This is a genomic window from Mycetocola sp. BIGb0189 (assembly GCF_024810155.1).
Taxonomy (GTDB): Bacteria; Actinomycetota; Actinomycetes; order Actinomycetales; family Microbacteriaceae; genus Mycetocola; species Mycetocola lacteus.
Genome location: NZ_JANUED010000002.1, coordinates 461,373 through 508,408 on the forward strand (window position 1 = coordinate 461,373; position 47,036 = coordinate 508,408).

The 47,036-nt window shown below is 66.3% G+C and carries 38 protein-coding genes (1 of these 38 only partly in view); 26 read left to right on the forward strand and 12 right to left on the reverse strand.

Annotated features, from left to right (window positions below; genetic code table 11):
- The 3 genes from M2390_RS04545 to M2390_RS04555 all read left to right on the forward strand — a co-directional run.
- Nucleotides 1–832 carry the 3' portion of an extracellular solute-binding protein gene (locus tag M2390_RS04545; RefSeq protein ID WP_259177324.1) on the forward strand. Its footprint begins 251 nt before the window's first position, so 832 of the gene's 1,083 nt are visible here — the last part of the coding sequence; its start codon lies off the left edge, out of view; its stop codon occupies nucleotides 830–832.
- Between the two features lie 39 nt (nucleotides 833–871).
- On the forward strand, nucleotides 872–2,035 hold the full coding sequence (locus M2390_RS04550; protein ID WP_259177325.1) for a hypothetical protein: 1,164 nt from the start codon (nucleotides 872–874) through the stop codon (nucleotides 2,033–2,035).
- 252 nt (nucleotides 2,036–2,287) lie between these two features.
- A complete protein-coding gene (locus M2390_RS04555) occupies nucleotides 2,288–9,313 on the forward strand; it encodes an Ig-like domain-containing protein (protein WP_259177326.1) in 7,026 nt (2,341 codons plus the stop codon).
- Between the two features lie 110 nt (nucleotides 9,314–9,423).
- Here M2390_RS04555 and M2390_RS04560 read toward each other — a convergent pair whose 3' ends face one another.
- Nucleotides 9,424–10,098: a FadR/GntR family transcriptional regulator gene (locus M2390_RS04560; protein ID WP_310503962.1), complete on the reverse strand. Its 675-nt coding sequence runs from the start codon at nucleotides 10,096–10,098 to the stop codon at nucleotides 9,424–9,426.
- A gap of 86 nt (nucleotides 10,099–10,184) precedes the next feature.
- Here M2390_RS04560 and M2390_RS04565 point away from each other — a divergent pair, with 86 nt between their 5' ends.
- Nucleotides 10,185–11,357, forward strand: a complete 1,173-nt coding sequence (locus M2390_RS04565; RefSeq protein ID WP_259177327.1) for an MFS transporter — start codon at nucleotides 10,185–10,187, stop codon at nucleotides 11,355–11,357.
- Here M2390_RS04565 and M2390_RS04570 read toward each other — a convergent pair.
- Complete coding sequence (locus M2390_RS04570) at nucleotides 11,354–12,544, reverse strand: glutamate--cysteine ligase (RefSeq protein WP_259177328.1); 1,191 nt, start codon at nucleotides 12,542–12,544, stop codon at nucleotides 11,354–11,356. The genes M2390_RS04565 and M2390_RS04570 overlap by 4 nt on opposite strands.
- Before the next feature lie 211 nt (nucleotides 12,545–12,755).
- Here M2390_RS04570 and rpsP point away from each other — a divergent pair, with 211 nt between their 5' ends.
- The 4 genes from rpsP to trmD are packed head-to-tail and all read left to right on the forward strand — an operon-like array spanning nucleotide 12,756 to nucleotide 14,868.
- Nucleotides 12,756–13,175, forward strand: a complete 420-nt coding sequence (rpsP, locus tag M2390_RS04575; protein WP_121689013.1) for a 30S ribosomal protein S16 — start codon at nucleotides 12,756–12,758, stop codon at nucleotides 13,173–13,175.
- A gap of 2 nt (nucleotides 13,176–13,177) precedes the next feature.
- The gene (locus tag M2390_RS04580) at nucleotides 13,178–13,414 is read left to right on the forward strand and encodes an RNA-binding protein (RefSeq protein WP_030148708.1); all 237 of its coding nucleotides are present in this window, start codon (nucleotides 13,178–13,180) and stop codon (nucleotides 13,412–13,414) included.
- Between the two features lies 1 nt (nucleotide 13,415).
- Nucleotides 13,416–14,153 (forward strand): ribosome maturation factor RimM, encoded by a 738-nt coding sequence (rimM, locus tag M2390_RS04585; protein ID WP_259177330.1) that lies wholly within the window; start codon nucleotides 13,416–13,418, stop codon nucleotides 14,151–14,153.
- Between the two features lie 4 nt (nucleotides 14,154–14,157).
- Entirely contained in the window at nucleotides 14,158–14,868 is a 711-nt protein-coding gene (gene trmD, locus M2390_RS04590) for a tRNA (guanosine(37)-N1)-methyltransferase TrmD (RefSeq protein ID WP_259177332.1), read from the forward strand.
- Nucleotides 14,869–14,922: 54 nt separating this feature from the next.
- Here the strand turns inward: trmD and M2390_RS04595 are convergent, their stop codons facing one another.
- Genes M2390_RS04595 through M2390_RS04605 form a run of 3 tightly spaced genes read right to left on the reverse strand, consistent with a single transcriptional unit; the run spans nucleotide 14,923 to nucleotide 19,208 of the window.
- Nucleotides 14,923–16,653, reverse strand: a complete 1,731-nt coding sequence (locus M2390_RS04595; protein ID WP_259177334.1) for a thiamine pyrophosphate-binding protein — start codon at nucleotides 16,651–16,653, stop codon at nucleotides 14,923–14,925.
- Nucleotides 16,650–17,666, reverse strand: coding sequence for an agmatinase (gene speB, locus M2390_RS04600; protein WP_259177335.1), 1,017 nt, complete (start codon nucleotides 17,664–17,666; stop codon nucleotides 16,650–16,652). Before speB ends, M2390_RS04595 begins: the two co-directional genes overlap by 4 nt.
- 45 nt (nucleotides 17,667–17,711) lie before the next feature.
- The gene (locus M2390_RS04605) at nucleotides 17,712–19,208 is read right to left on the reverse strand and encodes a sodium:solute symporter (RefSeq protein WP_310503963.1); all 1,497 of its coding nucleotides are present in this window, start codon (nucleotides 19,206–19,208) and stop codon (nucleotides 17,712–17,714) included.
- A gap of 154 nt (nucleotides 19,209–19,362) precedes the next feature.
- On the opposite strand from M2390_RS04605, the gene M2390_RS04610 reads away from it, so the two are divergent.
- On the forward strand, nucleotides 19,363–20,952 hold the full coding sequence (locus tag M2390_RS04610; protein WP_259177337.1) for a PucR family transcriptional regulator: 1,590 nt from the start codon (nucleotides 19,363–19,365) through the stop codon (nucleotides 20,950–20,952).
- A 62-nt stretch (nucleotides 20,953–21,014) separates the two neighbouring features.
- On the opposite strand, the gene map is transcribed toward M2390_RS04610, so the two are convergent.
- Both map and M2390_RS04620 read right to left on the reverse strand, forming a co-directional pair.
- The gene (map, locus tag M2390_RS04615; protein WP_121689006.1) at nucleotides 21,015–21,782 is read right to left on the reverse strand and encodes a type I methionyl aminopeptidase; all 768 of its coding nucleotides are present in this window, start codon (nucleotides 21,780–21,782) and stop codon (nucleotides 21,015–21,017) included.
- A 75-nt stretch (nucleotides 21,783–21,857) separates the two neighbouring features.
- On the reverse strand, nucleotides 21,858–23,282 hold the full coding sequence (locus M2390_RS04620; RefSeq protein ID WP_259177339.1) for a PLP-dependent aminotransferase family protein: 1,425 nt from the start codon (nucleotides 23,280–23,282) through the stop codon (nucleotides 21,858–21,860).
- 103 nt (nucleotides 23,283–23,385) lie between these two features.
- Between M2390_RS04620 and M2390_RS04625 the strand changes: the two genes are divergently transcribed.
- The 7 genes from M2390_RS04625 to M2390_RS04655 all read left to right on the forward strand — a co-directional run bounded on the left by M2390_RS04625 (nucleotide 23,386) and on the right by M2390_RS04655 (nucleotide 27,808).
- Nucleotides 23,386–24,111, forward strand: coding sequence for a YitT family protein (locus tag M2390_RS04625; protein WP_259177340.1), 726 nt, complete (start codon nucleotides 23,386–23,388; stop codon nucleotides 24,109–24,111).
- A gap of 82 nt (nucleotides 24,112–24,193) precedes the next feature.
- Nucleotides 24,194–24,706 carry a hypothetical protein gene (locus M2390_RS04630; protein WP_259177341.1) on the forward strand — a complete coding sequence of 171 codons (513 nt, stop codon included), beginning with the start codon at nucleotides 24,194–24,196 and terminating at the stop codon, nucleotides 24,704–24,706.
- Between the two features lie 165 nt (nucleotides 24,707–24,871).
- Nucleotides 24,872–25,219 (forward strand): 50S ribosomal protein L19, encoded by a 348-nt coding sequence (rplS, locus tag M2390_RS04635; RefSeq protein ID WP_121689002.1) that lies wholly within the window; start codon nucleotides 24,872–24,874, stop codon nucleotides 25,217–25,219.
- 83 nt (nucleotides 25,220–25,302) lie between these two features.
- On the forward strand, nucleotides 25,303–26,046 hold the full coding sequence (gene lepB / locus M2390_RS04640; RefSeq protein ID WP_259177343.1) for a signal peptidase I: 744 nt from the start codon (nucleotides 25,303–25,305) through the stop codon (nucleotides 26,044–26,046).
- Nucleotides 26,046–26,705 carry a ribonuclease HII gene (locus M2390_RS04645; RefSeq protein ID WP_259177344.1) on the forward strand — a complete coding sequence of 220 codons (660 nt, stop codon included), beginning with the start codon at nucleotides 26,046–26,048 and terminating at the stop codon, nucleotides 26,703–26,705. Before lepB ends, M2390_RS04645 begins: the two co-directional genes overlap by 1 nt.
- Before the next feature lie 12 nt (nucleotides 26,706–26,717).
- Complete coding sequence (locus tag M2390_RS04650; RefSeq protein ID WP_030148722.1) at nucleotides 26,718–27,041, forward strand: DUF2469 domain-containing protein; 324 nt, start codon at nucleotides 26,718–26,720, stop codon at nucleotides 27,039–27,041.
- A 101-nt stretch (nucleotides 27,042–27,142) separates the two neighbouring features.
- Nucleotides 27,143–27,808 (forward strand): DsbA family protein, encoded by a 666-nt coding sequence (locus M2390_RS04655; protein ID WP_259177348.1) that lies wholly within the window; start codon nucleotides 27,143–27,145, stop codon nucleotides 27,806–27,808.
- A gap of 62 nt (nucleotides 27,809–27,870) precedes the next feature.
- On the opposite strand, the gene M2390_RS04660 is transcribed toward M2390_RS04655, so the two are convergent.
- Both M2390_RS04660 and M2390_RS04665 read right to left on the reverse strand, forming a co-directional pair.
- Nucleotides 27,871–28,896 carry a putative sulfate exporter family transporter gene (locus tag M2390_RS04660; RefSeq protein WP_259177387.1) on the reverse strand — a complete coding sequence of 342 codons (1,026 nt, stop codon included), beginning with the start codon at nucleotides 28,894–28,896 and terminating at the stop codon, nucleotides 27,871–27,873.
- Nucleotides 28,897–29,051: 155 nt separating this feature from the next.
- Nucleotides 29,052–29,681 (reverse strand): LysE family translocator, encoded by a 630-nt coding sequence (locus tag M2390_RS04665; protein ID WP_259177350.1) that lies wholly within the window; start codon nucleotides 29,679–29,681, stop codon nucleotides 29,052–29,054.
- Between the two features lie 103 nt (nucleotides 29,682–29,784).
- Here M2390_RS04665 and M2390_RS04670 point away from each other — a divergent pair, with 103 nt between their 5' ends.
- The gene (locus M2390_RS04670; protein WP_030148726.1) at nucleotides 29,785–30,240 is read left to right on the forward strand and encodes an Lrp/AsnC family transcriptional regulator; all 456 of its coding nucleotides are present in this window, start codon (nucleotides 29,785–29,787) and stop codon (nucleotides 30,238–30,240) included.
- Between the two features lie 42 nt (nucleotides 30,241–30,282).
- Here M2390_RS04670 and M2390_RS04675 read toward each other — a convergent pair whose 3' ends face one another.
- Nucleotides 30,283–31,611 (reverse strand): threonine/serine exporter family protein, encoded by a 1,329-nt coding sequence (locus M2390_RS04675; RefSeq protein ID WP_259177351.1) that lies wholly within the window; start codon nucleotides 31,609–31,611, stop codon nucleotides 30,283–30,285.
- 238 nt (nucleotides 31,612–31,849) lie between these two features.
- Between M2390_RS04675 and M2390_RS04680 the strand changes: the two genes are divergently transcribed.
- The 4 genes from M2390_RS04680 to M2390_RS04695 all read left to right on the forward strand — a co-directional run bounded on the left by M2390_RS04680 (nucleotide 31,850) and on the right by M2390_RS04695 (nucleotide 37,063).
- Nucleotides 31,850–32,224 carry a YraN family protein gene (locus M2390_RS04680; RefSeq protein WP_259177354.1) on the forward strand — a complete coding sequence of 125 codons (375 nt, stop codon included), beginning with the start codon at nucleotides 31,850–31,852 and terminating at the stop codon, nucleotides 32,222–32,224.
- Entirely contained in the window at nucleotides 32,221–33,897 is a 1,677-nt protein-coding gene (locus M2390_RS04685; protein ID WP_259177355.1) for a YifB family Mg chelatase-like AAA ATPase, read from the forward strand. Before M2390_RS04680 ends, M2390_RS04685 begins: the two co-directional genes overlap by 4 nt.
- 56 nt (nucleotides 33,898–33,953) lie before the next feature.
- Nucleotides 33,954–36,053: a DNA-processing protein DprA gene (dprA, locus tag M2390_RS04690; RefSeq protein WP_259177356.1), complete on the forward strand. Its 2,100-nt coding sequence runs from the start codon at nucleotides 33,954–33,956 to the stop codon at nucleotides 36,051–36,053.
- A gap of 107 nt (nucleotides 36,054–36,160) precedes the next feature.
- Nucleotides 36,161–37,063, forward strand: coding sequence for a tyrosine recombinase XerC (locus M2390_RS04695; RefSeq protein WP_259177357.1), 903 nt, complete (start codon nucleotides 36,161–36,163; stop codon nucleotides 37,061–37,063).
- A gap of 773 nt (nucleotides 37,064–37,836) precedes the next feature.
- Here M2390_RS04695 and M2390_RS16180 read toward each other — a convergent pair.
- Complete coding sequence (locus M2390_RS16180; RefSeq protein WP_396822536.1) at nucleotides 37,837–39,165, reverse strand: peptidoglycan DD-metalloendopeptidase family protein; 1,329 nt, start codon at nucleotides 39,163–39,165, stop codon at nucleotides 37,837–37,839.
- A 179-nt stretch (nucleotides 39,166–39,344) separates the two neighbouring features.
- On the reverse strand, nucleotides 39,345–40,229 hold the full coding sequence (locus M2390_RS04700; protein WP_310503965.1) for an SDR family oxidoreductase: 885 nt from the start codon (nucleotides 40,227–40,229) through the stop codon (nucleotides 39,345–39,347).
- 292 nt (nucleotides 40,230–40,521) lie between these two features.
- On the opposite strand from M2390_RS04700, the gene M2390_RS04705 reads away from it, so the two are divergent.
- The 5 genes from M2390_RS04705 to M2390_RS04725 all read left to right on the forward strand — a co-directional run bounded on the left by M2390_RS04705 (nucleotide 40,522) and on the right by M2390_RS04725 (nucleotide 46,862).
- A complete protein-coding gene (locus M2390_RS04705) occupies nucleotides 40,522–42,186 on the forward strand; it encodes a TIGR04028 family ABC transporter substrate-binding protein (protein ID WP_259177358.1) in 1,665 nt (554 codons plus the stop codon).
- 70 nt (nucleotides 42,187–42,256) lie between these two features.
- The gene (locus M2390_RS04710) at nucleotides 42,257–43,231 is read left to right on the forward strand and encodes an ABC transporter permease (RefSeq protein ID WP_259177359.1); all 975 of its coding nucleotides are present in this window, start codon (nucleotides 42,257–42,259) and stop codon (nucleotides 43,229–43,231) included.
- Complete coding sequence (locus tag M2390_RS04715; RefSeq protein ID WP_259177360.1) at nucleotides 43,228–44,112, forward strand: ABC transporter permease; 885 nt, start codon at nucleotides 43,228–43,230, stop codon at nucleotides 44,110–44,112. Before M2390_RS04710 ends, M2390_RS04715 begins: the two co-directional genes overlap by 4 nt.
- Nucleotides 44,109–45,833 carry an ABC transporter ATP-binding protein gene (locus M2390_RS04720; RefSeq protein WP_259177362.1) on the forward strand — a complete coding sequence of 575 codons (1,725 nt, stop codon included), beginning with the start codon at nucleotides 44,109–44,111 and terminating at the stop codon, nucleotides 45,831–45,833. The genes M2390_RS04715 and M2390_RS04720 overlap by 4 nt, the downstream gene beginning before the upstream one ends.
- A gap of 39 nt (nucleotides 45,834–45,872) precedes the next feature.
- Nucleotides 45,873–46,862: a putative FMN-dependent luciferase-like monooxygenase gene (locus M2390_RS04725; RefSeq protein WP_259177365.1), complete on the forward strand. Its 990-nt coding sequence runs from the start codon at nucleotides 45,873–45,875 to the stop codon at nucleotides 46,860–46,862.
- The last annotated feature ends 174 nt before the right edge of the window (nucleotides 46,863–47,036 follow it).

Below are 47,036 nucleotides of genomic sequence, written 5' to 3' on the forward strand. Positions count from 1 at the left end.
GGAACTCAACGGCAAGCGCGCCGGCGCCGACGTCATGCTGATCTCGGACTATTACGCCGCCCTCGGCCAGTCCAAGAAGCTCTTCCAGAAGGTGGATGACGCCCAGCTCCCCAACCTGGCCAAGATCGCCGACTTCGCCAAGGAGAAGCAGTACGACGGTCCCGCCTACAGCTTCCAGCTCAACGGCATGCTGTACCGCACCGACAAGCTGGATCAGGCCACCGCGGCCAAGTGGGACACCTTCGGGGACGCCGCCTATAAGGGCAAGCTCGCCCTGCCCGACTTCAGCGTGACCGCCGGTCAGCTGACCGTATCCGGTGTGGCCGAGTCCGTGGGCAAGGACCCCTACGACGTGGATGCCGCGTTCAAGACCCTGGGCGAATGGTCCCCGGGAGTGCTGCAGTTCTACAAGTCCTCCACCGAGGTCACCAACCTGCTGCTGCAGGGTGAGATCGTCAACGCCCCGGCGCTGAGCGGCTTTGCCACCAGCCTGGTTGAGGCCGGCGAGCCGATCGCCTGGACTCCGCCGGCCACCGGCAAGTTTATGGCCACTAACCGCGCCATGATCCCCGCCAACGCTGAGAACGTGAAGGGCGCACACGCGTTCATCAACTACCTGCTGGGTGCCGAGGCCCAGACCAGCTCCGCCAAGATCGTCGGCGACCTGCCGGTCAACCCCGAGGCCACCGTGCCGGAGAACCTGAAGAAGATCGTCGGCGAGGCCGCCACCGATCCGATCGCCGCCGGTTACAAGACCCTGGACATCTCGGTCATCGTGAAGAACCGCACCGAGTGGACCGACCGGTTCGCCCGCGAGGTTGCCAGCCGCTAACACCCGCCTCGCCCGGACCCCGCCGCAGGGGTCCGGGCGATGCCCGTTTTTGATTTTCGTTTTACCCGAGGGGACCTGACCATCACCGTGTCAACCGATGCGACCGCCGAGTTTCTGCGCCGCGCACCCAAAACCGACCTGCACTGCCACCTGATCGGCACCGTGCGTGCCTCGACCTTCGCCGAGCTGGCTCGCCGTGAAAAGCTTGAGCTGCCGGCGGATCCCGAGCTGATCTTCCGCGACATCAACTCGCTGCCGCCGGACCCCGCGCTCTACCGCGACACCCACATCCCGGTGCCGCAGGGGCGCTCGGCCGATGAGCCGGAAACCTCCTACTCCCTCTTTAAAGCGTCGGAGTGGGTCGTCGAGGTGCTGCGCAGCCCCGAGGACCTGATCCGGGTGACCTATGAGGCATTCGAGGCCGCGCACCGCACCAGCGCGACCCGTCACCTTGAGCTGTTCTTCGATGACCTGCCGCCGCACCTGGAAAAGCTCGGGTACCGGGGCCAGGTCGAGGCCTATGCCGAGGGTATTCGCATGGCCGAGCGCGACTTCGGAATGACCGGACGGATGATCGCCGGCATCGACCGCAGCAAGTCCGGGGAGCACGCGCTGGCGATGGTGCGCCGGATCGTGGACAACCCCAATGAGTACGTGGTGGGAATCGGCCTGGACAACCTGGAGACCGCGGGTCCGCCCGAGCGCTTCGCCGATGCTTATCGGCTCGCAGGGGAGGCGGGGCTGTTCCGTACCGCCCACTCCTCCGAGCACGCACCGGTGGCCGTGAACACGATCACCTGCCTGGACCTGCTGGGCTGCGACCGCATCGATCACGGCTACTTCGTGCTGGAGGACCCGGCGGTGGTGGAGCGTGTGCGCGAGCAGCAGACCGCCTTTACCGTGGTGTCCACGACCTCGCGTCGGTCCTGGCGTCCGTGGCGTCGCGCGTCGATCGCCGCGATGCTTGAGGCCGGCCTGAACGTCATCCCCGCCTCCGATGACCCCGGGATGTTCCCCACGACCCTGGCCGAGGAATATGCGATCCTCAGCGAGCAGCTCGGCGTGGACCGTCACAAGCTGCGCGCGATGTCCCTGGCCGGGGTGGAGGCCAGCTGGGTTCCCGAGCCCGAGAAGCAGGCGATGCGCGAGCGCTTCACCGCCGAGTTCGACGCCCTGGAAGCGGAGCTTTTCCCGACCGTCTAGGCCCATCGCGGTCCCCGAACCCGTCACCATTCGAATTCGAATGGTGGCGGGTTTTGTCTGTCTGGGTGTCGGATCGCGGAGACCGGCCGAAAAGTGTCGATCGATGTCCCGGCGAGCCATGTTGACCGTTCGGTTCGGAATTTTGTCCCCCGGACCAGGGGGAACCCTTGTCGTGCGCCTGGAGAACTGCTAAACAGGGGGCACAGAACGCGGATGTTCATTCTGCTTTTGGCGCGCAAACCAGGGGGAATCATGACCGGCGAAGCACTCTCGTACGCGAACTCGACGCGGCTGGGGCGGGTGGCGCGTCGGGGGCTTCTCGCGGCCGCGCTTGCGGTGGGACTGATCATCCCGGCCCTGGTGCCGACCGCCGCCTTCGCGGCCTCGGTCAGCGCGACGCCGGGTTCGGTGGGGCAGGCCGACGGGATCGTGACCGTGCAGATCAGTACCCGCGGATCTCAGCTGACCCTCACTCCGCCCCCCGGCGTGCTCTTGCAGCGGCCTCCGACCTCCTTTAGCTGTTATGACATGGGAGCGGGTGGTGCCCTCATCCCCCCGGGGAGTACCGGGCTGTTCACCGCCATTTACTGTGGCTACACCGATAACACCGTCGGCGATTTTGGAACGTATCAGGTCCCCTTCAAGGTGGCCGATGATATCGCCCCCGGGAGTTCGCTCGGTGACTTTCAGTACTCCTTCCGTATCCCAGGGAGCCCGACGCTGAGCGGTGCCACGACGCTCACGGTGAAGGACCTGAGCGTTCCGACCATCGCCACTCCGACCGCCGGGCAGCTGACAAACAATCCACGCCCGGTGATCGGCGGCACCGCCGACAGCCTTCCCGGAACCACCCACTCGGTGACCATCACCGATACAACCAGCGGCACTGTGCTTGCCACCGTCCCGGTCACCAACGGAACCTGGACCTATACCCCCACCACCAACCGTCCCGAGGGCACCAACACCATTTCGGTCACGGCCTCCCTGAATGGCAGGACCACCACCGCGGCCACCCGTTCATTCGTGGTAGATACGATCCCGCCGACGGTCCCCGTGCTCACGTCTCCGGCGGCCGGATCCGCGACCGCGAATACCACCCCGACCGTGAGCGGAACCGGAGAAACCGGGTCCCGGGTCGAGGTGCGTGATGACGGCGGTGCGGTGCTCTGTGAGGCGACCGTTGTTGCGGGGACCTGGTCCTGTGTGGTGGCACCCGCCCTCGCCGAAGGCTCGCACACGCTGACCCCGGTCGCGCTGGATGAGGCCGGAAACACGGCACCCGGCACCGCGGTCACCTTCTCGGTACTCACGACCCCGCCCGCGGCCCCGGTGATCACCTCGCCCGCCAGCGGAACCATCACCAACGACAAGAACCCGATGATCAGCGGGACCGCGGAGAGCGGGACCACCGTCGAGATCCGTAACGCCGCCGACCAGGTGCTCTGCAGGGGAGATGTTCCCGAGGGCGAGTTTGAGTGTGTGGTGGCCCCGGCCCTGGTTGATGGCTCCCACACGCTGACCCCGATTTCCGTTGACGCGGCGGGAAACCGGACGCCGGGTACCCCCATCACCATCATCGTGGATACCGTTCCGCCGGCCGCCCCGGTCATTTCCTCACCGGTTACCGGCAGCGTTACCAATAACGTCCAGCCCACCTTCACCGGAACCGGTGAGACCGGTTCCCGGGTCGAAATTCATGGTGCGCAGGGGCAGATCCTGTGTACGGCCGTGGTCACCGCGGGGGCGTGGAGCTGCCAGCCGGCCACGCCGTTGGGGGAGGGCGATCATGCTCTGACCGCTATCGCCGTGGATGTGGCGGGAAACCGGACCACCGGTACCTCGATCACCATCACCATCGACACGGTAGCCCCGACCACCCCGGTGATTACCGCCCCGGCCGATGGCACGCTGACAAACAACGCCACCCCAACCATCACCGGAACCGGCGAAAACGGTTCGGTGATCGAGGTGCGGGGAGCGGCGAACGAGCTGCTGTGCACCGCGACCGTGGCGAACGGCACCTGGTCCTGTGAGCCCACGACGGCGCTGGGCGAGGGGGAGCACACCCTCACCCCGACTGCCCGGGATGCCGCCGGGAACACCGCTCCCGGCACCGCGGTCACGATCACGATCGACACGACCCCGCCCGCCGCCCCGGTGATCACCTCACCCGGTGATGGTGCGCTACTCAACACCGATGAACCCACCATCACCGGAACCGGCGAGAACGGTTCCACGGTGGAGATTCGTGGTGGCAATGATGAGGTCCTGTGCTCGGTCGTGGTCACCGCGGGGGCCTGGTCCTGCCAGATCAGTCCGGCTCTCGGACAGGGGGATCATTCACTCACCCCGGTCGCCGTGGATGCCGCGGGTAACAGCACCCCGGGCGCGGCCATCACCATTACCGTCGACACGGTCCCGCCCGCGGTTCCGGTCATCACCGCACCGCAGAACGGAACGATCACCAATGACCCGACGCCCACCGTGTCGGGTACCGGGGAAACCGGGTCCACCGTAGAGGTGCGCGATGGGGACGGCATCGTGCTGTGCACCAGCGTGGTGACCGCGGGCACCTGGTCCTGCGCCCTGGCGGAATCGCTGCCCGAGGGCGATCATCCGCTGTTCCCGGTGGCCCTGGACGCCGCGGGGAACGAGGCCTATGGGGTCGCGGTCACCATTACGATTGACCTCACCCCGCCCGCAGCACCGGTGGTAACCGCGCCGCTCACCGGCACCGCGACCAACGTCACCACACCGGTCTTTACCGGAACCGGAGAAAACGGCTCAACCGTCGAGATCCGGGCGGCCGGCGGAACGGTGCTGTGTTCGGCCCCGGTGGTGGACGGTGCCTGGTCCTGCACGACCGCTCCCGCGCTGGATGAGGGGATGTACATTCTCAGCGCCGTCGCGGTCGACACCGCGGGCAATGAAACCCCGGGTACGATCGTCGCGCTGACCATCGACACCACGCCGCCGGGCGTCCCGGCGATCACCTCGCCGGTGAGCGGGACGATCACCAACGACACCACGCCCACGCTCTCGGGGTCCGGGGAATCCGGCTCGACCGTGGAGAATCAGGACGTCGCCGGAGAGGTTTTGTGTACGGTCGTGGTGACCGCCGGCACCTGGACCTGTGACATCGCCCCGGCCCTGACCGAGGGCGACCACGTTCTCACCCCGGTGGCGAAGGATGCCGCGGGCAATGAGACCTTCGGTCTTCCGATCACGATCACCGTGGATCTCACGCCGCCGGCGGCACCGGTGATTACCTCGCCGGTGGACGGGTTCGTGACCAACGACACCACCCCGACTCTCTCGGGGACCGGGGAGACCGGTTCGACGGTGGAGATCCGCAATGCGGCCGAAGAGGTTCTGTGCTCGGCCGTGGTCACCGCCGGTGCCTGGACCTGTGACATCACGACGGCGCTCGCCGAGGGCGATCACGCCCTCACTCCGGTGGCCACGGATGCCGCGGGCAACGAAACCCCGGGTACCGCGATCACGATCATCGTGGATGTGACCCCGCCGGCAGCGCCGGTGATTACCTCGCCGGTGGATGGGTTCGTGACCAACGACACCACTCCGACCCTCTCGGGGACCGGGGAGACCGGCTCGACCGTGGAGATCCGTAATGCGGGTGGACAGGTCCTGTGTTCGGCCGTGGTCACCGCCGGTGCCTGGAGCTGTGAGGTCGCTCCCGCCCTGGGCGACGGAAACCACGTGCTGACCCCGGTCGCGACGGATGCCGCCGGAAACGAAACCCCGGGTACCGCGATCACCATCGAGGTCATCACCGAGCTCCCCGGGGCACCGATCGTGACCTCGCCCACCAGCGGGACGATCACCAAGGACGCCACCCCCACGCTGACCGGTACCGGAGAAAACGGCACCACCGTCGAGGTGCGTAACACCGCCGGAGTGGTGCTGTGTTCGGCACCGGTGACCAACGGTGCCTGGAGCTGTGTGGTGGCCCCGGCGCTGGAGGACGGCGATCACGAACTGGTTGCGGTCGCGGTGGATGCCGCGACCAACGAGACCCCCGGCATTCCGCTGACCATCACCGTGGACACCGTGCCGCCCGCGATTCCGGTGATCACCACCCCGGTGGATGGCACCGTCACCAGTGTGGTGTCCCCGACCCTCACCGGAACCGGGGAGAACGGCTCGACCGTGGAGATCCACAATGCCGCCGGCGAGGTGCTGTGTTCGACCGTGGTGACCGCCGGAGCATGGAGCTGCGAGCTCAGCCCGGCGCTCACCGAGGGCGACCATGTGCTCACTCCGGTGGCCAAGGACGCCGCCGGAAACGAGGCCGAGGGCATCTCGATCACGATCACCGTGGACGTGACCCCGCCGACCGCTCCCGTCATCACCTCACCGGTGGACGGGGCCGTGACCAACGACACCACCCCGACCCTCACGGGAACCGGCGAGAATGGCTCGTCCGTGGAGATCCGCAATGCTGCCGGAGAGGTTCTGTGTTCGGCCGTGGTGAGCGCAGGGGCCTGGTCCTGTGATATTTCGACGGCGCTGGCCGAGGGCGACCATGTGCTCACTCCGGTGGCCAAGGATGCCGCCGGAAACGAGGCCGAGGGCGTCGCGATCACGATCACCGTGGACGTGACCCCGCCGACCGCTCCGGTGATTACCTCACCGGTGGACGGGTTCGTGACCAACGACACCACTCCGACCCTCTCGGGTACGGGGGAGAACGGTTCGACCGTCGAGGTGCGTAACTCGGCCGGGAACGTCCTGTGTTCGGCCGTGGTGACCGCGGGGGCGTGGTCCTGTGACATCACGACCGCGCTGGTCGAGGGCAATCACGTGCTGACCTCGGTGGCCAAGGATGCCGCGGGCAATGAGACCCCGGGTACCGCGATCACGATCACCGTGGACCTGACCCCGCCGGCCGCCCCGGCTATCACTTCGCCTGCCGATGGCACCCTCACTAACGAGACCACCCCGACCCTCACGGGCACCGGGGAGAACGGCTCGACCGTGACCGTGCGTGACGCCGATGACGTGGTGCTGTGTTCGGCCGTGGTGACCGACGGGACCTGGTCCTGCGTGGTGTCCCCGGCGCTCGCCGAGGGCGATCACGTACTGACTCCGACCGCCGAGGATGCGGCCGGAAACCAGGCCGAGGGTGCACCCATTGGAATCACCGTGGATGTCACACCGCCGACCGTTCCCGTCATCACCTCGCCCGTGGACGGGGCCGTAACCAACGACACCACCCCGACCCTCACGGGAACCGGTGAGAACGGTTCGACCGTGGAGATCCATAATGCTGCCGGCGAGGTGCTGTGCTCGGCCGTGGTGACCGCGGGGGCGTGGTCCTGTGATGTTTCGACGGCGCTGGCCGAGGGCGACCATGTGCTCACCCCGGTGGCCAAGGACGCCGCCGGGAACGAGGCCGAGGGCGTCGCGATCACGATCACGGTGGATGTCACGCCGCCGACGGTCCCCGTCATCACCTCGCCCGCCGATGGTCTGGTGACCAACGACACCACCCCGACCCTCACGGGCACCGGCGAGAACGGCTCGACCGTCGAGGTGCGTAACGCCGCGGACGAGGTTCTGTGTTCGGCCGTGGTGAGCGGGGGCACCTGGTCCTGCACACTCGATTCGGCGCTCACCGAGGGCAGCCACGCCCTGACCCCGGTGGCCACCGACGTCGCCGGAAACGTGTCCACTGGCACCGCCATCACGATCACCGTGGACACCACGGCCCCGAGTGCCCCGGTGATTGCGACCCCGAGCGCCAACATCGTCACCAACAACACCACACCGACCCTGGCGGGAACGGGTGAAACCGGCTCAACCGTCGAGATTCGCGATGCCGCCGGAGAGGTGCTGTGCTCGGCCGTGGTCGTGGATGGTGCCTGGTCCTGCGTGGTGTCCCCGGCACTGGCAGACGGCGAGTATCCGCTGACCGCGGTGGCCGTGGACGCCGCCGGGAACGAAACCGAGGGCTCCTCTGTGACCATCACCGTGAAAACCACGCTGCCGGCCGCGCCGGTGATCACCTCGCCGGACAACGGCAGCGTGGGCAATGACACCACCCCGACCATTTCCGGCACCGGCGAGAACGGCACCACCGTCGAGGTGCGTGGCCCCGGCGGCGAGGTCCTGTGCTCGGCCACGGTGACCAACGGAGCCTGGTCCTGTGAGCCACCGACCGCGCTCACCGAGGGTGACCACACGCTGACCCCGGTGGCCGTGGACGTCGCCGGAAACGAAACCCCCGGCACCCCGATCACCCTGACCGTGGACACCACCCCGCCCACCCCCACCACCGATGTGGTCTGCTCGGTGAACCAGCTGGGTCAGGTGACCTGTGAGGGTACCGCAACCGAGGGGGACACCATCGTGGTCACCGACGGCGATGGCAAGGAAATCTGCACCGTCGAGGTTCCTGCCGGTGGGCACTGGACCTGCACCGGCGGGCCGGTAACCTCCTTCCCGATCACCGTGGAAACGGTGGATCCGGCGGGGAACTCCGGCGGGGTGCTCACCCTGCCCGCGCCGCCGATCATCACCAGCCCGAACACGGGCAGCGTGCTGGGGGAGTCGCGTCCGACCCTCACCGGAACGGGCACCGCGGGAACCACCGTGGAGCTGCGGGATGCCGAGGGCACCGTCCTCTGCTCCACCACGGTGACACCCGAGGGAACCTGCTCCTGCACGCTGGCGGATGAGCTGGCCGATGGATCCGCGACGCTGACCCCGGTGGCCATCGACGCGGACGGCAACGCCATCACCGGCATCTCGATCACCCTGAACATCGACACCGTCGCCCCGGCCCCGCCCACCGGCGTCGAGTGCTCGGCCAACGCCGATGGCACGGTGACCTGCTCGGGGACCGCCGAACCGGACTCCACGGTGGAGATCACCGACCCCGAGGGCAACCTCATCTGTGAGGTCACCGTGGGGGACGACGGCACCTGGACCTGCACCTCCGAGGGTGTGGTGGACGCCGGTGAGCTGATCATCACGGTCATCGATCCGGCCGGGAACCGCTCACCCTCGATCGCGATCGGCGTGACCCCACTGCCGGGAACTCCCGGACCCGGCACCACCGATCCAGGCACCCCGGGACCCGGGACTCCGGGCCCCGGAACGGCCGGCCCGGGCTCGGGTGGCGGCAGCCTGGTGACCACCGGTGCCGACGCGGTCGGCATGGGGGCGCTGGCCCTTGCCGCGATGCTCCTGCTGGGCAGCGGGGTCTTCCTCCGCTCGCGCCGAACCAGCGGCACCATGCGCGGCGAAGACTAGCCGATCCGCCCCGCGAACACCCCGTTCATCCGATTGGATGGGCGGGGTGTTCGCGTTGTGCCGGTGTCCCGGCCTCTGCGGGGGATCGACCCGGCGTGCCCGTCGAACAGCTAGCGGGCGGTGAAGTTTGTGAGGAGCTCGGTGAGGTGGGCGCGGCTGAGGGTGCGCGCAAGATCGGCGTCCCGCGCCACAATCGCCTCGATCAGTCCGCTGTGTCCGGAAGGATCGGTGGCGGCGGGTTTGGGCTGGGCCTTCAGCATCGCGATCATGGCCTGCCGGATGCGTGGCACAAACGTGTCAAAGAGTTCGCCGAGCACCGGATTGTGGGCGGCGGCAATCACCGCCCGGTGAAACTCGGTGTCGGTGTCCACATAGGCTTCGACGCTGTCGCGGGACGCCTCGCGCACCTCCAGGGTTTTGCGCAGCAGCCGGATATCGGCGGCCGTGCGGCGCGTGGCGGCGAGGTGGGCGGCCTCGGTTTCGACGGCGATCCGCGCCTCGATCACCGCGGTGACCTCGGCATCGCGGACCACGTCCTCAAGCCCCTGCTCCACATCGAGCGCGGTCACAAAAACCCCGGCCCCCTGGCGACTGGTCAGCACCCCCTTGCCGGCGAGCTCGCGGATCGCCTCGCGCAGGCTGGAGCGCCCCACGCCGAGCTGAGCGGCCAGCGTGGTCTCACCGGGGAGGCGGTGCCCGAGGGGCCACTCGCCGGCACGGATACGTCCCAGAAGCTCCTCGGCCACCCGCGCCGCAAGCGGCTGTTGTGAAATCTGCGAAATCATCGTAACCTGTCTACTTGTCTGAGGGGTTGCGGTGCCCCAACACTATCCCGCTGCAACCGGGATGTCCACGCTACAAAAGGAAAAACATGCAAAACAGAGCAGGTCTGTGGGTGCTGACGGCCACCCACGCCGCCAACGATTTCTATGCCGGTGCCGTGTCCGCCCTGCTGCCGTTCCTCATCCTGGAGCGTCACTACGATTATGCCGTGGTGGCCGGCATAACCCTGGCTGCCACGAGCCTCTCGAGTGTCGCCCAGCCCGCGTTTGGCCTGCTGGCCGACCGGTTCCGGATGCGCTGGCTGGTGCTTGCCGGCCTGCTCACCGCGGGCGTGGGCATCGCCGTGAGTGGACTCTTTGCCGACAGCTATGCGGCGACCTGGATTGCGATCGCCATCTCGGGGATCGGCGTGGCCGCCTACCACCCCTCCGGCACCGTGCTGGCCCGCGAGTACGGGGGCGGGACCAACCGCTCGCTGAGCATTTTCTCGGTGGGTGGCAATGTGGGGGCGGCGCTCGCACCCACCGGCGTCCTGCTGACCGTGGGCGTGTGGGGCCTCTCGGCGACCCCGCTGCTGATGATCCCGGCCGCGGTCATGGGGGCCGCGTTCCTGCTGCGTCCGCGCGGGGCCGAACCCGCGGCGAAAACCGCGTCCGCGGACGCGCACGCTCCCGTGGCACAGGATGACTGGCGCGGCTTTGGTGTGCTGGTCGCGGTCCTGGCCTGCTGGTCCGTTGCCTATATCGGCACCAGCTCGTTCATCACCCTGTATGGCATCCAGCGCTTCGGGATTTCCACCGCCGAGGCCTCGATCGCGCTGACGGTGTTCCCCGCCGCCGGGGCCGCGGGCACCCTGATCGGCGGCTTCCTCGCCGACCGGTTTGGCCGCCTGCGGGTGGTGCGCGCCGGGTATGCGCTGGCCGTGCTTGCGATGGTGGGCATCGTGCTGGCCCCGAGCGCCCCGGTCGCCGTGATCGCGACCGCGGTCCTCGGCATCGCCCTGTTCCTGCCGTTCTCGCCGCAGGTCACGCTCTCGCACGCGTTCCTGCCCAATCGGATCGGCCTGGCCAGCGGCGTCACCCTGGGGCTCACGCTGTCCTTCGGCGGGCTGATGGGTCCCGCGCTCGGCGCGATCGCCGACGCCAGCAGCGTGCGGGTGAGCTTTGTGGTGATGCTGGTGCTCCTGGTCATCGCGCTGATGGTCGCCCTGGTGCTGCGCGATCCGGCAAGGCGCGAGGTCGAGCGCGTCCTGGCTGCTTAGCCGCGCAGCTCCGCCGCCAGGTTCGCCACCACCGCCCGCAGGTCGCCGTCGTTTTCGGCGGCGACCTGCAGCTGGCGCTGGTAGCTTCCCCCGGCATCCAGGATCCCGGGGATCGAGGCCAGCTCGGCGGCGCAGCCCAGGCGCTCGGCCACGGGAGCGAGGTCGGTGACCAGTTCGCGCAGGTGATCGGTGACCAGACGCTCGTCGCCCTCGGCGTTGATAATCAGCTCGGCCTCCAGCCCGTAGCGGGCCGCGCGCCACTTGTTCTCGCGCACAAACCAGGGCTGGAGGACCGTGAGTTCCTCGCCGGCGTCGAGCCGGGTGGTCAGGACATCGCTCAGGCAGTGGGCGAGGGCGGCAATCGCCCCGAACTCGGTGAGGGTGGACGCGGCATCGCAGGAGCGCAGCTCGATCGTGCCCCAACGCGGGGAGGGGCGTAGATCCCAGCGCACCTCGCTGTGGTCCTCGATGATGCCGGTGCGGGTCATATCGGCCACATAGGCCTCAAACTCCGACCAGTGGGTGAACTGCTGGGGGATCCCGGCGGTGGGCAGCTGCTGGAACATCAGCGAGCGGTTGGAGGCATAGCCGGTGTCCACCCCGGCCCAGAACGGGCTCGACGCCGAGAGCGCCTGAAGGTGGGGGGAGTAGGTGAGGAGCCCGTCGAGCAGGGGGAGTGCACGCTCGGCATCCTCGACGCCCACGTGCACGTGCACACCCCAGATCATCATGTTGCGCCCCCACCACCGGGTGCGGTCGATCAGCTTCTCGTACCTCGGTTTGGGGGTGATTGGTTGATCCTGCCACTGCGCAAACGGGTGCGAGCCGGAGGCGATCAGGTCGATTCCCAGGGAGTCACAGACCACACGCAGCTCATCCAGCTGGCCGCGCAGATCATCAATAGCCGCGGGCACGGTGGTGTGGACATCACTCACCAGCTCAACCGTGTTGAGCAGCAGCTCGCCGGTAATAAAGGAGTGTGGGGTTCCATCCGGCGCGGCGAGGGCCGCCAGCACCTCGGGGGCCCGGGATACCGGGGCACCGGTGACCGGATCAACCAGGGTCAATTCCCATTCCAATCCCACGGTTCCGCGTGCCGACCGGGCAAAGGGAATCGCGGGAACCGCGGGTGATACCGCGGCGGAGGCCACCTCGGGCGACGGTGCAAACTCAGTGGGCACGGGCATCGATTCTTTCTGCGCGGGCGGGGGACGGGGTTCAATTCTGACACGCGTGTGAGATGGATTACCCGGATGCGTCGATTTCTGACAGAATAGGTGTTTGAGTCCGTGTGTGGCCGACCCTCTATCCGCCCACTCAGACCCCATTAGAGCTTTCGCCGCGTGTGCACCCCACGCGCTCGGCACCAGTTCACCACACTAAACACACAGGAGAATTGTGGCTGTCAAGATTCGTCTCAAGCGCATGGGTAAGATCCGTGCACCCTACTACCGTGTCGTCGTTGCCGACTCGCGCACCAAGCGCGACGGTCGCGTGATCGAGGAGATCGGTAAGTACCACCCCACCGAAGAGCCCTCGTTCATCGAGATCGACTCGGACCGTGCCCAGTACTGGCTCTCCGTTGGCGCACAGCCGACCGAGCAGGTTGCCGCTCTGCTGAAGCTGACCGGTGACTGGGGCAAGTTCAAGGGCGACAAGGACGCCGTCTCGACCGTCAAGGTCAAGGAAGCCAAGGCTCCCTACGTCTTCGACGCAAAGAAGAAGCCGGTCCTGAAGCCCAAGACCGAGAAGGCACCTGCCAAGGTCGAGGAGACCGAGGCTGCTGCTGAGACTGCAACCGAAGAAGAAACGGCGTAACTTTGCTCTCCACCGCTCTGGAACACCTCGTTAAGGGGATCGTTGACCACCCGGAAGACGTCCAGGTCGCGGCGAAGAGCACGACGCGCGGCGAGATCCTCGAGGTTCGTGTGAACCCCGAGGATCTCGGCCGCGTGATCGGCCGCTCGGGTCGCACCGCGAAGTCGTTGCGCACCCTGGTAAATTCTCTCGCCGGTGACTCCCGGGTACGGGTTGACGTTGTCGACACCGCTGCCTGAGATGAATCGCGGAGTAAAGCCGAAGAGTAATCAGCTGCGTGTCGGCCGGCTGACGAAGGCACATGGGCTCAAGGGAGCCCTCAAGGTAGAGCTGTACACCGACGATCCCGCACACCGGTTTACCCCCGGAGCCGTGTTCACCCTGCAGGTGCCCACCGGTTCGAAGTGGCACGGCAAGACGATTGAGCTTGCCGAGCTGCGCTGGTACAACGGTCATGCGGTTGCATTCTTAAAGGGTGTTGAGGACCGCAACGAGGCGGAAACCCTGGTCAAGGCGATCCTCTGGATCGACGCCGACGAGGCACCCGATAACGACGAACCCGACGCCTGGTACGACCACCAGCTCGCCGGTCTGCGCGTGATGCGCGACGGCGTGGAGGTCGGGACCATCGCCCGGATTGAGCACATGCCCGCCCAGGATCTGCTGATCGTGAAGGCGGCCTCGGGCGAGGTCATGGTTCCGTTTGTCTCGGCGATTGTGCCCGAGGTCAACGTGGAGCAGGGCTTTATCGTGGTGACCCCGCCGATGGGACTGTTCGAGGACCTGGCCGAGATCGCGGCCGAGGAGGCTTCTGCTGAGGAGGCTCCTGCCGAGGTAGCGGCCGATGACGAGTCGGCAGCCGAGGTGTCCGTGGACGACGCTTCTGAGCAGCCGGTTTCCGGCGAGGAAGCCGTCGCTGAGACGTCCAAAGACGACGCTTCGGACGGTTCCGAATCGCCCGTAACCCCCGCGGAGTAGCGCCGTGAAGATCGATATCGTCTCCATCTTCCCGGAGTACTTTGACGTGCTCAACGTCTCGCTGCTGGGCAAGGCCCGCCAGTCGGGGCTGATCGACATGAACGTGCACAACCTGCGCGATCACGCCCACGATCGGCACCGTACCGTGGACGACACCCCCTACGGTGGTGGCGCCGGTATGGTCATGAAGCCCGAGCCCTGGGGCGAAGCGCTGGACACCATTCTGGGTGCCGATGCCGTTGCCTCCGAGGATTCGCCACTGGTGATCTTCCCTTCGCCCGCGGGTGAGGTCTTCGATCAGAAGATGGCGCGTGAACTGAGCCTGGAGCCCGCGCTGGTGTTCGGCTGCGGACGCTATGAGGGCATCGACCAGCGTGTGTTCGACCACACCGCAACCCAGGCGCGCGTGCGTTTGGTGAGCCTCGGCGATTACGTGCTGAACGGCGGCGAGGTCGCCGTGCTGGCGATGATCGAGGCTATCGGTCGCCTGATCCCCGGCATGGTGGGTAACCCCGAATCGCTGGTCGAGGAGTCCCACGAGGACGGCCTGCTGGAATACCCCAGCTACACCAAGCCCTCGGTCTGGCGCGAGCGTGAGGTGCCGCCGGTGCTGCTCTCGGGCAACCACGGCGCGGTAGATAAGTGGCGTCACGAGCAGCAGGTGGAGCGCACCCGTCGTGTGCGCCCCGATCTGCTCCCGCCCGAGCAGCGCTAGAACGTACTCAAAGTCCCCGACACCCAGCGGTGTCGGGGACTTTTGTATTGACGGCTACGCCAGCCGATCCAGGTGGGTCGGGGCGAACAGTCCGAGCACCGTGGGCACCACGATTACCCGCGGGCCCGGGGCCGCCAGGGCCACCTCGATCGCCCCGGCCAGGTTTTCCGGCTGTACGAGCTCGGCGGGGATCCCAAACGCCTCGGCGAGGGCCACATAGTCGGGCCGGGCCAGTTCGGTGGCGGTGGCCGCGCCGAAGGCACCGGTCATATACTCGCGCAGGATCCCGTATCCTCCGTCGTCGATGATCAGCCAGGTGACGTTGAGGTCGTGTTGCTTGAGCGTGGCCAGCTCGGCGATCCCGTAGAGCGCCCCGCCGTCGCCGGAGACCGCGAGCACGGGCGCGTCGGTGCCGTCGACCCGGTGCCCAAACGCCGCCCCGATTGCCGCCGGGAACCCGTAGCCCAGGCCACCGGATCCCTGCGCGCTGGCAAACTCCCCGCCGCGCGGATCCCAGGCCGACCACGCCCAGTAGGCGAGGATCGTCATGTCCCAGTACGTGTTCACATGGTCGGGCACCGCGCGGCGCAGCGCATCGATTAGTGCGCGTTCGGCGCCGAGGTCCTGGGCATCGAGGCGGGCGAGCACGGTGTCCAGCAGCCCGTCGATCCGGCCACGCACTCGTTCTTCGCGCACCGAGCGCGAGGTGATCTCTTGGGTACCCAGCGCCGTCGCCAGCGCCCTCAGCGCGAGTTTTGCATCGGCGTGGATGCCCAGCCCCGCGTGATTGGAGGTGACCTTACCAAGATCGGCCTCGATGTGGATCACCTGGCCGCCGGGGGCAAACGTGTGATAGTTGCTCGAGGTTTCCCCGAGCCCGCTGCCCACCACCAGGAGAACGTCGGCGGCCTCAAGGAACTCGGTCACCGCGATGTCTTCCAGCCAGGATCGCGCCGACAGCGGGTGCGCCCAGTCGAAGGCGTTTTTGCCGCCGAAGGTTGTGACCACCGGGGCCTGCAGCGCCTCGGCCACCGCGCGCAGCTCGTGTCGTGCCCCGGCTCGGACTACGCCGCCGCCGGCGAGGATCACCGGGTAGTGGGCACCGGCCAGGGCGTCGGCCGCGGCCTCGACTAGCTCGGGACGCGGTGCATGGGCGCGCACCTGCGGCGCGATCGCCCGCACCGGGGGCACCAGATCGGCGGCATCGGCGAGCAGAATGTCCTCGGGAATCTCGACCATGGTTGGGCCCGCGGGGGCCTCCAGCGCGAGCTCCCAGGCGGCGGTGAGCGCCGAGGGAATCTGTGCCAGGGTCCGCACGGTAAAGGTGGACTTCACGACCCCGCGGAACGAGGCCGACTGATCGGGCAGCTCGTGCAGGTAGCCGTGCCGCCCGCCGCCGAGTCCGGCCACGGGGATCTGCGCGGAGATCGCCAGCACCGGAATCGAGGAGGCCGCGGCCTCCTGCAGGGCCGCGAGCGAGGTGAGCGCGCCGGGTCCGGTGGAGAGCAGCAGCGGGGCGACCGATCCCGAAACCCGGGCCAGCCCGTCGGCCATGAAGCCCGCGTTATTCTCGACCCGGGAGCTCAGATAGTGCAGGTCGCTGCGACGCAGCGCGTCAAACAGGCCCAGCGCGTGCTGGCCGGGCAGGCCCACCACCGCGCGGGCACCGAGCGCGCGCAGCGTTTCCAGGGTCACATCCCCGCCGATCCGCGGGCGGCCGGCGTCCCGTGTGTCGGCGCGGGGTTCCGGGGCCGCGCCGGGTCCTTGGGATTCGGGGGTGCTCATCGGGTTCCCTTTCCGCCGTCGCGCAGCGCGAGCAGCGACACCAGATCATACGCCACGTGGGAGGTGGCGACCCCGGTAATGTCGGCGTGGTCATAGGCGGGGGCGACCTCCACCACGTCGGCCCCGACGATGTTCAGCCCGGCCAGGCCGCGCAGAATCTCCAGCAGCTCGCGGCTGGTGAGCCCGCCCGCCTCGGGCGTTCCGGTACCGGGCGCATGGGCGGGGTCCAGTACGTCGATGTCGATCGAGACGTACAGCGGCCGGTTCCCCACGCGCTCGCGCAGCCGGGCCACAATCTCGTCCACGCCCTGGCGGAAGACGTCGGCGGAGGTGAGGATCCCGAAGCCGAAGCGGCGGTCCTCCTCAAGGTCACGGTGTCCGTAGAGCGGACCGCGGGTGCCCACATGGCAGATGGCCTCGGTGTCCACGATGCCCTCCTCGACCGCCCGCCGGAACGGGGTGCCGTGGGTGTATTCGGCCCCGAAGTAGGTGTCCCAGGTGTCCAGGTGGGCATCGAAGTGCAGCAGCGCGACCGGGCCGTGAACGGCGGCCACCGAGCGCAGCAGCGGGAGGGCCAGCGTGTGGTCCCCGCCCAGGGTCACCAGCGAGGTACCGCCGCGCACCAGCGAGGTTGCGGTGTCCTGGAGCACGCCGAGTGCCTCGGGGATGTTGAACGGGTTGAGCGCCACATCCCCGGCGTCCACAACCTGCATTCCGGCAAACGGCGACACATCCAGGGCCGGGTTATAGGGACGCAGCAGTCGGCTGGCCGAACGAATGTGCTCGGGACCAAACCGCGCCCCCGAGCGGAACGAAACCCCCGCATCCCAGGGGGCACCGAGGATCGCCACATCGGCGTGCTCGACGGTCTCGATGCCCGGCAGCAGGGCGAAGGTCGCCGGGCCGCTGTAGCGGGGAACCAGGGCGGAGTTCACCGGTCCGGTGAAGCCGTTTTCCACCACGCGCGCGGCGTTGGCGCTCAGTGATGCGGGAAGGTGCGGGTGTGCAGACATGGTGTGTCCTTTCGCGGGTGTTGCGGAGGTGCAAGAAACGAGGAATTAGTGGGCGTGTGGGTCGAAGCGGATGGTCGCCGTCTCCGGGTGGGACACGTTGATGTCCTCACTGTCGCTCGCCGAGAGTCGGCGCGACCACTCGGTCATAATCTCGGGCTCGGTGGGCTTGGTCAGCAGGCTGACGACCACGTAGGTGACCAGGCTGGTACCCAGGCCGAAGTAGATCGGCTCATTGGCCAGAATGTCGGTGGCAAACATCGTGATCACAACCGCGACCGTGCCGGTCAGGATGCTGGCCCAGGCGCCGAGCCGGGTGCCGCGCTTCCAGATCAGGCCGCCGAGGATCGAGACAAAAAGCCCGCCCACCAGGATGTTGTAGGCGATGGTGAGCGCGGCCACCACGCTGTCCACGGCCGAGGCGATGCCCACGGTGCCGATCCCGAGCACCAGGATCGCGACCCGGTAGACCACGAGCGATCCGGTCTGCGAGAAGCTCTGGGTGCCAGGGCGGAAGATCGCCCGCAGTCGCGGGAAGATATCCGAGGTGAGCACGGTGGCCGAGGCGATCAGCGCCCCGCTCGCGGTGGACATCATCGCCGCCAGGGCCGCGGCCAGCACGAGTCCGCGCACTCCCGGGGGCAGGGCGTCCTGGACGATCGTGGCAAACGCCGCGTCGGGGGATTCCAGGTGGGGGTAGAGCACCCGGGTCGCCATGCCGATCAGTGCACCGGCGATGCCGTAGATCAGGCAGTAGATACCCGAGGCCAGTCCGCCTCGGGTTGCGATCTTCGGGGTGCGGGCGGTGAACACACGCTGCCAGATGTCCTGACCGATCAGCAGGCCCAGGGTGTACACCACGATGTAGGTGATGATCGTGGCCCCGCCGATGGACCAGGGGGAGAAGAAGGAGTCGGCCAGGCGCTCGCCCATCCCGCTGAATCCGCCGGCGTGAGCCAGGGAGATCGGCAGCAGCAGGAAGAGGATGCCGACGGTCTTGATCACAAACTGAACGACGTCGGTCAGCGTGATCGACCACATCCCGCCCATCACCGAGTAGGCGATCACCACGGTGCCACCGATTGCGATGCCGGCGATGTTGCGGATCCCGAACAGCACGTGGAAGATCGTGGCGTAGGCGAGGGTCGAGGTCACCGTGAGCATGAGCGTGTAGAGGAACATCACCACGCCGGAGATCAGGCCCGAGTTGCCGCCGTAGCGCAGGTCCAGCATCTCGGTGACCGTGTAGACCTTGAGCTTGACGATCCGCTTGGCAAAGAATGCGCTGAGCACCAGGATGCCCAGGCCAATGGCCACCACGAGCCAGGCACCGGAGAGTCCGTGGGTGTAGCCGAGGCCGATGCCACCCACCGTCGAGGCCCCACCCAGCACGATGGCCGAGAGGGCACCCGAGTACATGAAGGTGCCCAGGCGGCGTCCGGCCACCAGGTAGTCGCTCTTGGTTTTGGAGCGGCGCAGGCCCCAGTAGCCGACGCCGAGGATCACGATCATATAGACCGCGATCACGATATAGTCCAGGACCACGTTGTCCTCCCGAAAGTGTGTGGGGGAACGCGGCCCGGGGGTGGTGCCGCGTCATTGCTTATCGGTCAGGCTAGCCAGGAAATCCCGGCCGGTATGTGTGTAAACTATCCCGAATTAGGGATAGATAAGATGATTTATCCCGCGAGGAGGGCTCATGTCGCCAGATTTCCCGTCCACCGGTACCGCGCGTCCGGCGGGAGCACCGCCGCGGCCCACCGGTGTGTCGCTGGGCACGCTGCTCGCCGCACCCGAGCTGGGACTCACGCTGCTGGTACCCGGCGACACGGACCCCGCGGATATCGTGATCACCCACTGCGCGGTCGTGGAGCTCGAGGAGCCCGGCACATACCTCTCCGGGTATGAATTGCTGCTGATCACCGGACTCGGACTCCCGCAGACCGAGAGCACCCTCGATACCTATGTGGGCAGGTTGCGGGAGAGCGGGATCTCGGCGCTGGGCTTCGGGGTCGAGCCGGTGTATCGCGAGGTGCCCGAGCCGCTGATCGACGCGTGTCATCGGATCGGATTGCCGCTGGTGCGGGTGGATCGCGCGGTCCCGTTTGTGCAGGTCACCGCCCACTTTGCCGCCGAGCTGGAGCGGCTGCGGGTGCGCGGATTGCAGACCGTCAGCACGCTCGCGCGCCGGCTCACGGCGGCCGTGCTGCGGGCACAGCCCGAGCGACGGGTGATCGAGGTGCTAGCCGCCGAAACCGGTTCCCGCGTGCTGCTGCGCGAGGGGACGGACGTGCTCTCGGCGGGTGGGACCGATCCCGATGCGCCGCTGTTTGCCCAGGCCGATGCGCTGCTGGATGCCGGCGAGGGCATGGTTTTTGGGGTGACCGAGGATGGGCGTGAGCTGGTGGCCCGGCGAATTACCGAGGAGGGGCAGCGTGCGGTGCGAGACACCGTGCTGGTACTGGTTAAGGACCACGTGCTGAGCGAGGACCGCACCGGCTTCTCGCTCGCCGCCGATCTGATTCGGGTGGCCAAGGGGCTGCCGCGTTCACAGACCATCGCCCTGGATCAGCTGATGATGCTACTTCTGGTGGACGGCGTCCCGATCGACCCGGCGGGTGTGGAGCGCTGGGCACGCCTGGTCGCCACCGCGCTGAACGCGGGGTCCTCCCGCCGTGTCCACACGGTGGTCGCGGTGGCCAAAAACGGCGAGCCCGCGCGCCCCGCCGACCTCCTCTGGTGGCGGCTGGCGCTGGACACCCCGTTTGTGGATGAGCGTGCGGGATCCCTGCGCGCGCTGGTCGCCGAGGTGCCCGGTACCGAGGTGCTGCGGGCACTTGAGCGTCGCGGATGGATCGCGGGGATCAGCGCCGGGTATCCGGTGCAGGAGGTCGCGACCGCGGTGCGTGAGGCCGAGTTGCTGCTGCCGCGGGCCCGGGAGGCCGAGCGATCGATCGTGGCGGGGGAGGAGCTGCGCAGTCTGGGTGCGCTGATCCCCGCCGAGCTCTCCGACCGGTTCGCCCACGCGGTGCTCGAACCGCTGCTGGAGGCCCCAGACTCCGCCGAGCTGATCGGCACCCTCTATACGTGGCTACTTAATAATGGCGGCTGGGATCGCGCAGCCCGCGCCCTGCACCTGCATCGGAACGCGGTGCGGCGTCAGATCCAGCGGGTCGAGTCGCTGCTCGGCCGAGACCTGGAGGATGCCCACGCCCGCGCGGATCTGCTCTTCGCGCTGCGCCACCACGTAGATGATGGCGGGGCCCTCGCGCGGGCGCGCCGCGGGTAGGTTCATTCGCACGCGGAACGCCCCGGCTGTGCACGCACAGGCCGGGGCGTCTGGAGGGTCCGCTAGTCGCGGGCGGTGAGGATGATCGGACCGTCGGCGGTGATCGCCACGGTGTGCTCCTGGTGCGCGCCGCGCGAGCCGTCGGCCGAGCGCAGGGTCCAGCCATCGGCGTCGGTGATCAGCTTGTCGGTGGTGTGCAGGAACCACGGCTCGATCGCGATGACCAGGCCCTCGCGCAGCGGGAATCCGCGGTTAGGGCGGCCCTTATTGGGAACGTGCGGCTCGCCGTGCATGGTGCGACCCACGCCGTGGCCGCCGAAGTCGGTGTTGATCTTCAGCCCGGCGACGGTGGCAACCGCGCCGATCGCGTTGGAGATGTCACCCATCTTGTTGCCCACCACTGCCTGGGCGATGCCGGCCTCCAGGGCGTTCTGGGTGATTTCGATCAGGTGGCGATCCTCGGGACGCTCGGTCCCGACGATCAGCGACAGCGCCGAGTCGGATACCCAGCCGTTCACCGAGGCGGCGAAGTCCACGCTCAGCAGGTCCCCGTCCTGGAGCACGTAGTCGTGGGGAAGGCCGTGCAGCACGGCGTCGTTCACCGAGGTGCACAGTACCTTGCCAAACGGGCTGGCGCCGAAGGAGGGGTGATAGTCGATGTAGCAGGACTCGGCACCGCGGTCCCGGATCATCTTGTGAGCCAGCTCGTCCAGCTCCAGCAGGTTCACACCCACCGCGGCCTTCTCCTCCAGGGCGGTCAGGACCTCGGCCACGAAGCGTCCGGCCGGACGCATCTGCTCGATCTCTTCGGGGGTGCGCAGTTCAATCATGCATCTATTCTCGCAGGATCCACCGCACTCACGCATATGGCCGCGCGGAAACCGCGATCCACGGTCGGGGGTGAGTTACACCACCGGTTCAAACACCCGGCGCTGGGCGCTGGGTGAACCCACCGCGTCGGCCGCGCGGCGCAGCGCCAGAACACCGGCAGTGAGGTCGGCGTTAGTGTAGCCGAAGGGCAGGCGGAGGTAGTTGTCAAAGGCCCCGTCCACCCCGAAGCGGGTCCCGGGGATGATCGCCAGTCCCTCGGCTCGGGCGGCATCGGCGAGGGCCAGGGTCGAGATGGTTCCGGTGTGCTGCCACAGCGACATGCCGCCGTTGACCACGTGCGTGTTCCACTCGGGGAAGTGCTCGTTCAGCAGCCCTACCAGGTGATCGCGGCTGTCGCGCAGCTGGGTGCGACGGAAGCCCAGGACGCTATCGATATCGCGCAGGGCGAGACTCGCGACGATCTGTTCCAGGATCGCGGTGCCCAGATCCACCCCGGATCGAACCGCGAGAATCCGGTCCACGAGCGGCCGGGGCGCACGAATCCAGCCGATCCGCATCGCGCCCCACACCACCTTGCCCAGCGAGCCGAGGGTCACCACATCGCGGGAGAGCGCGGCGAGGCCGGTGCGTTCACCCCGGTCGATGTCAAGCCAGGATGTGGTTTCATCCACGATCAGGGTGGTGCCCGCCTGCGCGGCTGCCCGCACGAGGGCGAGGCGATCCTCCTCGGCCAGGCTCGCCCCGCTGGGGTTTTGGAAGTCCGGCATGATGTACGCGGCGCTCGGACGGGCGCGGCGCAGGAGCTCGGTCGCGGCCGCGACGTCCCACCCCTCGGGTTCGATCGGGAGGGGGAGCAGGCGTGCACCCCCGGCGGCCAGGGTGTCGAACGCGTGTGCATAGCTGGGATGCTCGATCAGGACCCGTTCGCCGGGCCGAATCAGCGCGTGGGTCACCAGGTGCAGCGCGTGCTGGGCACCGCTGGTCACGATGATCTGCTCGGGGGTGGTGGGGATGCCACGCCCCACATAGTGCGCGGCGATCGCCTCGCGCAGCAGAGGGAGGCCGTGGATGTCATAGCCGGACTCGTTGATGTGATCGGGGATCCGCTCGACCGCCTCGGCATACAGATCGGTGATGCCGGGGTAGGCGGTGAAGGTGGCGCGTCGAAAGTCGATGGCGCTGGTGCGCAGGAGGTCGCTCTCGCCGCGTTCGCCACCGGGCAGGCACAGCCGCGAGCCCGATCCGCGCACGCTGGTCAGATACCCGGCCTCGCGCAGGGCCGAATAGGCCGCGGCAATCGTGTTGCGGCTGAGGCACAGCCGCGTTCCCAGATCGCGTTCCGCGGGTAGGCGGGTGTCCGCGGCGAGGCGTCCATCCAGCAGCAGGAGTCGGATGCGCGCGGCCAGGGCCCGATAGGTGGGCTGGTCCGGGCGCTGCCAGTCGCCGAGCGCGCGGACGAGCCTGCTGGGGGAGACCGGGGGTGGCGTGGCTGGTGACATGGTGCCACTTTATCGGATGTGGCACTGTCGAGGGGTGCCAATTTGGCGGACGATGGGATTCTCCCCGGGCGCCTGCCCGGGCATCTCGTTAAAGAAGGACCCCATGCATCACCTCCTCACCGGCACCCATCCGCTCCTGCGCACCACCCGACTCCTGGTTGGCCTGGCCGGTTACGGCATCGCGATCGCCCTGTTTGTCCGCGCGGACCTCGGCCTCTCGCCCTGGGATGTGCTCTCGCAGGGCTTCTCGGTGCGCACGGGCATCGAGTTCGGGCTCAGCGTGCTCATTCTCAGTTTCCTGATCATGCTGCTGTGGATTCCGCTGCGCCAAAAGCCCGGAATCGGGACACTGGTCAACGCGCTGACGGTGGGCCCGGTCGCCGGTTTCACCCTGACCCTGCTCCCGCCGATCGAATCGTTCCCGGTGCGGATCGCCCTGTTTATCGCCGCGATGGTACTCCTTGCCCTCTCCAGTGCCCTCTATATCGGGGCGGGGCTGGGTCCCGGCCCCCGCGACGGCCTGATGACCGGGGTTACCGCCCGCACCGGCTGGAAGATCTGGAAGGTGCGCGGCTCCATCGAGGTGATCGTGGCCCTGGGGGGCTGGGCTCTGGGTGGCGGGCTCGGGGTGGGCACGGTGATCTTCGCCCTGGGTATCGGGCCGATGATTCAGTATTCCCTTCGCCTGCTCCGGGTCCGGCTGGCCGGAACCGAGTCGAATGCACCCGAGCGCGCTGGTCGTCCCGCCGGATCAGAAACCGCCGCCGAGCCCGGTGTTCATCGCAACCCCGGAACCGAACCCATCGTCCTGCCCGAGCCGGTGGCATAGCCCGCTACGCCCCTCGCGAAATCATCCTCGGGAACGATGTCCGGGCATATCCTCCACGGGGCGAACACCGTATTCTGGAGGTATGTTCGTTCGTCGTGTTTTCCTTCGCTGGATGTTCCTGGCCGTGGTGGTTCTCCCGCTGTGGCCACTACTGGGCTGGGTGATTTTCGACGGCAACAACAATGGCTGGGATTTCCTGGGGCTCCTGTTCGCGATGCCCATCCTCTTTATCGCGCTGCTCGCGGTGACCCTGCTGATTTACGGCCGGGCCCAGGTGCGACGACAGCGCGCGCTGGAGTGGGGTGATGTGGCCGTGCTGGCCATCTGGCACGCAACCATCATCGGCTTCGGAATCTTCGGCTCCTCGATGGCCCTGTTTGGTGTGCTCGGGGTGATCGCCGGTCTGGGGGCCCTCTGGTATTCCATCTGGCGGCTGTTCCGTGAGGCCGCCGTGCGCACCCGAGAAGCGATGGCCGAGTTTGAACGTCTCGCTCAGCAGCAGCCCGGTGTGCCCGGTCAGCCCGGGACGAGCGCCCCGCGGTTCGAGGATGACGGTGAATATATCGTGATCGAGGAGCGTCCGCGCGACTCCTAGCGTGCGCCCGGTCAAGTTGAGGGTGCGCCCGGAAGTATGACATAATTACCCCTTGTGCCGCGGCCACGCTCTGCCACAGGGGAGCCGGCATCTATGCGGACACACACCTACATCAAAATTCTATTTTCGTAGTCGACCTGTGGCGGGTACAGAGAGCGAACAAAAATGCATATCCTCGACGCAGTCGATGCAGCATCGCTGAAGTCGGACATCCCGGCATTCCGCGCCGGTGACACCGTCAAGGTTCACGTAAACATCATCGAGGGCACCCGCTCTCGTGTCCAGGTCTTCCAGGGCGCGGTTATCCGTCGCCAGGGTGACGGCGTTCGCGAGACCTTCACGGTCCGCAAGGTCAGCTTCCAGGTTGGCGTGGAGCGTACCTTCCCGGTGCACTCCCCGGTGATCGAGAAGCTCGAGGTTGTCACCCGCGGTGACGTCCGTCGCGCCAAGCTGTACTACCTGCGCGAGCTGCGCGGTAAGAAGGCGAAGATCAAGGAGAAGCGCGACTTCTAAGCGCTGCTTCATATCTCTCACGGCAAGCCGTCAGAATAACCGAGCTCCCCACCGCTATGCTGGTGGGGAGCTCGGGCGGTTAAATGACAGATAGCATTCTGGCGGGGGAGAATCTACCCTCGCGACGTAATAAGCGCGCTACCAAAAAGCGCGGTGGATGGTACTTCGTCCGTGACATCGCGGTCATTGTGGTCATCGCGATTCTTGCATCCTTCCTCGTGAAGACCTTCCTGGTGCGCTCGTTCTACATCCCCTCGGGGTCGATGGAAAACACGCTGCAGGTCAACGACCGCATCCTGGTGAACGAGCTGGTTCCCAATGTGGTCCCGCTTCAGCACGGTGATGTTGTGGTCTTCCGTGATCCGGGTGGATGGCTGCCGGTCACCCCCAAGCAGCAGCCCGCCAACGCCCTGGTGGGTGCCGGTGAGTGGTTCCTGTCGCTGGTGGGCCTGGCCTCACCCGACAACAACGATCACCTGATTAAGCGCGTGATCGGTCTTCCGGGCGATGTGATCGAGTGCTGTAACGCACTGGGACAGATGACCGTCAACGGCGTTCCGCTGGATGAGCCGTACGTCAAACTCAACGGAAACCAGAGTGTTTCCGGCGTGAACTTCAAGGTCACCGTGCCCCCGGACAGCCTGTGGGTCATGGGAGACAACCGCTACGACTCGCTGGATTCCCGCTTTAACCAGGATGGCCCCACCAAGGGGTTCGTTCCGATCAAAAACGTCGTGGGTCGAGCCTTCGTGATCACCTGGCCCTTTGACCGCTGGAGCGGTCTGGGCAACTATCCCGAAGTGTTCAACGGCGTAGAAAAGAAGTAATGCCCGCAGTATTGCCCACCGATGAGGTGGAAACGCAGTTTTTGGCGACCGGTTCGCGCCTGATTATCGGATGCGATGAGGTAGGACGCGGCGCAATCGCCGGGCCCGTTGCCGTGGGGATGGCCGTGTTTGTTCCGGGGTTGGGATCACCTCCCGAGGGCCTGCGCGATTCCAAGCTGGTGAGCGAAAAGAAGCGCACGGTGCTGGAACCCCTGGTGCGTGCCTGGGCGCCACTGCATGCGGTAGGTATGGCGAGTGCCGCCGAGGTGGACCAGATCGGGATCGTGCCCGCCCTGGCCCTCGCCGGCAAGCGTGCCCTGGGGATCCTGCACGCGGCCGGTGCCGATGTCGCCGGGGCCACGATCCTGCTGGATGGATCCCACGACTGGCTCTCGCCGGGGCTGGCATCCCCGCTGGATGTGCGCACCCGGGTGAAGGCCGACCGCGACTGCGTCTCGGTGGCCGCGGCTTCGATTATCGCCAAGGTGGAGCGCGACACCCTGATGCAGGAACATGACGCCTCCCATCCCGAATACGGATGGTCCGGGAACAAGGGGTACGGATCGCCCGCTCACCTCACCGCCGTTCGTGAACACGGCCTGACCGCGCAACACCGAGCCACCTGGCTCGGCGCATACACAACACCCGAAAGCGTCTAGGATAGAGACACCATGGATGATGACGAGATTGAGGACTACGACCGTGAGGTCGAACTCGCCCTGTACCGCGAGTATCGCGATGTGGTTTCCCAGTTCAAGTATGTGATCGAGACCGAACGCCGGTTCTACCTCGCCAATGAGGTAACCCTGGTGCGTCAGGACACCGAGCACGATTTCTATTTTGAGATCACGATGAACGACGTCTGGGTGTGGGACATTTACCGGTCGGACCGTTTTGTGAAGTCCGTGCGGGTCCTGACCTTTAAGGACGTCAACGTCGAGGAGCTCAATCCGAGCGATTTCGAGATTCCCAAGGATCTCTCGCTCGGAAAGTAACATCCCCGCCTCGGAGTGGGCGCGAGCGGCCAGTGCGGACTTTTGTCCACGCTGGCCGCTTTCGTGTTTTCACCCGCGGTTTCGACTAAGCTCGGGTCTCGATGCGTACCAGTACTCGAATTCAGATTGCCGTTGTCGCCCTCCTCCTAATCGCGGCGGGGGTGGTGTATCTGGTGATTGCAAAGCCGTTCGAGAAAAAGGAAGTGGCGTCTCCCTCCGCCTCCAACGGGGTCTCGGTGGTGGCAGAAAACAGTCACCGACTCGATGATGCTGGTCCCGATGCCGTCGTCCTGACCGAGTTCCTCGACTTCGAGTGTGAGGCCTGCGCGGCCGTGCACCCGTATATGGAGCAGGTCCGGAAGGACTATGCGGGCAAGATCACCTTTGTGCTGCGCTATTTCCCGCTGAACGGGCACCCGAACTCCGGTCCCGCCGCCCTCGCCGCCGAGGCCGCGGCCCGCCAGGGCAAGCTTGAGGTGATGTACAACAAGCTGTTCGAAACCCAGGAGGAGTGGAGCCACAAGGCGGACTCCCAGGCCGATGTTTTCCGCGGCTATGCCGAGGGACTGGGCTTGGATATGGCGGCCTATGACGCGGCCATCGCGGACCCGGCCACCGAGGCGCGGGTGAGGGAAGACCTGGATGCTGCCACCCGATTCGGGCTGCAGGGCACACCGTCGATCTTTGTGGACAATGAGCCGCTGCAGCTGACGCGACTCGACGACATCCGCACGGCCCTGGACAAGGCCCTGGCCGAAAAGAGCTAGATCACCGCGCGTGACGCGACATCCGGGTACCTCAACGGTGCCCGGATGTCGCGTTTTCGGCGCTAGGCGCCGGGTCGGAGCACCCAGACGGCGACGAGGGCGAGGAGCGCGATCAGCACCCACGAGGCCAGGGCCAAAAGCGCGGTGCGTGCGCCGCCGCGGCGCAACTCACCCACGCGTACGCCGGCCCCGAGGGAGAACAGGGCCAGGGCGAGCAGCCAGTCCTGCGCCTGGGCGGCGACATCCAGGACGCCGGGGGCCACCAGATCGAAACTGCGCAGCACAATCATCAGCAAAAAGCCGGCCACAAACAGGGGCAGGATCGGGGGCAGGGTCGCGGAGACCGGGGTCTCCTGGGACGCCGAGTTTCGACGTTCCCGGGCCCGGACCACCAGCGCCGTACCGGTCACCATTGGGGCCAGCAGAACCACCCGGGTCAGCTTCACCACCACCGCGATGGCCAGTGCTCCCGCGCCCGCGGTCTGAGCGGTTGCCACCACCTGGCCAACATCGTGGACGCTTGCTCCGACCCAGAAGCCAAACTCGGCCGGGCCGAGGCCCAGCAGGTGACCAGCCAGCGGGAGCACCGCTATCGCCAGGGTACCGCACAGGGTGACCATCGCAACCGGGGCGACCGCATCCTTATTCTTGGCGCCGGTGGCCGCACTCATCGCACCGATCGCCGAGGCGCCGCAGATCGCAAAACCGGCGGCCATCAGGAGTGGCTGATCGCCGGGCAGGCGCAGGAGCTTGCCGCCATACAGGGTTCCCATGAACGTGATGAGGACGATCCCGATCACCACCAGCAGGGTGGGCCAGCCCAGACCCGCCACGTCCACCAGGCTGAGTTTCAGGCCGAGTAACACGATGCCCAGTCGCATGAGTTTTTTGGCGGCAAAGGCGATGCCGGGAGCGGCGAAGCCGCGCAGAATACGGGCCGTCGCGGGTATATTGGCGGCGAGAATTCCCAGCAGCACGGCCCAGGTGAGTGCGGGGATCGCCGGGGTGAGGAGATGAATGCCCTGGGCCGCCACCGCGGCGATCAGGGCAATGCCCAGGCCGGGCAGAACCGTGCGGATGCGGGTCATCGGTGGGGTGGAGGTGCTCACACGGAATCCTTTGCCTGGGGAGGGTCACCGCGCGATGCCTCGCCGAGGCGACACACGCGCAGGCTCTACGCTAGCGCGGAATGGGGTGCCGCGCGTGATTGCCCGAGCACCCCGTTTGGTGCATCAGATCCGGGTTAGAGGGTGAACATTCGCATGACCTGTTCGATCAGGATGCCCAGACCAACACCGATCATCGCAATGCCCGCTCCCCGGGTCACCAGCATCGTGGCACGCGGGCGCGAGCGCAGGAGTCGCCGGGCCAGCACGGCCACGATCGAGTAGACCACGATGCCGTTGATCACATGCAATCCGCCCAGAACCAGCATCTGGTCGGCCGCCGGCCATCCCGTCGGGGAGAGGAACTGGGGGAGTAGGGCGAGGAGTAACAGTAACCCCTTGGGGTTGAGTCCGCTGACCGCGATGCCGCGGAAAAACTGGTGTGCCGACCGGGTATCCAGCGCCTGTTCGCTGGGCGCGAGTGGGCCGGCGCGCTGCACCAGTGTGCTGGTGCCCAGAAAGATCAGGTAGGCCGATCCGGCGAGTGAGAGCAGGGTGAGCGTGATCGGTTCCGCGGTGACCAGTGCACCGACACCCAGCGCCAGCACCACCACGATGATTGTGTAGGCGCAGGCCATCCCCAGGATCGCCGGGGCGATGGTGCGTGCGCGCAGTCCGGCCGAAATCGCATAGGCCCAATCGGCACCCGGGGTGAGCACGAGGAGCACTGCCACCAGCCAAAACTGTGTCATCAGCGCGAGGTCCATTGCGCCTCCGTTCCATCTCTCGTCGAAGATTCTATGAAGAATTTCGCGAGAGGTGCTCCGCAATGATGCGCGACTTGCGGGGATTGCTGGAAGAATGGGTGCTATGGACGCTATTAACCGGGAGATTCTTTCACTGTTGCAGGACGATGGGCGGATGAGTGCCACCGATCTGGCCACCCGGGTGGGACTGAGCCTCTCCTCCTGCCACCGTCGCCTGCGGGAGCTTGAAGCCTCCGGCGCGATTGAACGCTACCGCGCCGTAGTGGCTCGCGAGGCCGTGGGACTCACCTTCGAAGCCCTCATCTTTGTGACCATGAGCCACACCGATCTGCACACGATTACCGCGTTTGAGGAGGCGGTGGTCGCGATTCCCAACGTGGTGGATGCGCAGCGCCTCTTCGGCGAGCCCGACTACATGATGCGGGTCCTGACCCGTGACATTGCCGCGTATCAGGAGCTCTACGACACCGAACTCGGTGCGCTGCCCGGCGTCCAGCGCCTCACCTCCACCATGGTGATGAAGCGGCTCGGGGCCGAGGGTACGGTGCCGCTGGGATAACACGGAGTCAGCGCGGCGTGCACTCGTGGACGTGCGTGGGGCCTAGGGGCGCGGGCGATGCCAGGGGCGCCGCAGCGTGCGCGCACCCGTGAGCGGGAGGTCTGCGGCCGTGGTGCGTTCGCGGTGTAGGTGCCAGACGGTCTTGTCGAGCCACAGGTCAACGAGACCACCCACGTGGATGCCGATACACAGGCTCAGGAACGAGGTGAGCGCGGCCATGACTGCTCCCTGACTCTGCGTGGCCAGGGAAACCAGGGCCACGGTTCCCGGGACAAAGAGCAAAAAGGCGGGGAAAAATGTGACCGCGGCGGGCAGAGCCGGATGTAACCGTTCCAGGGTTTTTGCGGCGAGAAACACCACGCCGGCCGCGGCACCAATGGCTACGGCGGCACCAAGGACCGGGGTGAACAACAGCGCGGCGGCATAGGCGGCGCACATGATCAGGGCCGAGGCGAGACTCAGCTTGGTTCCCGCCTGGAAGATAATGCTGACACCCGCGGCCAATCCGATCACCCCGAGCCAGACGGCCCACAGCGGTGGCGTGGATTCCCATCCGCCGTGCTGAGTGGGACGCGTAATCTCTCCCACCAGGGATGAGGTCGTCGGGTCAACGGCCAGACCGGTGAGCACGGAACCCGCGGCAATTCCCGCGAGCATAAATCCCATCATCATGAGACCGCCCACCATACGTGCGGCTCCGGAGATCACATCCGCGGAGGTCACCTCCAGGAGCGCCTTGGCAATCACCGAGCCCGGTACGAGCACAACAACCGGTGCGACGACGGCAAACAGCGAGATATTGGGGAAGGAAAACCAGGTCGAGGCGAGCCCGATCAGGACGGTGGAAATGAATGAAACCACGAAAGGCTGCAGGGCCACCCCGGGACGGGAGCGTTCAAATACGCCCATGATCATTCCCACGATCACGCCCACCACGAGGGCTGTCAGGATCGCCCACCAGGGGCTCTGGAACAGGGTGGCAAATGATGCGGCGGTGACCGCGTTTCCCAGGACCGTTCGCCAAAACGAGCGCGGTTTTGAGCGTGATCGCATGCTGTGCGCCAGTTCGGGTACCTGATCCAGGCGTACCTGCCCGCGGCGCAGCTGCGAGGGAAGCTGATTGGCGACCGCCGCCTCCCGGAAGGTGAGCTCGGTGCGAGCCGTCACGCTCACCGTGGCCCCGGTGTGCGATTCGGTTACCAGTACCAGGGTGGGAAACACCGAGTATTCCAGCGTCCTGAGCTCCAGCGCGGTGCGAACCTCCTGGAGGGAGGCACCCACGGTGGTGACCGATTCGCCGGCCTCCAGCAGGATGGCCCCGAGGGTCGCAAAATCGCGCGCATGCGCGGGTTCAAAAGTGGTGATCGACACGGAAACCTCATCGTCAGTCGGTGACGAATGTAAGCGTATATCGAATTGATTGGGCCGATGTTTCGGTGTGTCGACGGGCGCGGGGTGCTGGACACAGAACATCCCGAATCGCCGGGGATTCCGTGGGTGTTTCATCGTCCTCCACAGGTGGCGTGATTGGTGCCGTTCTCCACAGGCTGCGGCGGGCATCGGGCGAGAACGGAGGGCGCGCGCAGGATGGGGGCAAGGAGGTGCACCCATGACACAACGACGGGGCCGATACAACAACCAGCGGGTAGGCCGTGAGGGCGAGACGATTGCCGCACATTTTTTATGCGAGCTTGGCTTCAGCATCACCCGGCAGAACTGGCGCTGCCAATACGGCGAGGTCGATATTATCGCCCGAGACCGCGCGGGCACCCTGATTTTTGTGGAGGTGAAGACTCGGCGATCACGCGGTGCGGGAGACCCATTGGAGGCCATCACGCCGCTCAAACTCAGCCGTATGAACGCGGTCGCCCAGGAGTGGCGTCGCCAGCATCGGTTTGCCGGCCGGATTCGCCTCGATGCCATCGGCATCACCCTGGGGATTCCCGGAGGGCCCCGAATCGAGCACCTGCGCGGTGTCTCATGAGTGTCGGACGAACCTGGGCGGTCTCGCTGCTGGGGATTCACGGCGCAATGGTCGAGGTCGAGGCCGATATCTCACAGAGCCTTCCTCGGCTCGTGATTATCGGCCTGGCGGATCGTTCCCTGGGGGAGGCCGAGGGAAGGGTACGTCAGGCCGCATTCAACTCGGGGTGCAAACTCCCCACCGGACGAATCACCGTAAACCTTTCCCCCGCGGGTTTGCCCAAGGCCGGTGCCGGATTCGACCTCGCCATCGCGCTGGCCTGTCTCGCGGCGGACGCCCGCTTATCCCGAGACTCGGTCGCCGAGGTGGTCCATCTGGGGGAGTTGGGCCTGGACGGGAGGCTACGCGCCACCCGGGGGATCCTTCCGGCCGTCCTCGCCGCACGCGATGCGGGCTTTATGCGCGTGATGGTTCCGGCCGCCAACGGGCCAGAGGCAGGGCTGGTGCCCGACATCGAGACGATCCCGATTGAGTCGTTGCGGGCCGCCGCGATCTGGCACGGGGCCGATGTGGAACCCGCACCCGAGACTGCCTCATCGCGCGGTGCTCGCGCAGGTGTCGGGTCTCCGTCCACGGGCAGCGCACCGAACTCACTCACGGCTGTCTCCGGCATGTCCGGAGTCCCGAGGCTGGGCGGAGAATCTGTAGAGCAGGCCGACCTTGAATTCACCGGAGCATCGAGTCGCCGAGCCGGCGCGTATTTAGGGTCCGAGCCCTCGCTGGCCGAGGTGATCGGCCAGGATGTGGCCGTGGATGCGCTGATCACCGCCGCCGCGGGTGGACACCACTTGGGGATGATGGGGCCACCCGGTAGTGGAAAATCCATGCTGGCAGCCCGACTCCCGGCTCTCCTGCCGGAGCTCTCCCCGGAGGCCGCACTCGAGGTGGCCGCGGTGCGTTCGTTAAATGGAGACTCATTGGACGCGGGGATTCCCACGCGTCCGCCCTGGGAGGCCCCGCATCACAGTGCGTCCGTTATCTCCCTCATCGGTGGCGGGAGCGGGCTCATCCGTCCCGGTGCCGCCGCCCGCGCCGCACACGGAGTTCTCTTTCTCGATGAGGCGGCCGAGTTTCCCAGTCACGTCCTCGATGCCCTGCGACAGCCCCTGGAAACCGGAGAAATCATTATTCATCGTGCGATTGGGGCCGCCTCGTTTCCCGGTCGGTTCCAATTGGTGCTCGCGGCCAACCCCTGCCCGTGCGGATACTACGACGAGAAGGAGATGCGGTGCCGATGCCCGGCACAAAACGTGCGGCGGTATCAGGCCCGTCTATCCGGCCCCCTTCTGGACCGTATCGACATCAAGGTCCGGGTACATCCGCTGACTCTCGCCCAGCTGCGGTTTGCTCGCGATTCGCCCCATCGCGATCACGAGGCCATCCGACTCCGGATCCAGCAGGCCCGGGACCGGGCTCGACATCGGTTGCGTGATACCCCCTGGGGTCGAGCGGCCGAGGTGCCCGGGAGCTGGCTGAGGGAGGGGCCGATCGCAATTCCCACAGCCACTCTGAGCGCCCTCGATGACAGCCTTGCTCGTGGACGGCTCAGCATGCGCGGTTATGACCGCGTTTTACGTGTCGCCTGGACGGTTGCGGACCTAGCCGGGCATGCCCTGCCCACCGCCGAGGACGTCTCGCATGCGCTTGATCTGCGTGAGGGATTCCCCATGTAGCCCCGATCACCATGCTGTGACACCTGCGATGTCTACCTCGAAACCAAGGAACCGAAATGCCTCACTCAATGCTGTTTGGACTCCCGCGGGCGCGCGTGCTCGACACTGCCGCGGCCGTGCGCCGCACCGCCGAAGGCCTGCCGATTAGATCCGAGCGCACGCCCGCGGCAGCTGGTGGGCACACGAGGGATGCTGAGACCGAATATATCGAGACCTTTGCCCGCGCGGCCTGGTCCGCCATTGTTGAACCGGGGGATTCGGCGGCACACGAACTGATCACCCTCCTCGGTGCCCCCGCGGCGCTCACGGCGCTGGTACGCGATGAGCCCGTGGCGTATTGGTCCGCAGTCCTGCTCAATCATCACGAGGAAGATCGTGATCCCACGGCCACCCGGGAACATGTCGAGCGGGCGCTGGGGCGGTGGCGGCCCCGAATTGCTGCCGATCGAGTCCTGGATATTCTGGATCGTGCGGATCGCACCGACACCGTCATCATCGGGCCGACAGACCCCCAGTGGCCGCTAGCGCTCAACGATCTGGGTGCCCACGCGCCGCTGTGTCTGTGGGTGCGCGGAAACCTGGACACGCTTGGTGCCAGCGCAAACTCGGTCTCCCTGGTGGGCGCGCGAGCGTCCTCCCGCTACGGAGAAAACGTCACGCTGGAGATTGCATCCGGGCTGGTGGACCGCGGCTACGCGATCGTGTCGGGGGCAGCCTATGGGATCGACGCGGTTGCCCATCGCGCTACGCTGGCCAGTCATGGTCAGACGGTGGCGGTGCTCGCGGGCGGGGCTGATCGGCCCTATCCCGCCGGACATACCGCGCTGCTGTCGCGGATCTTTCGTGACGGTGTCGTGATTTCCGAGGTTCCCAACGGCACCTCACCCACCCGCTGGCGGTTTCTGCAACGCAACCGCTTGATTGCGGCCCTGTCCCGGGGCACCGTGGTGATGGAGGCCGGATGGCGTTCCGGATCGCTCAATACCGCGGGACATGCGGCCACACTCGGTCGACCGTTGGGAGCGGTTCCGGGTCCGGTGACAAATGCCTCCTCGGCCGGGTGCCATCGTCTCGTGCGAGAGTACGGGGCCCAGCTCATCACCGATGTTGACACGGTGGTTGAACTCATCGAGCCCCTGACGGCCTCACCGCCAGTGGGCCCGGATCTCGGCGCACCCGACCCGCTGGACGTCTCGTCTCCGGCCAGATATCCCGCCCACGGCGCGACACCCGCGAAAACGCGTACGCTAACGGCCCCCGCACGTGACCTCCGGGACGAAACTGGCACCGCTGATCGTCCCGGACCCGTTGCCCCCGCCGAACCCGTTATTGCCGAATCCGCTATAGCCGAATCCGTTATCGCCGAACCCGTTATCGTCGAGGCCGTCGACCCGAGCGTCGGTGGAGGCCTCAGCGGTGGCCTTGGCTCCGGGTTCGATGTACGTTCTCACCGCGATATCGATCCGAGCAGTGATGCCGATCCGAGCAGCGATGCCGACTCGAACAGCGATGCCGACTCGAACAGCGGCGCCGGCCCGACCATCGATGCTGGTCTGAACAGCGCTGTGGATCCGAATAGCGGTATCAGCCCTGACAAATCGCGGGCTCAGACGCGGCTGGCGGTCGAGGCGTCAAAGTTCTACGCAGATGATGATGGCTATCTGGAGCCCGACCCGGGTGAGGAACCGACATCGGCGACGAAGGAATCACCGCGCGGAGACCCACATGACGGAGACGGCGAATCGTCCCTGCCAAGCGAGAGCCCGATCTTTCTGGACACCTCGATGTCCCATCCGAGCACATATTCCGTGCCGGTCCCATTCACGGCGGCCCCCGACCCGGGGATGGTGCGGCCCGCCCAGAAAATTAGCCACCCATCGCTTCCGGTAGCCGGTGAACTCGGCGGGTCATCCCGCGTGGGATATCCGAAGATCGTGGGGGCGGGTGAGCGTCGGCTTTCGCCTGGGGCGGAAAGCTCGGAGATCGCGCGAGTACGCGACTGCCTCAGCCATCGTCGCCCGCGCCAGACTCGCGATATCGCGATCGAGGCGGGCCTGTCGCTGGCAACAGTCCGAGCCGCACTGGGCGTTCTGGCACTCCATGAGGAGGTGTTCGACAACGGAGACGGTTGGCTCCTCAAGGTACAACCTCGGTAATCATGCTCTACGGCTCTACGGCTCTACGGCTCTACGGCTCTATGGCTCTATGGAGAGTGAACGACGTGTGGGGCGCGGGGAGTCAATCCGTATGACAGCATGGGGACATGCAGATTCCTTTAGCTATCGAGGAGTACCTCGATGTGCTGCACTCCGAGCGGCAGTATTCGCCGGCGACCGTGCGTGCATATGGTGCCGATCTGCAGGCGCTCGCCGAATTTGCCTCACGGCGAAACGTCGCCACCGTGGACGGTCTTGACTTGGAACTGCTGCGGGACTGGCTTTGGGACCTAAGTCAGCGCGGGTTGGTCGCCAGTAGTCTTGCCCGGCACGCTGCGGCGGTTCGAGGATGGACAAGCTGGCTAGCTCGCACCAACCGGGTGCCCATCGACCCGGCTGCGCGATTGCGGGCACCACGTGCCGGGCGAAGCCTCCCCAAGGTCGTTGCGCAGGAGCCGTTGCGTGACCTGCTCGATAGTGTTCGGGCGAGCGCTGCCGAGGGCGATCCCATCGAGCTGCGAGACAGCGCAGTGCTGGAGCTCCTGTATGCAACCGGCATTCGAGTAGCCGAACTCTGCGCCTTGACCCACCAGGATATTGACTTCCAGCGTCTCACCATTCGTGTGTGGGGAAAGGGCGGAAAGGAACGGGTTGTGCCCTTTGGCGCGCCGGCGCGCTCGGCTCTTGAGGCATATCTTGTTCGTGCCCGCCCGGTCCTCCAGCGAAACGAGCTCGACCGTGTGTTCCTTGGGGCGCGCGGTGGAGCGCTGGGCACCCGTGCGGCCTATACTCTCGTCACCAAATATTTGGGGACGCTGCCCGGCACTGCCGCATCGGGACCGCACGCGTTACGACACAGCGCTGCGACTCACCTCCTTGATGGCGGGGCTGACCTGCGCACCGTCCAGGAGATGCTGGGGCACTCCTCACTGGGCACCACCCAGATTTACACCCACGTATCGACCGAGCGACTGCGGGATGCCTATCGAATCGCGCATCCCCGGGCGTAGTAAACGTTCGCTAAAAGTCAGGGATAACGCACAACCCCTCTGGTGCGGAGTCAGTCCGGAGCCAGGGGACGACGGATAACCCCTGCGGCGCAGGGGCGGGGACTAACGCCGTTTTGGTCTCAGTTCCCAGGTCTCAGGTCTCAGGTCTCAGTTCCCAGCCCGCAGTCCTCAGCTCTCAACGTCAGTTGCGCATGAAAAATTGCGCGTGACGTGTGGAACCATGCAACAGCAACAGCAACAGCAACAGCAACAGCAACAGCAACAGCAACAGCAACAGCAAACGCCATGGCTCTGGCCAGCGCCTAGTGCTGAGGGAATTCAGGCGCTCGTTCGTGTCGAAGAGGAACGTGTGGTCGCCGGGTTCCAAAGACTTCCGTAGGGGCAATTCCCCGGCAACCGCAGCTGCCCGCCGAGGTAGTGGCGGGCAGCCTGTTGCGGTCTTGCCAGGATGCGTTGCGTCCGTTTGCGAAAACGGCGACCGGATCACTATCGGGCGATAGCTGAACCTGATCCGTTCGTGTTGATAATCTATTGGCAAACATTAGGTTAGGCAAGCCTTATGTACATTTTTGCCAATTTTGTCGGTAAGTTTTCATGCGCGTGGGGAAATGACCGTGCTCGGGGCGCTTGAGCGGCCCTATTTAGCCCGCCAGGAGAGTGGGCCGGATTGGGCACTGCGAGATTCGGGATCTTGGGGAAAGCATCACCCGAACGATCCCGCACGCGGGTCCCGAAAAGTGATTGCAAAGCTTGGCCAACGCGACTGATGCGACCTAGGGCGGAAGGAGGCGGATCCGTGCCCTGCTGCCAAAGTACAGTCGTGGATTGACGTATTCGTCGCCCGAACGCACACCGATGTGAAGGCACATTTGTGGGCATACCCCGCCGGCGGACACGGTGCCGAGCGGATCGCCAGCCTGTACCAAATCTCCGGTTTTCAGGATGGAATCGAGCGGTTCATAGCTGGTTCGAAGGCCGCCCGCGTGTTCAAGTGTGAGCACCGGACGATCCACGACAACGCCCACAAACGTCACCGTACCCTCGGTGGGTGCGCGTACGACGGATCCGGGTACCGCCGCCAGAGAAATTCCGCGTCGGCCGGAGCTCCAGGGGTTGAGTGGTGCGCGGAACTCCTCGAACACGGTTAGCGGCGGGGGAATTGGCCATGGCCATCGTGCCACTCGGGGCGCAGGGTGGGTCTCATTGGCCGCCGCAACCCCGGGTGGTGTCACACGCAACAAGGGTGCCGGAGGTGCACCTACGGGTGCCGAAATCGCCCCGCGCACCGAGCCAGCTCCGCGCACCGAGCCAGCTCCGCGCACCGAGTCGACCCCGGATACCGAGTCAGCCCCGGATGCTGAGCTGGCCCTGGACACCGAACCAGACCGCGGCACCGGACTGGACTCGGACACAGCGGGCGTCGGCACCGCAGACTTGGATAGGACGGACGTGGACGCATCGAAGGTGGACAGGGCGGACGTGGATGCATCGGACGTGGGCCAGGTGGACGTGGACACTGCAGGCATGGACACCGTGGACGTGGAATCAGCAGTCGAAGACACGCTGGTAGCGGACCTAGGGGACCTAGAGGGCCTAGGGGACGAGAACTCGGGCGACGGACGCAAAACCATTGGGGGTGAAAGCGATGGCGCCGTCGTCCTCGGGAGAAAGCCCACCGGGGAAGAAATCGGTGAAGGGGTAGACGTGCGAGACGCATACGCCGCTGGGATTGAGGATGGCAGCGCCTGGAGAACAGGCGTCACACCGATGCCCACAAGTGGGAGTATCGTCGCGAGTATGACGCCACCCGCAATGGAACGGGGACGCCAGGGACGTCGTGCACGTCGGAGATGCTGGGGATGCCCGCGACGCCCGCGAAGCCGGGGATGCCAGCGATGCCAGCGATGCCGGGAACTCCGGGGTTGCACGGGCCCCATGAGCTGTGCCGAACTCGGATGGGGAGGTGCGGGTTCACCTCCGATGCCGGGTCCGTTGGAGCACCCGGGCTCGACTATGGGATCTCGAGTGTCCGAGTTGCGTGCGGTAGTCGAGATCGGCGCAATGGGTGGCGAAGGCGAAGGCGTAGGCGTGGCGGTGTTCATGCCATCGAGTCTTCATGACGGCAGGGGAGGCATGAATCGGAGCGTGGGAACTGTGGAGAACTCGCAGGTGGGTGCGTGTTGTGGAGGAGGGGATGCGGCCCGTGCCCGTGCTTCGAAAATGGCGGGCACACCCCGCGTCAGTCTCGGTGCCGCTCGAAACCGGCACCGCGCACCCTGGATCAGTACCGGCTGAGCTCGCGGCGGGGGCGGACGGCAACGTCGGTAAGGTGCACGTCGGCGGGCGCGTCCACCACAAATCTCACGGCCTGGGCAACGGATTCGGGACGAATGTAGCGTTCCGGCCGATACTCCGCGGCATCGATCAGGCCACGCAGCATTTCGGTGTCGGTTTGGCCCGGAGCAACCGTGGCGACGCGAACCCGGTGGGACTCTTCCTCAATTCGGAGTGAGTCGGCGAGACCGCGCAGGGCATGTTTGCTGGCCGCGTAGACGGAGCTGCCGGGGACGGGATTGGTGCCGGCGCCCGACCCGACGAAGATAATGGTGCCTTCGCGCTCCCGCAACGTCGGCAGCAGGATGCGGGTGAGTTCGGATGCGGCGACAACATTGACGGTGAGCTGGGTAAGCCAGTCCGAGGGGCTCGCCGTTTCGACGGAGAACTGGTCGCCGATTGCCGCCGCGTGCACCACAACATCCACGGGGCCCAGGTCTCCCAGCGCGGCGGCGAGCCGGTCCGGGTGGGTGAGATCCACGCTCCGGGTGGTCACTCCGATGATCGATTCCAGCTCGGCCAGGCGCGTGGCCGAGCGGCCCAGAGCGGTGACGTCGTGGGTGCGTGCCAGCTCCCGAACAATTTCGAGGCCCATGCCTCCGGTGGCCCCGGTCACGACCGCGCGGGGCCGGGCGGCGGACGCGGCAACCACGGTGAGCGCGCCCTCGACCGCGGCTTCGATCGAGTCCGCGCTGTCGCCGGCCTCGGCACTGCGTGTTCCGGAGGATTCCGATGCCGCCGTATTGGTGGCGATCACGGTGTCCACAACGGAACCAAGCGCGGTCGTGTCGGTTTCGGGAGAGGTCTCGGGCAAGGCATCGGGCGTGGTCATCGGGGGTCCTTCCGAGGGGCTGCGGGTGAATCGTTGTGCTCCACGCTACCGTGCCACGCCGCGACCGCGCCGAAAAATGCCACGAGGTGACGCGGGGTCGTAGGGCCGACCCTAGTGACGCGCTCCGGGGTGCGCACCCCGGGATGTCGTCGAGCGACGCATGAGGTCATAGTTTGTCATGCCCTCCAAACCGGGTCGGATGCGCCACTACTGTCGGGGTTACGTTTCACCCACCCGATCACAGTTTTGCGGTCGAGCCCGCTCGTTCCGCCCCGCGCCAGGAGAACCACCTATGCCCTCACCGAGACGTCTTATCGCCGGTCTTGCGACCGCGACCGTGCTTGCGCTTGCGCTTGCCGGCTGCTCCGCAAACGCCAGCGCACCCGGTTCCGGGTCGAGCAGCGAGACGGGAAAACCGGTCACCGGCGGCACCCTTGTCTACCTCGAGCACCAGGCCATTACCGGCCTGTACCCGCCGGGGGCCGGGTTCTACCCCAACGGCGGAATCGTCAACAACATTGCCGATCGCCTCGTCTACCAGGACCCCAAGACCCTGGAGTTCGAGCCGTGGATCGCCACCAAGTGGGAATCCAACGCCGACGCAACCGAGTACACCTTCACCATTCGTGACGGCGTGACCTTCTCCGATGGCACCCCGCTGGATGCCGCAGTTGTCGCGAAGAACTTCGACCTGTACGGTCTCGGTGACGCGGCCCGAGGCCTGACGGTTTCGGAGGCGATCAACAACTATCAAAGTAGCGAGGTGGTGGATAAGAACACCGTCAAGTTCCACTTCTCGGCACCGTCGCCCGGTTTCCTGCAGGCGACCTCGACCATCAACTCGGGCCTGCTGTCGTCCAAGACACTCGATCTTCCGTTTGAAAAGTTCGGCCCCGGAAATGCGGCCAACATCATCGGATCGGGTCCCTTCACCGTGGACAACGAGAAGATCGGTACCGGCCTCGACCTGGTCGCCCGCAAGGACTATAAGTGGGCACCGAAGTCCTGGTCGAATCAGGGACGTCCGTACCTGGACAAGATTCAGATCACCGTGACCCCCGAGGCGAGCGTCCGTGTGGGTGCCCTGCTCTCGGGCCAGGCCGGCCTGATTCGCGACGTCGAGGCTCAGGACGAAAAGCAAGTCACAGACGCCGGATTCCAGGTGTATGCCGCGCAGACCAATGGCGTGAACAACGGCCTGAGCCTGCGCTTCCGCAACGAGAAGCTCTCCGACATCCGGGTACGCCAGGCGCTGATCGCCGGGATCGACCGGGAGGAGCTGGTCAAGACCATCTACACCAAGAACTACCCGCTGGCCACCTCGGTGCTGAGCAAGACCGCGCTCGGTTACGTGGACACCAAGGACGCTTTCGGCTACGACCCCAAGAAGGCGGCGACCCTGCTGGATGAGGCCGGATGGAAGCTCGGTAGCAACGGCATTCGTGAAAAGGACGGTCAGCCGCTGACCCTGGTTGTGAACGAGGCTGCCCCGCAGCCGCGCTCCTTTGATGCCCTCACTCTGGTGAGTCAGCAGCTCAAGAAGATCGGCGTGGATCTGCAGATCCTCAAGGCCGATGCCGGTACCTATGCCAAGGCGATCCAGGATGCCAACCAGGTGCAGATCTACCATTCGATGGTGGGACGTGCGGACCTCGATGTGATCAAGAGCCAGTTCTACTCCAAGAACCGCAACACCCTGCTCAACCGTGACAACGCCGATCAGTCCATCGGCGACCAGAAGCTTGAGGAACTGCTTGAGGCAGTGGCCTCCACCGCGGACCCCAAGGCTCGGATCGAGGCCAGTCAGACCGTGCAGAAGTATCTGGCCGACCAGGCCTATGTGATCCCGTTCTTTGAGGAGCCGCAGGTGTTTGCCACCGCTAACTTCGTGCACGGCTTCTCCTCGGAATCCGTGGGACGGCCCAGCTTTGACGCCGTCTGGGTAGACAAGCAGTAGCCCCCGCCGTCCGGATCGCCTCGACCGAGGCGATCCGGACGTCCGTGGTTTCCCCGTTGAAAGGATCCCCATGAAGTACGTTCTGGGCCGGCTCGGCCAGGCGGCGGCCGTGCTGCTGGCCGCGTTCACGGTCGCGTTTGTGCTGCTCCAGGCGATGCCCGGCGACGCGCTAATGATCAAGTTTGAAAACCCCGAGCTGGGGCTCTCTCCGGATCAGATCGCCGCGCTGCGGGTTGCCTATGGTGCCGATACGCCGCTGCCGATTCAATACGTGCACTCGTTGCTGGGTTTTCTCGGGGGTGACTTTGGCTATTCGATCCAGAGTGGGACGCCGGTGAAACAGCTTCTGGCCGAGGTGGTGCCGGGTACGCTGCTGCTCGCCTCACTCGGGTTTGTGGCGGCCGTGCTGTTGGCGGTGGGCATCACAATCCTGGCCAACCTTCCCGGGCTGCGTAAGATTGCCGACGTTTTCCGCGCTCTGCCCTCGCTGTTTGTGGCGGTGCCGGTGTTCTGGTTGGGCATCGTGCTGATCCAGGTGTTCTCCTTCCAGCTCCGACTCATTCCGGTGGTGAATCCGGGACCGGTTGAGGGACTGATCCTGCCGGTCCTCACGCTGGCGGTTCCGATTTCGGCACCGCTTGCTCAGATCCTGATTCGCTCGGTGGATGATGTGCTGGGCTACCCCTTCGTTGCGGTGGTGCGCGCGCGGGGCGCGGATCCCTGGTGGATCTTGTCCAAAAACGTCGCCCGGAACGCCGTATTGCCGGCCTTCACGATGGCCGGTGTGCTCTTTGGTGAGCTGATCGGCGGGGCCGTGGTCACCGAGACCGTCTTCGGTCGCGCGGGGGTGGGCCGGCTGACCGAGCAGGCCGTGAGCCAGCAGGATACGCCGATTCTTTTGGCCGTGGTGCTGCTTTCAGCCACCGTCTTTGTGGTGATCAACCTCGTGGTGGACCTGCTCTATCCGATACTCGATCCACGCCTGAGTACTCGCACGCGTGGCGGTGCCCGGCTTGCCCGGGAGAGAAAGGTGGTCGCGGTATGAGTATCGACGAGCGCAGAACGCAGACTTCGAGCCTGCCCGATCCGTTTGTTCCCACACGGCTGAGCCTGCGCGAGCGGCTCGGACGCCCGAAAATCTCGGTGATTCTCTCGGTGGTGTGGCTACTGATCGTCATCGCCTGGGCGATCATCCCGCAGGCATTCACCCCGCTGGACCCGATCGCCGGCAACGCCACCCAGGCGCAGCAGCCGCCGAGCCTGGACCACCTATTCGGGACCGATGCGACCGGTCGTGACATGTTTACCCGGGTGGTGTACGGGGCGATCAACTCCCTGTCCGGCGCGCTGATCGCGGTGAGCGTGGGCTTTGTTATCGGGACCGCGATCGGGGTCATTGCCGGGTCCTCCCGTCGCCTCGTGGACGATATCCTGATGCGCATCGTCGACGTGTTCCTGGCGATCCCCTCGCTGCTCCTCTCGCTCTCGATCATCATCCTGCTGGGCTTTGGTACCGCGCAGGCCGCCATCGCGGTCGGTTTCACCAGTGTCGCAGCGTTTGCCCGGCTCTCCCGTTCGGAGGTCGTGCGGGTGCGCGGATCGGACTACGTGGAGGCCGCGTTTGCCAGCGGTGGCCGGTTCTTTGTGGTGCTGTGGCGCCACGTACTGCCCAACTCACTGACCGCGGTGTTGGCCTTGGCCGCCCTGCAGTTCGGCACCGCGGTGCTCTCGATCTCGACCCTCGGCTTCCTCGGCTACGGCGCACCGCCGCCCACGCCCGAATGGGGCCTGATGATCGCCGAGGGACGCAACTACATCGCCACCGCCTGGTGGCTCACCACACTGCCCGGGGCGGTGGTGGTTCTGGTGGTTCTTGCCGCCAATCGACTGAGCGCGGCGATCGCCGCAAAGGGACGGATCCGATGAGCACCCTCACCATCGACAATTTGCAGGTGTCCTACACCGTGGGACGCGAGCGCCTGGATGTGGTGCGCGGCGTCTCCCTCGAGATTGAGCCCGGGCAGTTGCTCGCGGTGGTGGGGGAGTCTGGATCCGGGAAAACCACGACCGCCCAGGCGGCGACCGGACTGCTGGCGAGTAATGGATCGATTACCGGCGGCCGGGTGCTGATCGGCGAGAGCGACGTGACCGGGTGGAGCGAGAAACGCTTCCGAGATCTGCGCGGCCGCGCGATCGGCTGGATCCCGCAGGACCCGAACAACTCGCTGAACCCCGTGAAGAAGGTGGGGGAATCCGTGGCCGAGGTGCTGCGCATCCACCGCTGGAAGGATCGGGCCGCACGTCGTGCCCGGGTCATCGAACTGCTGGACTATGTGGGCATCCCCAACCCCGAGCTGCGGGCGAGTCAGTATCCGCACGAGCTGTCGGGAGGGATGAAACAGCGGGTGTTGATCGCCGGGGCGATCGCGCTTGAACCGGCCCTGCTGATTGCCGATGAGGCGACCAGCGCGCTGGATGTGACCGTGCAGGCCACGATCCTCGACCTCATCGATACGCTGCGCCGTGACTCGGGCACCGCGGTGCTCATGGTCACCCACGACCTCGCCGTGGCCGCCGACCGTTCCGACCGTCTGGTGGTCCTGCGCGACGGCAGCGTGCAGGAAGCCGGAGACACCGAGCGTGTGTTGGCCCACCCCGAAAGCGCCTACACTCGTCGGCTGCTGCGGGATGCGCCGTCCTTTGCCACCCTCTCGCTGGGGGAGGGCCTCCAGTTGCCCGCGGGGGTTTCCGAAAACCCCGATACCGCAAGGGGGGAGCGTGCCCTCCGAGTGGTGCAGCGTTCCGTGGCTGATGCCGCCTCGGGTGGCGTGAACGAGGCCGCCGGATTTGCCGCTCCGGTTGTTGTCGCTCGCAATCTGGTGCAGGACTTTGGCCGCACGGGATCGGCGCAGCGTGCGGTGAATAATGTGTCCTTCGGGATCGCCCCAGGCAGTACTCACGCGATCGTCGGCGAGTCAGGATCGGGTAAAACCACCACCGCGCGAATCGTGCTGGGTTTCCAAAAGCCCACCTCGGGGACCGTTCATATTCACGGGCAGGAGATCACCGGGCTGCGCGGAGCGGGGCTGCGGGAACTGCGTCGCCGGGTGCAGATGGTGTACCAAAACCCGTTCGGTTCACTGGATCCTCGCCAGTCGATTGGCGACATCGTGACCGAGCCGCTGCGCAACTTCGGTATCGGGGACGCGGCCGAGCGCCGAACCCGGGTGGCCCAGATCATCGACCGGGTCGCGCTGCCGGCGACCGTTCTCACCAGACGTCCGCATGAACTTTCCGGCGGTCAGCGCCAGCGCGTGGCGATTGCGCGTGCCCTGGTGCCCGGTCCCGACGTGGTGGTCCTCGATGAGGCGGTCTCGGCGCTCGATGTGACCGTGCAGGCGCGCATCCTCGAGCTGCTCGGCGAACTCCAGCGCGACCTCGGCGTCAGCTACCTCTTTATCTCGCACGACCTAGCGGTGGTGCGCCAGCTCGCCCATACGGTTTCGGTACTGCGCGGCGGTGAGCTTGTGGAGGAGGGGGCAACCGCCCGCGTGTTTGATCATCCCGAGCACGAGTACACTCGCCAGCTGATCGCGGCGATTCCTGGGCGTCGTGCCGCCGCGGCCGGCGCGCTGGCCAGCGCCTAAACGCCGTTCTCATCCCCAAACGAAAGAGATCTCCGCTTCATGCCCGAACTCGCCTTCTTTACCCGAGTCCTCGACGACGTATCCGCCCCCGAACGCTACCGGTTGGCGATCGAACAGATCCGGGAGGCCGAGCGCCTGGGCTTCGATAGCGCCTGGGTAGCCCAGCATCACTTCCACCGCGATGAGGGCGGATTGCCCTCGCCGCTGGTGCTGCTGGCCGCCGCGGCCGCGCAGACCCGTCGCATTCGGCTGGGTACCGGGATCATCACCCTGGGGATGGAAAATGCCGTGCGGACGGCCGAGGATGCGGCGGTCCTGGACGCGATTTCGGGGGAGCGACTCGAGCTGGGCTTCGGCTCGGGCGGCACCCCCGGTTCGTTCCCAGCCTTCGGGCTGGAGTTTGCGGATCGTCATCGCGCCTTCGATGACAACTTCCAGACGCTGCGCAGCGCGCTGCGCGGGGCGAAGTTTGGCGCGACCGAAAACCTCCTGTATCCGCCGGCACCCACGCTGGCGGAGCGACTCTGGTTCGCGACATTCACGCCGCCGCTGGCCGGGCGGGCCGGGCGGGAGGGGTTGGGTCTTCAGCTCTCTCGATCGCAGCCACGCTCACCGGAGAACCCCGAGGCGAGCCTGGCCGATCTGCAGCACCCGATCATCGACGCGTATGAGGCGGCGTTACCCGAAGGTGCCCCGCGTCGGGTGTCGGTTGCCCGCAGCGTGTTCGTCGCCGACGATAACGAGGCCGCGCGTGCCCTGGCCGAGCGCCGCTATCGGGCGGCACCGCTGGCTCGGGTGGTCCTCGGCGATCAGGTGGATACCCTGGAGCGCGATGATCTCCTGCGCAAACTTGACGTGCACGTGGGGGATGTGGACACCGTGGTGGCCTCGCTCGGGGCGGATTCGGTACTGAATCGCGCGACCCAGCTGTCCTTCCAGGTGCACTCGATGGACCCCGAACACGCGCTGATTCTGCGCTCACTGGAGCTCCTGATCGGCGAGGTGGCCCCGCGCCTGGGCTGGCGCTAAGTCGGGAGCGATGGGGGTGATCCGGTCGGGGCGACAGGGTTTCGGTCGATAGCGGCCAGTGGGGATGGTGCCGTGCGCGTGGGCTGGCGCTAAGTCGGGAGCGATGGGGGTGATCCGGTCGGGGCGACAGGGTTTCGGTCGATAGCGGCCAGTGGGGATGGTGCCGTGCGCGTG

Bases quoted from the DNA above. Each gene is read 5' to 3' on its own strand.
- dprA (WP_259177356.1), top strand. From the start codon at position 33,954: ATGCCTCACTCAATGCTGTTTGGACTCCCGCGGGCGCGCGTGCTCGAC.
- lepB (WP_259177343.1), top strand. From the start codon at position 25,303: ATGACAGATAGCATTCTGGCGGGGGAGAATCTACCCTCGCGACGTAAT.
- M2390_RS04695 (WP_259177357.1), top strand. From the start codon at position 36,161: ATGCAGATTCCTTTAGCTATCGAGGAGTACCTCGATGTGCTGCACTCC.
- M2390_RS04710 (WP_259177359.1), top strand. From the start codon at position 42,257: ATGAAGTACGTTCTGGGCCGGCTCGGCCAGGCGGCGGCCGTGCTGCTG.
- M2390_RS04565 (WP_259177327.1), top strand. From the start codon at position 10,185: ATGCAAAACAGAGCAGGTCTGTGGGTGCTGACGGCCACCCACGCCGCC.
- M2390_RS04610 (WP_259177337.1), top strand. From the start codon at position 19,363: ATGTCGCCAGATTTCCCGTCCACCGGTACCGCGCGTCCGGCGGGAGCA.
- M2390_RS04725 (WP_259177365.1), top strand. From the start codon at position 45,873: ATGCCCGAACTCGCCTTCTTTACCCGAGTCCTCGACGACGTATCCGCC.
- M2390_RS04670 (WP_030148726.1), top strand. From the start codon at position 29,785: ATGGACGCTATTAACCGGGAGATTCTTTCACTGTTGCAGGACGATGGG.
- M2390_RS04620 (WP_259177339.1), bottom strand. From the start codon at position 23,282: ATGTCACCAGCCACGCCACCCCCGGTCTCCCCCAGCAGGCTCGTCCGC.
- M2390_RS04720 (WP_259177362.1), top strand. From the start codon at position 44,109: ATGAGCACCCTCACCATCGACAATTTGCAGGTGTCCTACACCGTGGGA.
- M2390_RS04715 (WP_259177360.1), top strand. From the start codon at position 43,228: ATGAGTATCGACGAGCGCAGAACGCAGACTTCGAGCCTGCCCGATCCG.
- rplS (WP_121689002.1), top strand. From the start codon at position 24,872: ATGCATATCCTCGACGCAGTCGATGCAGCATCGCTGAAGTCGGACATC.
- M2390_RS04660 (WP_259177387.1), bottom strand. From the start codon at position 28,896: ATGACCCGCATCCGCACGGTTCTGCCCGGCCTGGGCATTGCCCTGATC.
- M2390_RS04665 (WP_259177350.1), bottom strand. From the start codon at position 29,681: ATGGACCTCGCGCTGATGACACAGTTTTGGCTGGTGGCAGTGCTCCTC.
- M2390_RS04570 (WP_259177328.1), bottom strand. From the start codon at position 12,544: ATGCCCGTGCCCACTGAGTTTGCACCGTCGCCCGAGGTGGCCTCCGCC.
- M2390_RS04680 (WP_259177354.1), top strand. From the start codon at position 31,850: ATGACACAACGACGGGGCCGATACAACAACCAGCGGGTAGGCCGTGAG.
- M2390_RS04650 (WP_030148722.1), top strand. From the start codon at position 26,718: ATGGATGATGACGAGATTGAGGACTACGACCGTGAGGTCGAACTCGCC.
- map (WP_121689006.1), bottom strand. From the start codon at position 21,782: ATGATTGAACTGCGCACCCCCGAAGAGATCGAGCAGATGCGTCCGGCC.
- M2390_RS04630 (WP_259177341.1), top strand. From the start codon at position 24,194: ATGTTCGTTCGTCGTGTTTTCCTTCGCTGGATGTTCCTGGCCGTGGTG.
- speB (WP_259177335.1), bottom strand. From the start codon at position 17,666: ATGTCTGCACACCCGCACCTTCCCGCATCACTGAGCGCCAACGCCGCG.
- M2390_RS04550 (WP_259177325.1), top strand. From the start codon at position 872: ATGCCCGTTTTTGATTTTCGTTTTACCCGAGGGGACCTGACCATCACC.
- M2390_RS04700 (WP_310503965.1), bottom strand. From the start codon at position 40,229: ATGACCACGCCCGATGCCTTGCCCGAGACCTCTCCCGAAACCGACACG.
- M2390_RS04705 (WP_259177358.1), top strand. From the start codon at position 40,522: ATGCCCTCACCGAGACGTCTTATCGCCGGTCTTGCGACCGCGACCGTG.
- M2390_RS04595 (WP_259177334.1), bottom strand. From the start codon at position 16,653: ATGAGCACCCCCGAATCCCAAGGACCCGGCGCGGCCCCGGAACCCCGC.
- M2390_RS04645 (WP_259177344.1), top strand. From the start codon at position 26,046: ATGCCCGCAGTATTGCCCACCGATGAGGTGGAAACGCAGTTTTTGGCG.
- M2390_RS04655 (WP_259177348.1), top strand. From the start codon at position 27,143: ATGCGTACCAGTACTCGAATTCAGATTGCCGTTGTCGCCCTCCTCCTA.
- M2390_RS04685 (WP_259177355.1), top strand. From the start codon at position 32,221: ATGAGTGTCGGACGAACCTGGGCGGTCTCGCTGCTGGGGATTCACGGC.
- M2390_RS04625 (WP_259177340.1), top strand. From the start codon at position 23,386: ATGCATCACCTCCTCACCGGCACCCATCCGCTCCTGCGCACCACCCGA.
- M2390_RS04555 (WP_259177326.1), top strand. From the start codon at position 2,288: ATGACCGGCGAAGCACTCTCGTACGCGAACTCGACGCGGCTGGGGCGG.
- M2390_RS16180 (WP_396822536.1), bottom strand. From the start codon at position 39,165: ATGAACACCGCCACGCCTACGCCTTCGCCTTCGCCACCCATTGCGCCG.
- rimM (WP_259177330.1), top strand. From the start codon at position 13,416: ATGAATCGCGGAGTAAAGCCGAAGAGTAATCAGCTGCGTGTCGGCCGG.
- M2390_RS04560 (WP_310503962.1), bottom strand. From the start codon at position 10,098: ATGATTTCGCAGATTTCACAACAGCCGCTTGCGGCGCGGGTGGCCGAG.